This window comes from Streptomyces axinellae, assembly GCF_039532135.1.
Classification (GTDB): Bacteria; Actinomycetota; Actinomycetes; order Streptomycetales; family Streptomycetaceae; genus Streptomyces; species Streptomyces axinellae.
On the sequence record NZ_BAAARJ010000031.1, the window covers coordinates 1 to 57,671 of the forward strand.

45 protein-coding genes and 1 pseudogene are annotated in these 57,671 nt (G+C 72.3%); 15 read left to right on the plus strand and 31 right to left on the minus strand.

The features are described 5' to 3' along the window. Window positions 1-113: 113 nt before the first annotated feature. The 4 genes from ABD339_RS31080 to ABD339_RS31095 all read right to left on the minus strand — a co-directional run bounded on the left by ABD339_RS31080 (window position 114) and on the right by ABD339_RS31095 (window position 4,733). Window positions 114-371 (minus strand): hypothetical protein, encoded by a 258-nt coding sequence (locus ABD339_RS31080; protein WP_344570511.1) that lies wholly within the window; start codon window positions 369-371, stop codon window positions 114-116. 39 nt (window positions 372-410) lie between these two features. Continuing rightward, entirely contained in the window at window positions 411-1,700 is a 1,290-nt protein-coding gene (locus ABD339_RS31085; protein WP_344570512.1) for a putative sodium/potassium/calcium exchanger, read from the minus strand. A gap of 1,447 nt (window positions 1,701-3,147) precedes the next feature. Next, window positions 3,148-3,975: a polyphosphate polymerase domain-containing protein gene (locus ABD339_RS31090; RefSeq protein ID WP_344570513.1), complete on the minus strand. Its 828-nt coding sequence runs from the start codon at window positions 3,973-3,975 to the stop codon at window positions 3,148-3,150. Continuing rightward, on the minus strand, window positions 3,972-4,733 hold the full coding sequence (locus ABD339_RS31095) for a DUF4956 domain-containing protein (protein WP_344570514.1): 762 nt from the start codon (window positions 4,731-4,733) through the stop codon (window positions 3,972-3,974). Before ABD339_RS31095 ends, ABD339_RS31090 begins: the two co-directional genes overlap by 4 nt. A gap of 233 nt (window positions 4,734-4,966) precedes the next feature. On the opposite strand from ABD339_RS31095, the gene ABD339_RS31100 reads away from it, so the two are divergent. Together ABD339_RS31100 and ABD339_RS31105 are read left to right on the plus strand one after the other, a co-directional pair. Beyond that, window positions 4,967-7,000: a protein kinase domain-containing protein gene (locus ABD339_RS31100; protein WP_344570515.1), complete on the plus strand. Its 2,034-nt coding sequence runs from the start codon at window positions 4,967-4,969 to the stop codon at window positions 6,998-7,000. Between the two features lie 135 nt (window positions 7,001-7,135). Further along, window positions 7,136-9,337 carry a serine/threonine-protein kinase gene (locus tag ABD339_RS31105; RefSeq protein ID WP_344570516.1) on the plus strand — a complete coding sequence of 734 codons (2,202 nt, stop codon included), beginning with the start codon at window positions 7,136-7,138 and terminating at the stop codon, window positions 9,335-9,337. Between the two features lie 126 nt (window positions 9,338-9,463). Here the strand turns inward: ABD339_RS31105 and ABD339_RS31110 are convergent, their stop codons facing one another. Next, entirely contained in the window at window positions 9,464-11,197 is a 1,734-nt protein-coding gene (locus ABD339_RS31110; protein ID WP_344570517.1) for an ABC transporter permease, read from the minus strand. After that, window positions 11,194-12,312 carry an ABC transporter ATP-binding protein gene (locus ABD339_RS31115; RefSeq protein WP_344570518.1) on the minus strand — a complete coding sequence of 373 codons (1,119 nt, stop codon included), beginning with the start codon at window positions 12,310-12,312 and terminating at the stop codon, window positions 11,194-11,196. The genes ABD339_RS31110 and ABD339_RS31115 overlap by 4 nt, the downstream gene beginning before the upstream one ends. Before the next feature lie 197 nt (window positions 12,313-12,509). On the opposite strand from ABD339_RS31115, the gene ABD339_RS31120 reads away from it, so the two are divergent. After that, window positions 12,510-13,049 (plus strand): GbsR/MarR family transcriptional regulator, encoded by a 540-nt coding sequence (locus ABD339_RS31120; protein ID WP_344570555.1) that lies wholly within the window; start codon window positions 12,510-12,512, stop codon window positions 13,047-13,049. A gap of 36 nt (window positions 13,050-13,085) precedes the next feature. Here the strand turns inward: ABD339_RS31120 and ABD339_RS31125 are convergent, their stop codons facing one another. Continuing rightward, window positions 13,086-14,225, minus strand: a complete 1,140-nt coding sequence (locus ABD339_RS31125) for a hypothetical protein (RefSeq protein WP_344570519.1) — start codon at window positions 14,223-14,225, stop codon at window positions 13,086-13,088. Window positions 14,226-14,491: 266 nt separating this feature from the next. Between ABD339_RS31125 and ABD339_RS31130 the strand changes: the two genes are divergently transcribed. Further along, window positions 14,492-15,775, plus strand: a complete 1,284-nt coding sequence (locus ABD339_RS31130) for an adenylosuccinate synthase (protein WP_344570520.1) — start codon at window positions 14,492-14,494, stop codon at window positions 15,773-15,775. Window positions 15,776-16,261: 486 nt separating this feature from the next. Then, the gene (locus ABD339_RS31135) at window positions 16,262-16,567 is read left to right on the plus strand and encodes a hypothetical protein (protein ID WP_344570521.1); all 306 of its coding nucleotides are present in this window, start codon (window positions 16,262-16,264) and stop codon (window positions 16,565-16,567) included. Window positions 16,568-16,718: 151 nt separating this feature from the next. On the opposite strand, the gene ABD339_RS31140 is transcribed toward ABD339_RS31135, so the two are convergent. From ABD339_RS31140 to yczE, 5 genes are all read right to left on the minus strand, one after another. Then, the gene (locus tag ABD339_RS31140) at window positions 16,719-17,441 is read right to left on the minus strand and encodes an alpha/beta hydrolase family protein (RefSeq protein WP_344570522.1); all 723 of its coding nucleotides are present in this window, start codon (window positions 17,439-17,441) and stop codon (window positions 16,719-16,721) included. Further along, the gene (locus ABD339_RS31145) at window positions 17,438-18,697 is read right to left on the minus strand and encodes a kynureninase (RefSeq protein WP_344570556.1); all 1,260 of its coding nucleotides are present in this window, start codon (window positions 18,695-18,697) and stop codon (window positions 17,438-17,440) included. The genes ABD339_RS31140 and ABD339_RS31145 overlap by 4 nt, the downstream gene beginning before the upstream one ends. Before the next feature lie 82 nt (window positions 18,698-18,779). Next, the gene (locus tag ABD339_RS31150; RefSeq protein ID WP_344570523.1) at window positions 18,780-19,604 is read right to left on the minus strand and encodes a tryptophan 2,3-dioxygenase family protein; all 825 of its coding nucleotides are present in this window, start codon (window positions 19,602-19,604) and stop codon (window positions 18,780-18,782) included. A 266-nt stretch (window positions 19,605-19,870) separates the two neighbouring features. Then, window positions 19,871-20,284, minus strand: coding sequence for a DUF3151 domain-containing protein (locus ABD339_RS31155; protein WP_344570524.1), 414 nt, complete (start codon window positions 20,282-20,284; stop codon window positions 19,871-19,873). 159 nt (window positions 20,285-20,443) lie between these two features. Beyond that, the gene (gene yczE / locus ABD339_RS31160) at window positions 20,444-21,091 is read right to left on the minus strand and encodes a membrane protein YczE (protein WP_344570525.1); all 648 of its coding nucleotides are present in this window, start codon (window positions 21,089-21,091) and stop codon (window positions 20,444-20,446) included. 235 nt (window positions 21,092-21,326) lie between these two features. Here yczE and ABD339_RS31165 point away from each other — a divergent pair, with 235 nt between their 5' ends. Genes ABD339_RS31165 through ABD339_RS31180 form a run of 4 tightly spaced genes read left to right on the plus strand, consistent with a single transcriptional unit; the run spans window position 21,327 to window position 25,268 of the window. Then, complete coding sequence (locus tag ABD339_RS31165) at window positions 21,327-22,154, plus strand: DUF6875 domain-containing protein (protein ID WP_344570526.1); 828 nt, start codon at window positions 21,327-21,329, stop codon at window positions 22,152-22,154. After that, window positions 22,151-23,026 (plus strand): tryptophan 2,3-dioxygenase, encoded by an 876-nt coding sequence (locus tag ABD339_RS31170; protein ID WP_344570527.1) that lies wholly within the window; start codon window positions 22,151-22,153, stop codon window positions 23,024-23,026. The genes ABD339_RS31165 and ABD339_RS31170 overlap by 4 nt, the downstream gene beginning before the upstream one ends. Beyond that, window positions 23,023-24,468, plus strand: coding sequence for a kynureninase (locus ABD339_RS31175; RefSeq protein WP_344570528.1), 1,446 nt, complete (start codon window positions 23,023-23,025; stop codon window positions 24,466-24,468). The genes ABD339_RS31170 and ABD339_RS31175 overlap by 4 nt, the downstream gene beginning before the upstream one ends. Continuing rightward, window positions 24,465-25,268, plus strand: a complete 804-nt coding sequence (locus ABD339_RS31180) for an SDR family NAD(P)-dependent oxidoreductase (RefSeq protein WP_344570529.1) — start codon at window positions 24,465-24,467, stop codon at window positions 25,266-25,268. The genes ABD339_RS31175 and ABD339_RS31180 overlap by 4 nt, the downstream gene beginning before the upstream one ends. Window positions 25,269-25,511: 243 nt before the next feature. On the opposite strand, the gene ABD339_RS31185 is transcribed toward ABD339_RS31180, so the two are convergent. From ABD339_RS31185 to ABD339_RS31195, 3 genes and pseudogenes are all read right to left on the minus strand, one after another. Continuing rightward, on the minus strand, window positions 25,512-25,793 hold the full coding sequence (locus tag ABD339_RS31185) for a hypothetical protein (RefSeq protein WP_344570530.1): 282 nt from the start codon (window positions 25,791-25,793) through the stop codon (window positions 25,512-25,514). A 96-nt stretch (window positions 25,794-25,889) separates the two neighbouring features. Beyond that, window positions 25,890-27,084: pseudogene (locus tag ABD339_RS31190) on the minus strand (helix-turn-helix domain-containing protein). 345 nt (window positions 27,085-27,429) lie between these two features. Then, window positions 27,430-28,431, minus strand: coding sequence for an NADP-dependent oxidoreductase (locus ABD339_RS31195; protein WP_344570557.1), 1,002 nt, complete (start codon window positions 28,429-28,431; stop codon window positions 27,430-27,432). Window positions 28,432-28,614: 183 nt separating this feature from the next. On the opposite strand from ABD339_RS31195, the gene ABD339_RS31200 reads away from it, so the two are divergent. Beyond that, the gene (locus ABD339_RS31200) at window positions 28,615-29,172 is read left to right on the plus strand and encodes a TetR/AcrR family transcriptional regulator (protein WP_344570531.1); all 558 of its coding nucleotides are present in this window, start codon (window positions 28,615-28,617) and stop codon (window positions 29,170-29,172) included. Between the two features lie 271 nt (window positions 29,173-29,443). Here the strand turns inward: ABD339_RS31200 and ABD339_RS31205 are convergent, their stop codons facing one another. The 9 genes from ABD339_RS31205 to ABD339_RS31245 form a co-directional block, all read right to left on the minus strand. Continuing rightward, window positions 29,444-30,697: a MalY/PatB family protein gene (locus tag ABD339_RS31205; RefSeq protein ID WP_344570532.1), complete on the minus strand. Its 1,254-nt coding sequence runs from the start codon at window positions 30,695-30,697 to the stop codon at window positions 29,444-29,446. Between the two features lie 2 nt (window positions 30,698-30,699). After that, complete coding sequence (malX, locus tag ABD339_RS31210; protein ID WP_344570533.1) at window positions 30,700-32,394, minus strand: maltose/glucose-specific PTS transporter subunit IIBC; 1,695 nt, start codon at window positions 32,392-32,394, stop codon at window positions 30,700-30,702. Between the two features lie 155 nt (window positions 32,395-32,549). Beyond that, entirely contained in the window at window positions 32,550-33,581 is a 1,032-nt protein-coding gene (gene fbaA, locus ABD339_RS31215; RefSeq protein ID WP_344570534.1) for a class II fructose-bisphosphate aldolase, read from the minus strand. 283 nt (window positions 33,582-33,864) lie between these two features. Then, window positions 33,865-34,413, minus strand: a complete 549-nt coding sequence (locus tag ABD339_RS31220; RefSeq protein WP_344570535.1) for an orotate phosphoribosyltransferase — start codon at window positions 34,411-34,413, stop codon at window positions 33,865-33,867. A 138-nt stretch (window positions 34,414-34,551) separates the two neighbouring features. Beyond that, complete coding sequence (locus ABD339_RS31225) at window positions 34,552-35,406, minus strand: aldose epimerase family protein (RefSeq protein ID WP_344570536.1); 855 nt, start codon at window positions 35,404-35,406, stop codon at window positions 34,552-34,554. Between the two features lie 21 nt (window positions 35,407-35,427). Next, the gene (locus ABD339_RS31230) at window positions 35,428-36,684 is read right to left on the minus strand and encodes an SRPBCC family protein (protein WP_344570537.1); all 1,257 of its coding nucleotides are present in this window, start codon (window positions 36,682-36,684) and stop codon (window positions 35,428-35,430) included. Window positions 36,685-36,738: 54 nt separating this feature from the next. Beyond that, the gene (locus ABD339_RS31235) at window positions 36,739-38,454 is read right to left on the minus strand and encodes a polyamine aminopropyltransferase (RefSeq protein WP_344570538.1); all 1,716 of its coding nucleotides are present in this window, start codon (window positions 38,452-38,454) and stop codon (window positions 36,739-36,741) included. A gap of 86 nt (window positions 38,455-38,540) precedes the next feature. Continuing rightward, on the minus strand, window positions 38,541-39,137 hold the full coding sequence (locus ABD339_RS31240; RefSeq protein ID WP_344570539.1) for a DUF2617 family protein: 597 nt from the start codon (window positions 39,135-39,137) through the stop codon (window positions 38,541-38,543). Between the two features lie 500 nt (window positions 39,138-39,637). Beyond that, window positions 39,638-39,928, minus strand: coding sequence for a hypothetical protein (locus ABD339_RS31245; protein ID WP_344570540.1), 291 nt, complete (start codon window positions 39,926-39,928; stop codon window positions 39,638-39,640). A gap of 129 nt (window positions 39,929-40,057) precedes the next feature. Here ABD339_RS31245 and ABD339_RS31250 point away from each other — a divergent pair, with 129 nt between their 5' ends. After that, entirely contained in the window at window positions 40,058-41,497 is a 1,440-nt protein-coding gene (locus ABD339_RS31250) for an aminotransferase class I/II-fold pyridoxal phosphate-dependent enzyme (RefSeq protein ID WP_425576154.1), read from the plus strand. Between the two features lie 86 nt (window positions 41,498-41,583). On the opposite strand, the gene ABD339_RS31255 is transcribed toward ABD339_RS31250, so the two are convergent. The 3 genes from ABD339_RS31255 to clpB form a co-directional block, all read right to left on the minus strand. Further along, on the minus strand, window positions 41,584-42,843 hold the full coding sequence (locus tag ABD339_RS31255) for an acyltransferase family protein (protein WP_344570541.1): 1,260 nt from the start codon (window positions 42,841-42,843) through the stop codon (window positions 41,584-41,586). A 689-nt stretch (window positions 42,844-43,532) separates the two neighbouring features. Then, entirely contained in the window at window positions 43,533-44,096 is a 564-nt protein-coding gene (locus ABD339_RS31260; RefSeq protein WP_344570542.1) for a YbjN domain-containing protein, read from the minus strand. A 413-nt stretch (window positions 44,097-44,509) separates the two neighbouring features. Then, complete coding sequence (gene clpB, locus ABD339_RS31265; RefSeq protein ID WP_344570543.1) at window positions 44,510-47,167, minus strand: ATP-dependent chaperone ClpB; 2,658 nt, start codon at window positions 47,165-47,167, stop codon at window positions 44,510-44,512. 276 nt (window positions 47,168-47,443) lie between these two features. On the opposite strand from clpB, the gene ABD339_RS31270 reads away from it, so the two are divergent. Beyond that, window positions 47,444-48,349, plus strand: coding sequence for a D-alanyl-D-alanine carboxypeptidase family protein (locus ABD339_RS31270; protein WP_344570544.1), 906 nt, complete (start codon window positions 47,444-47,446; stop codon window positions 48,347-48,349). Between the two features lie 25 nt (window positions 48,350-48,374). On the opposite strand, the gene ABD339_RS31275 is transcribed toward ABD339_RS31270, so the two are convergent. Genes ABD339_RS31275 through dnaK form a run of 4 tightly spaced genes read right to left on the minus strand, consistent with a single transcriptional unit; the run spans window position 48,375 to window position 52,727 of the window. Continuing rightward, complete coding sequence (locus ABD339_RS31275; RefSeq protein ID WP_344570545.1) at window positions 48,375-48,845, minus strand: heat shock protein transcriptional repressor HspR; 471 nt, start codon at window positions 48,843-48,845, stop codon at window positions 48,375-48,377. Window position 48,846: 1 nt separating this feature from the next. Next, window positions 48,847-50,055, minus strand: a complete 1,209-nt coding sequence (gene dnaJ, locus ABD339_RS31280; protein ID WP_344570546.1) for a molecular chaperone DnaJ — start codon at window positions 50,053-50,055, stop codon at window positions 48,847-48,849. Between the two features lie 27 nt (window positions 50,056-50,082). Further along, the gene (grpE, locus tag ABD339_RS31285) at window positions 50,083-50,862 is read right to left on the minus strand and encodes a nucleotide exchange factor GrpE (RefSeq protein WP_344570547.1); all 780 of its coding nucleotides are present in this window, start codon (window positions 50,860-50,862) and stop codon (window positions 50,083-50,085) included. Then, window positions 50,859-52,727, minus strand: coding sequence for a molecular chaperone DnaK (gene dnaK / locus ABD339_RS31290; protein WP_344570548.1), 1,869 nt, complete (start codon window positions 52,725-52,727; stop codon window positions 50,859-50,861). The genes grpE and dnaK overlap by 4 nt, the downstream gene beginning before the upstream one ends. Before the next feature lie 292 nt (window positions 52,728-53,019). Here dnaK and ABD339_RS31295 point away from each other — a divergent pair, with 292 nt between their 5' ends. The 3 genes from ABD339_RS31295 to ABD339_RS31305 all read left to right on the plus strand — a co-directional run bounded on the left by ABD339_RS31295 (window position 53,020) and on the right by ABD339_RS31305 (window position 57,601). Next, entirely contained in the window at window positions 53,020-55,338 is a 2,319-nt protein-coding gene (locus ABD339_RS31295; protein ID WP_344570549.1) for a (Fe-S)-binding protein, read from the plus strand. A gap of 611 nt (window positions 55,339-55,949) precedes the next feature. Continuing rightward, on the plus strand, window positions 55,950-56,354 hold the full coding sequence (locus ABD339_RS31300; protein ID WP_344570550.1) for an ATP-binding protein: 405 nt from the start codon (window positions 55,950-55,952) through the stop codon (window positions 56,352-56,354). Between the two features lie 272 nt (window positions 56,355-56,626). Beyond that, complete coding sequence (locus ABD339_RS31305; protein WP_344570551.1) at window positions 56,627-57,601, plus strand: Yip1 family protein; 975 nt, start codon at window positions 56,627-56,629, stop codon at window positions 57,599-57,601. The last annotated feature ends 70 nt before the right edge of the window (window positions 57,602-57,671 follow it).

Sequence of the window (57,671 nt, forward strand, 5' to 3'; positions counted from 1 at the left end):
CTGTGGGGGGGCTCTGTGGGGGGGCTCTGTGGGGGGGGGCTCTGTGGGGGGCCGGTATGCCGTGTCGCCGCATCGTCCGCGTCGCCGCGTCGTCCGTCGCCGCGTCACCCCCGTCAGCTGCCGTTCCGCTCGTGGTCCGGACCGTCCGTGCCGCGCCGGAGTCGGTCGATGCCCCGCCGGAGACGGGTGGTGAGGCGGTAATCGACGCTCACGTCGTCGTACGTGTGGTCGGCTTCGACCGGATCGGGCAGATGGTGGCGCCGACTGCGGGAGTCCGACGCACGGCCGGGGGATCCGTGGAACCGGACGTCGGTCTCGGGTGGCGCGTCGAATCGGAGCTGTTCGGCATCGACGGTGGAGGTGAACTCCACGTCCGGGGTGGAGGTGCGCTCCGCGTCCGGCGCGGCTCTTCACGGCGGGCGTTCCCGCTCCCGGCTGCGGGACGCCTCCTCGCTCTTCCGCGCGGCCCGCCCGGTTCGGGTCCCGCGCTTGGTCTCCCTGCCGCGCTGTCCGCTCGCCTCCCGGCCGGACTGGCCGCCGGTCTCCCTCGCGGCTCTTCTGGTCGTCCGGCCTGCGGACTCCGAGGCGGTACGGGAGGCCGTACGGGATGCCTCACCGGCCGCCTCCCGCCCGGAACCGGCGGTCGAGCGCGCGGTCCTGCCAGCCGTACGGGCGGTCTCGCCGGCGGTGCGGCTCGCCTCCTGAGTGGCCTTGCCCGCGCCCTCACCCGCCTCCTGGGTGGCCTTGCCCGCACCCTCGGCGACCTTCCCGGCGCCCTCGCCCACGTCACCGGCCGCCTTGCCCGCGCCCTCACCCGCGCTCTCGGCGGCCTTCCCCGCCCCTTCACCGACCTCACCTGCGGCTTTCCCGGCCCCCTCGCCGACGTTCTCCGTGGCCTTCCCCGCGCCCTCGCCGACGCTCTCCGTGGCCTTCCCCGCGCCCTCACCGACGTCCTCCACCGCGCCGCCGGCGCCCTCCCCCACGCTCTCCACCGCCCCGCCCGCGCCCTCGCCGACCTTCTCGACGGCGCCACCTGCGCCCTCCCCGACGCTCTCCACCGCCCCGCCCGCGCCTTCCCCGACGCTCTCCACCGCTTCTCCGGCGCCCTCGCCGACGTCCTCCACCGCTTTGCCCGCGCCCGAGCCCAGCTCCCCGACGGCCCTTTCGGCGCCGCTGCCCAGCTTCTCGGTCGCCTTGCCCAGCCCGGAGGTGATCTGCTCCAGAATCTGCGGGTTGCGGTCGATCGTGGACAGCACCCGTCCGACGATCGCGGCGACGTTGTCGAGCCGGACCTTCAGCAGCGCCTGGGCGTCCACGCCCTTGATGTCCAGCTCGACCCGGCCCAGCGTCACGTCGGCGCCGACGTTGAGCTTGAGGAGGTCGAGGACCTCCGCCTGAAGGGAGACCCTGGCTCGCAGATCCTCGACCTCCAGGTCGATCTCCTCGACGTGGAGCGTCGGGACGTCGAGGAGGACATCGGGCGCCTCGGAGGTGCGGGTGGCCGAGGTTTCCGGCATCTCGGCCAGCTCACCCTCGACGTACTCGCCATCCCCGTCGTCCCCTGCGTCCTCGTCCCCTGCGTCCTCCCCGTCGTCCGCGCGGTCGTCCCAGTCCTCGCCCTCGGGCACGTCCTCGTCCCGGGCCGCCTCGTCGGTTTCCGGCTGCTCGTCCCGCTCGTTCTCGGCGTCGTCGTCCCTCATGCTGCCCCTCGGGGGTATGTATGGACAGAACTTCGGTTTTCACCATAAGGGGGACATCACGCCCGCGCTCCCGGAGCGAGGTGGGGCCGGGGCAGCGGCGCGGGAGGCGGCACGTGCGGCGGCGCCCGACGCGCGGACGCCGTCCGGGCGGCGGGGGCCAGGGCCGCGGTAACGACGTCGAAACCGTCACCGGTTAAGGCGGTTACGCCGCGGTGAAGACCTCCCGCAAGGAGCGACGCCAGCGGCGGGAAGGGCGGGCCGGGGGGCATGGCGCGCGCTGGGGACAGGGGGACGCGCCGGCTCCCCCGCTGCGGGGTGAACTCCCTTGCCCCTGGCTCCGTTGAGACCCGCAGGAGAGTTTCCAGGCCCCTTATCGGGACATACGGGTTCCGCGCGATCGACAGGAGGGGACCATGCCATCACCGTTTGAGCGTCTCACCGAAATGGCGGAGGAGAGGCGTCGGCGGTCCGCCGCCAACTGGGTGGAGAACGAGTTGAGGGAAGCGGAAGGAGCCGTTCGCGACAAGTGGAAGCGGATGGCGGATTTAAGGGACTCCAGAAATCACCTGCGGGACAACTACACGGACACGGCAGCGGATCTCGGCACATGGCAGGAGCAGCGCGAGGAGATTCAACAGGTCATACAGGAAGAGAAAAGAGCCACAGCGCACTGGAGGAAAACGGCACACGATTTGTCGCGCGGCGTCAGTCCGCTGAAATTGCGCCTCAAAGGGACGTCATCCGCTCAAGTCCTGCAAGTGATAGCGAGTCGGAGTGCACAGTTCGGGAACGACCTGCGTGACATACGGGACGCGATAGATCCCCTGGTCAACGAGGAACCGCCATCCGTGCTACCGCAGTACAGCCCCCTGGCCCCACAGCAGTCGGCTTCTGCCGCACAAGCGCACCTCGCCGCAGCCGCCCTGGACGCGCTTCCCTCCGCCACCCAGGGCCGCGACTCGACGCCTTCCGCGCCACCGCCGCCGTATTCACCTTCACCGCACTCGCCAACGCCGTCCGTGACTCCCGCGTTTCAGGGTCCGCGCGCGCTTCAGGGGCCGGAGCCACGACCGAGGAGCCGCTGAGCGGACTCGGTGTGCCCCCGGGAAGGTGCGGTGCCGACCACCTGGCCCACCCGCCCGCGCCGCGTGCGCCGTTGGCGCCACCCGCGCACAGCGGGACGCCAACTCCTTCGCCAGAACGGGACCGTTGTTCAGTGGCGGACCGCTTCCGGCTCGGGCCGCCACGAGTGGGCCCGGACGTTCGTGGAGTAGCGGGCGCCGCGGCCAAGGGGCGAGCGGGCTCACTCACACAACCATGAACCGAAGCAGCCGCGTTCGGGGAGTACTCCTCCATCGCGCGCCCCTACCGCGACCTGCCCCCCGTGCAGTTCGGCTGACGGGGGTGGCCAGAGCCGCGGCGACACAGCGTAGGAAACCGTCACCGGTTAAGCCGGTGACGCCGCCGTGAAGACCTCCCGCAAGGAGCGGTGCCAGCGGTGGGAGGGGAGGGCGGTGGTCATGGCGCCCAGGGAGGCGTACTTGGTGAAGTCGGCCGCCCGGTGGCCGTACTCGTGAAGGAGGAGGTCGGCCTCCGTGAGGTGGCCGTAGGACTTGGTCTCGACGAGCACGAGGTCGCGGGCCGCGCGCACCTCGTTGCCGTGGGCGTCGCGGCAGACGAGCCCCGCGTCGCAGGTGATGCGCCGGCCGTCGGCGACGAAGGTGGCGCGGGTGTAGTCCGTCACCAGGCTGGGGCGCAGGTCGTCGGGGACGGTGAAGTCGGCGCCGTAGGTTTCGGCCAGCGTCTCGCGCAGAAAGCCGCGGGACGCGTCGTCCAGGGCGTGGGCACGCTCGCCCAGGCGGCGGCGGAACTTGAGGGTCTGGCCCCGGCCGCCCTTCACCTTGATCTCGAACTGGCGCTCCCCCGTGTCCTCGTAGAGCCGCTCGCGGATCTTGCAGCGCTCGCGGCGGCCCTGCCGGTGGTCGTGGTAGGCGCGCAGGCCGGGGGTGTCGTAGTAGACGGAGTGGTAGCCGAACCACCTGCGTCCGCCGATGGACAGGGCCCGGAACGGCTCGGCGCGGTGCGGGTCCGTCAGCCGTGCGGCGATGTCCTGGAAGGTGTGCGACGGGACGAGGTAGCAGCGGTCGTAGCGGTCCAGCAGCGGGGCGCGCTCCATGACGTCGGCCAGGCCGATGGGGTGCGCGGCGAGCGCGGCGCGGGCGAGCGCGCGGGTGGCCGGGGCGACTCGGGTGGCTGCGGTGATGAGCGCGGTCATCGGGCGGTCTCCCTCATGTGAGCGGCAGTGGTGGTCGACAGTGCGGTGGTTGGTGTGGGGCCGCCCGTTTTCTCGGGGGCGCCCGTTCTCCTGGGGGTGCTCGTTCTTGTGGGGGTGCTCGTTCTTGTGGGGGTGCTCGTTCTTGTGGGGGTGCGCGTTCTCGTGGGTGCGGCGGAGGTGGGCGACGGCGTCGGCACCGGCGCCGGGCGGCGGTAGCGGACGTCCACCACGGTCAGGTCGCGGACGAAGTCCACCTCGCTGACCTTCCAGGCCAGCGGCTCCCCCAGCCGCGCGCGGATCCGTTCGCGTACGGCCTCGGGTTCGGTGACGGCCGCGTCCAGCGTGACGACGGCGCGCCCGGTGCGGGCGAACAGGCGCGGGTGGTCCGCGCCGTAGAGGACGGCGACGGGCAGCAGGCACAGCGCGGCGGCGAGACCGAAGGGCAGGTGCGGCAGGCCGGCGACCAGGCCGATGACGAGGGTGGTGAAGTAGTACGCCACCTCCTCGTTCTGGATGGATTCCGAGCGCAGCCGGATCATCGACAGCACGCCGAAGAGCCCGAAGCCCAGCGCCGTCCCGCCGTCGCCGCCGACCCGGGCGAGGGCCGCGACGACCGCGAACAGCGCGACGTTCAGCGCGAGATACGCGGGGAGCAGGTCCCGTCGCCGGTGCCTGGGGAAGTACACGGCGAACGTCAGGACCAGCACCGCCGCGAGATCGAGTGCGAGGTGAGTGCCGAACTGGCTCAGCGTTTCCATGCCGGTGAAGGTAGGGAAGCGCGGGTTAACGCGGCTTCCCTGCGACGTTAAGGATGGGCACCGGGGTCGGGCGCGGCCGGATGCGGCCGGGTACAACCGGATGCGGGCCGGATGCGGCCGGATGCGGCCGGGTGCGGACCGGGTGCGGCCGGACGGTTCCGGTGGGCGCGACTCGCACGGGCATCCGTCTACGGCCTATCCTCATGCGCACCATGAGGAGGGGGCATACGGCTATGGACGCGCTGAGCGCTGAGGACCCCCACTGGATCGGTGGCTACCGTCTGCTGGGCAGGCTCGGCGAAGGCGGCATGGGCCGGGTCTACCTCGCGCGTTCGGAACGCGGCCGGACCGTCGCGGTGAAGATCGTGCAGGATCAGCTGGCACGCAGCGCCGACTTCCGGCGCCGCTTCGCCCAGGAGGTCCGCGCGGCGCGGCGGGTGGGCGGTACGTGGACGGCGGCCGTGCTGGACGCCGACACCGAGGCCGACACCCCGTGGGTGGCCACCGCCTACGTGGCCGGGCCCTCGCTGTCCGAAGTCGTGGACGTCCAGTACGGGCCGCTGCCGGAGAAGTCCGTGCGCGCGCTGGCCGCCGGACTCGGCCACGCGCTCGGCGCCATCCACGGCGCGGGGCTCGTCCACCGCGACCTGAAGCCCTCCAACGTGCTGGTGACCATCGACGGGCCGCGCGTCATCGACTTCGGTATCGCCCGCGCGCTGGACGGTGCCGTCCAGTCCTCCGGCGGCCTCACCAGAACCGGCGTCGTGGTCGGCTCGCCCGGCTTCATGTCACCCGAACAGGTACGGGGGGAGCGGGTGACCCCCGCGAGCGACGTGTTCTGCCTGGGCGCCGTGCTGGCGTACGCCGCGACCGGGCGGATGCCCTTCGGTACGCAGGAGGGCGGCATCCACTCGCTGCTGTTCCGCGTCACCCAGGAGGAGCCGGACCTGGCGGGCGTCCCCGAAAGACTGCTGCCGCTGATCGCCGGGGCCCTGGCCAAGGACACGGCGGGACGCCCCGAGGTCCCCGAACTGCTGGCGGCACTCGGCCCCGACGCGGGCCCCAACGGCGCCTGGCTCCCCGGCGAGGTGCTGGCCGAACTCGGCCGGCACGCGGTCGCCCTGCTCGACAGCGAGGACCCGGAGGCAGCGGACGCCCTGCGGGACGCCCCCGCTTCGCCCCACGCCGGCGCCACACCGGACGCGGGGCACCCGACGGACGCGGGGCGCCGGCCAGGCACGGACGCGGGGGCGGGGGCGGGTCCGCGCGCCGGCGCGGGCGTCGGGTTCGGGCCCGCACAGGTGCCCGACTCCCCGCCGCCCGGCTACGCCGCCCCGTCCCCCTACGCCACCCCGCCCAACGGCCCCGGCGGCCCCAACGGCCCCGGCGGATCCGGCGGCCCGGCCCAGGGAATCTTCGGGCCGCCGAGCCCGTACGTCCCCCTCCAGAGACCCGCGAGCGCCCCGAGCCCCGCACCGGCCGGGCTGTACCAGGGACCGGGACCGGCTCAGGTCCCGGGACCAGGGCCGGGCCGGGTGCCCGGGCCGGGGGTCAGGCCGCCGCACGAGACCCGCGCGCCGCGCGGGCTGCTGCGCGCGCTGACCTGGCTGCTGTGCCTCTTCCTGGCCCCGCTGGTGCTCCACCTCTTCGTCCTGGTCGACGTGTCCGCGAACGCCGAAAGGGCGCTGGCCGACTACGGTTCCGACGCGAAGATCGCCGCGCTCGACGACTTCACCGTGCTGCGGCCCCTGTCACTGACGTTCGAGGCCCTCACGCTGCTCCTCTGGCTGCCGGTCGTCGTCGTGTGGCTGTGCTGGTTCCGGGCCGCGCGGCTGCGGGGCGAGGCGCTGAAGCCGGACGGGTTCCGGCACGGCAGGGGCCTGACCGTGGGCTCCTGGTTCATTCCCGTCGCCTTCCTCTACCTGCCGAAGCGGATCGCCGACGACATCTGGCACGCCTCCGTACCCGGGTCCAAGGGCCCGGCGAAGTGGCTGATCCACTCCTGGTGGGCCGCCTGGCTCTGCTTCTTCGTGGGGCAGCTGGCGACCGCCCCCGTCTCCTGGTACGAGCGGCGCGGCCTCCAGTCCGCCGCCTCCACCGCCGCGCTGTCGATGGGCGCCACGGTCGCCGGGGTGGTCGCCGCCGTGCTCGCCGCCGCGGTGGCGCACCGGATCACCAAGGGGCAGGCGGCGCCCGGCGCCGAGGCCGGCACCACGGCACAAGCCCAGGTACCCGGACAAGCGCGAACACAGGCAGCGAATTCATGACACAGCGTCATGTCCAAGCGTCAAAGCGTCGCCGGTTGGCAGCCCTCCCGTGACATTCGTAGCCGACAGTGAAGTGAGAAACAGCCTCGGACCAAAGCGAGGAAGGCCACCACGAGCACCGGGGGCGGGCAGCACATGACGGACCTGACGTCGGACGATCCGGCCTACGTAGGCGCGTACCGACTCCTGCGCCGGCTCGGAGCCGGTGGCATGGGCCGGGTGTATCTGGCGCGCTCGGCGGGCGGCCGTACCGTGGCGGTCAAGCTCGTCAAGGGAGAGCTGGCCGACGACCCGCTCTTCCGGGCCAGGTTCCGGCTGGAGGTCGAGGCCGCGCGGCGCGTCGGTGACCGGTGGACGGCGCCGGTACTGGACGCCGACACCGAGGCCGACCACCCGTGGGTGGCCACCGGTTACATCGCGGGCCCCTCGCTCGACGAGGTCATCGTGGCGGGCACGCGCGGCTGGTCCGGGACGCGGCACCGGCTCGGCTACGGTCCGCTGCCGGCCGAGTCGCTGCGGATCCTCGCCTACGGCCTGGCCTCCGCGCTGCTGGACATCCACGGCGCCGGGGTCGTCCACCGCGATCTGAAGCCCTCCAACGTGCTGCTGACCATCGACGGGCCGCGCGTCATCGACTTCGGTATCGCCCGCGCGCTCGACGAGGTGCCCGAATCGACGCTCACCACCACCGGCATGGTCGTCGGCTCGCCCAGCTACATGTCGCCCGAGCAGATCACCGGCGAGCCGGTCACCGCCGCGAGCGACGTCTTCTGTCTCGGCGGCGTGCTCGCCTACGCGGCGACGGGCCGCCCGCCCTTCGGTACCCCGTCCGGCGCCGGGGGCGTGCACTCGGTGATGTTCCGCATCGTCTCCGAGGAGCCGGACCTCGCGGGCCTGGCCGACAAGCCCGTTGACCCGCGAAAGCCCGGGGGTCCGGACGGGCCCGGCGGTCCGGACGGGCCCGGTGGTCCGGACGGGCCGGGCGAACCGGGCGGACTGGACACGTCCGGCGAGCCGCTCGGGCTGGCCGGGCTGGGCGGCCTGGCCGGGTCCGCGCGCGACATCCGGGCGATGCGCGAGCTGATCGCCGCCTGCCTCGCCAAGGAACCCGAGGACCGGCCCGCGCCCGAAGAGGTCATCGAACGGGTGCAGCCCATCGCGACCGGCGCCTCGGCGCCGCCGTGGCTGCCCGCCGGACTGCTGGCCGAACTGGGCCGCCACGCCGCCGAACTGCTCGACGCCGAAACGCCCCCCTCGGGCTCAGGACGCCCCGGCTCCGCCGCACTTCCGGACACCTCGGCCCCTTCACCGGCTTCGGCAGCTTCGGCAGCGCCGTCAGCCGCGGCGCCTTCGGCAACGGGTGCGGCCGACGCGGCGGACGCGGGAGCCCTCTCCGGGCCGGACGCCGCGGCTCCGGCGGACGCGTCCTCCTCCCCGCTCATGGCACCCCCCGGCTCCGACGTCACCGGCGACGGCGCGGGGGACGGGACCGGCGAAACCGAATCCGGTGCCCCGGACCGCCGCCCCCGACGGGTGGGGCGGGCGCTGCTGGCCGCCGCCGGTGTGGTGGTACTGGTCGGCGCCGGAGTGGCCGCCGGTACGGGGCTGGGCCCGCTGGGCGGCGGCGACGACGGACCGCGGAAGGAAGCGCGGTCGGAATCCGATGTGCCCGCCGAGTACGTCGGCACCTGGGTCGGCCCCGTCGAGCGCGACGGCCGGCCGACGGGACAGCACCGCCGCTTCGTCATCACCAAGGGCGAGGTGGGCGAGGTCGTCGCCAACAGCACCAGCCTGGGCACCAACTACGAGTGCAAGAGCGACGCCAAGCTGACGGACAAGCCCGGGTCGGGCCACAACGACGGGCTGCGGCTGGACACCAAGGTCGTCAAGAGCGTGCCCGAGGGCAAGTGTTCGGCCATCGGCGAGCACACGCTGACGGCCAAGACCCCCGACACCCTGGAGTGGCGGGCCGGAGGCCGCGCGGCGACCCTGCGCAAGGTCCCAGGGCCGGAGCGGATCCCCGAGTCGCTGGTGGGCACCTGGCGGCGCCCGCTGGCCGGCGGCGGCAACCAGACGCTGACCATCGGCCCCGACGACATCGACGGCAAGGGCCTCTCGATGATCTCGAACGGGACCGAGCGCTGCGAGGCGGACGTGGATGTCTTCTCCGTCGGCACCGGCATCGACCCGGTACGGATCGGCCCGCCGGAGGTGGACAGGTCCGTATCCCGCGGCGCCTGCCAGGCAGGAGCCGCCTCCACCCTGCGGCTGGACGGCGACTCCCTGCGGCGGCAGTTCCCCGACGGCCGCAGCCTGACGTACGAACGCACGGAGTGACCTGATCCACGGACGCACAGAGCGACCTGACGCAGGAACGCGACGGACGAACACGGCGGACGAAGGCAGGGAGTGAGGCGCCGACGCCTCACTCTCTCTCCCGCCCGTCACTTCCTCTCCCTCACGTCACTTCGTCTCCAGGTCCCTGCGGCGGAAGCCCGCCAGCCCTGCCGCGAGCAGCCCGGCCGCCACCAGGGCGAGCAGCAGCTCCGGTGTCCAGCGCAGGTCCGCGGAGGGCAGTTCGGGGACGTGGCCGAAGGGCGAGAGGTCGTTCAGCCAGCCGGGCAGGTCCAGGAGCTTGCCCAGGTAGCCGACGACGAAGCCGTAGACGGGCACCAGCCACGCGAGGGCCGTCGCCCTCGGCGCCCAGCCGAACAGCAGCGCCGCCACCCCGCCGGTCACCCACAGCGCGGGCGCGTAGGCGAGCCCCGCGCCCGGCAGCCGTACGAGCAGGCCCGCGTCCCCGGTGGCGGCGGCGCCCGCCAGGCCGAGGCCGAGCGAACCGGCCAGCAGCACCAGCGTGCCGCCGCCGAGCGCCACCGCCAGGTGCGAGCCGGCCCACCGGGAGCGCGAGAGTCCGGTGGCCAGCAGCGGTTCGGCGCGGCCGGCCGTCTCCTCCGCGCGCGGGCGCAGCGCCGCCATGACGACGTGGAGCGAGGCGACGACGGCGAGCACCAGCATGACCGTCGAGGCGAAGGACTCCGACAGCGAGCCGCCCGCCCGGGTGAGGGCCTCGCGTATGTCGCCGCCGAGGTCGTCGAGCATGGTGTCGATGTCGCCGAGCAGCGACCCGTACATCGCGCCGAGCAGCACCAGCCCCGCGCCGAAGCCGAGGAGCAGCCCGCGCTGGAGCCGCAGGGCGAGGCCGAGCGGGTGGGTGAGTGCGCGGGTGGCCCGCGCGCTGCCCGGCCGGGGCGGCAGCAGTCCGGCTCCCACGTCCCGCCGGGTGCTGAGCACATATCCGGCGGCGCCGGTCACCACGGCCGCCGCGAGGGCGAGCAGCAGCGGCCACCAGCGGTCCTCGACGAAGGGGTAGCCGCGCTGGACCCAGCCGATGGGCGAGAGCCAGGAGACCGCCCCGGCACTGCCCGTACCGCCGATATCGCCCGTATCACCTGTACCGCCCGTATCGCCCGCACCGCCGCTGCCCACGTCGCCCACCGCGCGCAGCGCGTAGGCCGCGCCGAGCACGCTCAGCGCCATCCCGGCGGCGGCCCTGCCGTGGGCGCTCAGCTGGGCGGTGACGGCGGCGACGCCCGCGAAGACGAGGCCGACGGCGGTGTGGGCCGCGCCGTAGAGGAGCGCGCCGCCCGCCGTCGTCCCGTCGAGCCCGGCGCCCGGCAGCGTTCCGGCGAGCAGCAGCCCGAGCGCCACATTGGCACTCGCGGCGGTGACGAGGGCCGCGGTGAGTGTCGCGTGCCGGCCCACGACCCCGGAGCGGATCAGCTCGGCGATACCGGTCTCCTCATCGGCCCTGGTGTGCCGTACGACGGTGAGCACGCTCATCAGTCCGGCCAGGATCGCGCCGTAGCCGAGCATCAGCATGCTGAGGGCGGCGGCGGGCGTGAACTCCGAGAGGTTGTGCGCGGGTCCTGTCATGGCGAGCATGGCCGGGCCGCTCAGCGTCTTGACCATGTCGGCTGCCTTGTCCGGGTCGTCGGGCGCCATGGTCCGGGCCTTGCCGATGCCCGACAGCGAGACGAGGAGGACCGCCAGAACCCATACGGGAAGGCGCACCCGGTCGCGGCGCAGCGCGAAACGGACCAGGGTGCCGGTGCCCGCGAGGGGGTTCCCGCGGGCGGACTCGCGGCGGCGCGCGGCCCCGGGCGGGCGGGGCGCGGCATCGGTGGCGGTGCTCATCGCGTGGTGGCCTCCGCGTCGCCCTTGTCGCCGTCCGCACGGTCCGTGCCCTCGGCGGCCGGGCCCGCTTCGATGCCGTCCACGCCGTGTCCGTGCCCGGGTTCGTGTCCCTGTTCGCGCCCGGGTTCGTGCCCGTGCCCGTTGGCGGCCAGCTCGTCGCCGTAGTGACGCAGCATCAGCTCCTCCAGGGTCGGCGGGTGGCTGACGAGGCTGCGTACGCCGAGTGCGCTCAAGTACCGTACGGCGGCGTCGAGGTGGGCGCCGTCCACGGCGAAGTGGACGCGGTTTCCCTCGGTACGCAGGTTGTGGACGCCGGGCAGAGCGCCGAGTCCGGTGAGGCGGGCACCGGGATCCTCCCCGTCCGGAGGCCGGGGGACGGTCTCGGCCTCGATCGTGGTCCTGGTCAGATGCCGCATCTCGCTGAGCGTCCCGGACTGGACGATCTTGCCGAGCCGGATGATGCTCACCCGGTCACAGAGCTTCTCGACCTGGGACAGGATGTGACTGGAGAGCAGGACGGTGCGGCCCGCGGCCTTCGCCTGGAGGATCACGTCCTGGAAGACCACCTCCATCAGCGGGTCGAGGCCCGCCGTGGGCTCGTCCAGCAGCAGCAGCTCCGCGTCGGAGGCGAGCGCCGCGATGATGGCGACCTTCTGCCGGTTGCCCTTGGAGTAGGTGCGGCCCTTCTTGGTGGGGTCGAGGTCGAAGCGCTCGATCAGCTCCGCCCGCCTGCCCTGGTCGATGCCGCCCCGCAGCCGAGCGAGCAGGTCGATGGCCTCGCCGCCGGTCAGGTTGGGCCACAGCTCGACATCGCCGGGGACGTAGGCGAGGCGCTGGTGCAGGGCGACCGCGTCCGCCCAGGGGTCGGCCCCCAGCAGCCGGGCCGTGCCCGTATCGGCGCGCAGCAGCCCGAGCAGGACGCGGAGGGTGGTCGACTTGCCCGCCCCGTTGGGGCCGAGGAAGCCGTGGACCTCGCCGGTGGCGACCTTCAGGTCGAGCCCGTCCAGCGCGCGGGTCCTGCCGAAGGTCTTGACCAGCCCCGAGACGGAGATCGCGGTGTCCGGCGGGCTCGGCGAGGCCGGTGTGGAAGCGGTCGCGGTGGTGGCGGCGTTCATGGTTGGGAAACTAAGCGTGATTCACAAATTTGTGAAGTTAAGGAAGCGTTAGGGTCTTTCACGGAACATCGAGCAGGGAGAAGCTGAACGACGTGGCAGAACAACGGACGGAGACCAGCGCGAGCGACGGGACGCGTGCCGCCGACGGGACGCGTACCGCCGACGGGACGCGTGCCGCCGACGGGACCGGGCCGGACGTGCCGGGAGAGCCCGACGAGGAGGAGACCCGGCGGCACTACGACGAGAACGTCTCCCCCTTCGTCGAACGCTTCGCCGCCGACCTCACCGAAGCGGGCATGCAGCGCATGGCCTCCCGCGTCTTCGCCTGCCTCCTCGCCTCCGAGGAAGGCGCCTTGACCTCGGCCGAGCTGAGCGAACGCCTCCAAGCCAGCCCCGCCGCGATCTCCGGCGCCGTCCGCTACCTCGCCCAGGTCAACATGATCAGCCGCCAGCGCGACCGCGGCTCCCGGCGCGAGCGCTATCTGCTGCACCACGACGTCTGGTACAGCACGCTGCTCAACCGCGACAACCTCCTGACCCGCTGGCAGACCACCCTCCGTACCGGCGCCCGCACCCTCGGCAAGGACACCCCCGGCGGACGCCGCGTCAACGAGAGCGCGGAGTTCCTCAGCTTCCTGCAGTCCGAACTGGAAGCCCTGCTCAAGCGCTGGCACGAGTCCCGGGACGCCGCCCCCGGCCGCCCGGCACCGGCACCGGAGCGGGGCCCCCGCAGCTGAGCGTCCGGACGCCGGGCCCTCGGCCCGGCACCGGGCTCAGCCCTGGCGCGGGAGCACCAGCCGCCAGGCGCGCGGCAGAACCGTCCAGGTGCGGGTCCATACCGGGCCGCCCACCCGGGTGGTGTCGGCGCGGTAGCGGAACTCTCCGCCGGAGACGGTGACCGCCCGCGCCAGCGCCCGCACCGGGGAGGGGTCCATGGCGGGGCCGGTGCCCGGCCGCACGGTCACCTCGGCCAGGCCCCCGCCGTCCGTGGTGCGGACCGAGACCTCCGCCACCGGGTCGTCCAGGTCGGCCAGCAGCTCGCCGTCCGCCTCCACCCGCAGCGGCTGCGCCTCCGGTGGTACGGGCGACGGCCGCGGCACCCCGGCGAACGGCTCGGCCATCGCATCCCCGCCCCGCCCCGCCGCCGCGCGCACGCTCGGCGGCAGCACCGTACGCACCAGCGAGTGGCACACCCGGCGCCACGGGGGCCCGGGCTCCCACTTGGGCATCCGCTCCGGGACCCGGTCCTGGTCCTGGTCCCTGGCTCTGTCCTGGTCCCGCCCCTGGCCCCGGCCGCCGAAGGTGCCGGGTACCTGCGGACCGGAGCCGTACCCGGAGCCCGGCCCGCCGCCTCCCACCCCGCCGTGACCGTCCGCCTCACCGGCGTCCCCGGCCCCGTACCCGTCCCCGTCCCCGGCCCGGGATGGGGACGGTCCCGCCGGGGGCGGGAGCGCGGGGATGCGGAGTCCGCCGAGTACGACGTCGCCGCCGTCATCGACCAGCAGGTCGAGCGGCTGCTCGGCCCCGCTGAAGACGGAGCGCGCCGCCGAGACCGCGTCCAGCGGCAGCCCCAGCCCCCGGGCCAGCGCCACCGAGGGCCCGTTGCCGACCGGCACCACCGACAGCGCGGCCTGAGCCAGCTCGCGCTCGCCGTGCAGCAGCTGCACGGCACGCAGCAGGGCGCGGTCGTTGCCGACCAGCACCGGCCGCCTGCCGCCCCGCCGGGCCAGCGCCCGGGCCGCCTCCTCCGGCGCCTCGGGCAGGCACACCTTCAGCCCCGGCGAACCGGCGCGCAGCACATCGCGCGCGATACGCACGGACTCACCGTCCGTGAGCCGTGCGACCGGGTCGATGACGACGAGGAGCGGGGCCGGGGCGACGCCGTTCGCCCTCGCTGATTGTGGAGCCGACACCACGGTCCTTCCTCATACGTCCTCATACGCGCGCGTACGTCCGTCCATGCGTCCATGCATCCGTGCGTGCGTCCGTCCGTCCGTCCGGCGCAAGGCACTCCCCTGTTCGTCACCCGAGAGAGTTGTTGGGTAATCTCTCGGTGCAAGAGCCCCTGTCGCTGTTGCGCCAGGGGCTTCCTCTATCTGGGGCACCGGTCCACGGCTCTCGCGATGGCGAAAAGCGCCATGCACGTGGGACATGCCCCGCCCGGAAGGGGTGTACGCCTGTGCCCGCACTTGTGCTGCTCGGTGCTCAGTGGGGTGACGAAGGCAAGGGAAAGGCCACCGATCTGCTCGGCGGCTCGGTGGATTACGTGGTGCGCTACCAGGGCGGCAACAACGCCGGCCACACGGTCGTCGTCGGCGACCAGAAGTACGCGCTGCACCTCCTCCCTTCCGGAATCCTCTCCCCGGGATGTGTCCCGGTCATCGGCAACGGAGTCGTCGTCGATCCGTCGGTCCTGCTCTCCGAGCTGAGCGGACTGAACGAGCGCGGCGTCGACACCTCCAAGCTCCTGCTCAGCGGTAACGCCCACCTGATCACGCCGTATCACGCCACCCTCGACAAGGTGACGGAACGGTTCCTCGGCAAGCGCAAGATCGGCACCACGGGCCGGGGCATCGGCCCCTCCTACGCCGACAAGATCAACCGGGTCGGCATCCGCGTCCAGGACCTGTTCGACGAGTCGATCCTGCTGCAGAAGGTCGAGGCGGCGCTCGACTTCAAGAACCAGGTCCTCGCCAAGCTCTACAACCGCCGCGCGATCTCCCCGCAGCAGGTCGTGGACGAGCTGCTGGGCTACGCGGACCAGATCAAGGGCTACGTCGCCGACACCACCTTGATCCTCAACCAGGCCATCGACGACGACAAGGTGGTCCTCTTCGAGGGCGGCCAAGGCACGCTGCTGGACGTCGATCACGGCACGTATCCCTTCGTCACCTCCTCCAACCCGACGGCGGGCGGCGCCTGCACGGGGTCGGGCGTGGGCCCGACGAAGATCAGCCGGGTGATCGGCATCCTCAAGGCGTACACCACACGCGTCGGCGCCGGCCCCTTCCCCACCGAACTGTTCGACGAGGACGGCGAGGCGCTGCGGAGCATCGGCGGCGAGTTCGGCGTCACCACGGGCCGCAACCGCCGCTGCGGCTGGTTCGACGCGGTCATCGCCCGCTACGCGACCCGCGTCAACGGCCTCACCGACTTCTTCCTCACCAAGCTGGACGTGCTCACCGGCTGGGAGCGCATCCCGGTCTGCGTCGCCTACGAGATCGACGGCGAGCGCACCACCGAACTCCCCTACAACCAGAGCGACTTCCACCACGCCAAGCCGGTCTACGAGTACCTGCCCGGCTGGAGCGAGGACATCACGAAGGCCAAGACCTTCGCCGACCTCCCGAAGAACGCCCAGGCATACGTGAAGACCCTGGAGGAGATGTCCGGCGCCCCCATCTCCGCCATCGGCGTGGGCCCGGGCCGCGACGAAACGATCGAGGTCAACTCCTTCCTGTAACCCGGACGGCCCGCGCCGCCGGGCGGTACGCGAACCGGACCGCCCGGCGGGAGCGAGGAATGGGCGGCGCGGGCCGCCCGGCGGTACGGGGCCATCGACGCGACTCCGGCCCCGGCACTGCCAACAGCCTGCGGATGACTCCCCGCCCCTCCCCGCCGCCCGGCCCTCGCGCCCCCGGCCGGGTCTCACTCGCGCGGGTAACCGGCGCTGGAAGACCGTTCGAGCTTCGGGGAGGGTGCGGCTTCCCGGCCCGGTCGGGATCGTGCCGGAGACCGGAATCCTCAAGGAATACGTGCGCTGAGCCGTCGCCGCGCGCCTCGCGGTGAGCGGCGTGGGGCCGGTGCGGGGCCTTCGCGGGCGCGGGGATTCGCCCGGACGGCGGAGTCGTGTGGCGCGTGCGGACGAATAATGATCGTTCCTGGGTCCGCCGTGGAAATGGTTCCGGCGCAAGCACAGACCGCGCGTTCGAACCTGCAAGGAGCACTCATGCGCATCCGCACCGCGACCGCAGCCGCCGTTCTGGCCACCGCCGCCCTGTTCGGCTCCGCCGGGTCCGCCTTCGCCAGCGGTGGTGGCGACCACTACTACTCCGAGACGAACAAGAGGACCAACAACGTCAACTGGCAGCAGCGCGTCAACGACTTCAGCGATGCGGTCCTCGCGCGTCACATCAGCACCAGCGACAACGACTCGTACCACTCGCAGGACTGGACGAACACCAGGATCGACGGCAACTTCGTCAACAGCTTCAGCGGCAAGTTCGAGATGGGTGACTTCGAGATGGAGGACTGAGGTCCGCCTCTCCTCTCACGCGTCGGTCCGTCCGGCCCCGCACCGCGCGGGGCCGGACGCCCGCGTGTGAGAGCCGATGTGAGGGCCCGCGTGAGCGTGTGAAGGGCCGCGGGTGAGGCCCGCGTGAGGCCCGGCCCCGCGCGGTGCGGGCTCAGCGCAGGGACGAGGCCAGTACGTCGAAGGCGGGGGTGCGCGGCGTCATCGGCGCGTAGTGGCCGACGCCGGGCAGCAGATGCAGCCGACCACCCCAGTTGTTCGCGTAGCGCCGCGACTGCTCGATCGGTACGTCCCGGTCGGCCGTCCCGTGCAGGACCTCCACCGGGACGCGCGGCAGCAGCCGCATCGGGTCCGCGTCCGGCATCGCCTCGGCGACCTTGTCCTCGCCGCCGAGGAACTCGGCCACCGCGCCCTCGCTCAGCCACAGGTCGTGCGCCCGCTCCAGATCGGCGAGGGGCGCCACGACAACCGCCCGGCCCGCGGCCCGCGCCCGCTTGGACGCCGCCCACAGCGCCAACTGGCCCCCGGAGGAGTGCCCCACCAGCACGCTCGGTGGCGCACCCAGGTGTTCGAGCGCGGCATCGACGTCCTCGGCGGTCGTGGGCCAGCCCCCGCCGCCGCCCACCCGGCGGTACTCGACGAGCGCCACCGACATGCCCCGCTCCGCCAGCGCGGCGGCGAACGGCGACAGATGCGTTCTGTCCCAGCTCTCGCGCCAGAAGCCGCCGTGCAGCACCACGATCCGCTTGCCGGCGCCGCCGACGCCGTACAGGTCGATGACCTGTGACGGGTGCGGGCCGTACCGCTCCTGGCTCTCCGGCGGCATCGGGTCGAGTGCCAGCAGTGCCGTGCACTCCGCGTCGCTCGTCGTGGTCATCGTGGCCCCCCGGTCACTTCGCCCAGAACGCGAGCCGCCCGCTCGGCGTCCTCGAAAGAAGTGTAGAGCGGGGTGAATCCGAAGCGGAGTACGCCGGGATACCGGAAATCCCCGATCACCCCGTGCGCCGCCAGCTCCTTCATCACCCGCTCGGCCTCGTCCGCCGGGTCGCACAGCAGCGCGACCTGGCTGCCGCGCCGGGCGTGCTCCCGGGGCGTGAGCGACGTCAGCGAGACGGCGGCGCCGGGCGGGACCAGCTCGCCCACCCGGCGCAGGAAGAAGTCCGTCAGCGCCAGCGACTTGGCCCGTACGTCCTGGACGCGCACCCCCTCCCACACGCGCAGGGCCTCCTCCAGCGCGGACAGGGACAAGATGTCGGGTGTCCCCACGCGCCCGCGCCCCGCGCCCGCGGCGGGCTCGTAGGCGGCGGCCATGGCGAACGGCTCGGCGTGCGAGTTCCAGCCCGGGAGCGGGGAGTCGAAGCGGGGCTGGAGGCCGCGCCGTACGTACAAGAAGGCGGGCGAGCCGGGCCCGCCGTTGAGGTACTTGTACGTGCAGCCGACGGCGAGATCGACGCCGTGCGCGTCCAGCCCGAGGGGCAGGGCGCCGGCGCTGTGGCACACGTCCCACACGGACACCGCGCCCGCGGCGCGCACGGCGGCCGTCAGCGCGGGCAGGTCGTGCAGTTCGCCGGTGCGGTAGTCCACGTGGTTGAGCAGCACCGCCGCGGTGCGCGGTCCGACGGCCGAGGGCACGTCGGCGGCCGGTACCGGTCGCAGGGTGCAGCCGGTGAGCCGCGCGGCGGAGGCGGCGATGTAGCCGTCCGTGGGGAACGTCGCCTGGTCGACGAGCAGTTCGGTGCGCTGGGGGGCAGCCCCGGGCACCCCGGTCTCCCCCGCCTGGGCGATGCGGACGGCGCCCACGGTGGCCTTGAACAGGTTCACGCTCGTGGAGTCGGCCACCACCACCTGTCCCGGCGCCGCACCGAGCAGCGGCGCCACCAATTCGCCCACCCGTTCGGGAGCGTCCCACCAGCCCGACTCCGTCCACGAGCGGATCCGCAGCCGCCCCCACTCCCGCTCCACCACGTCCGCGACCCGCGCGGGCACCGAACCGGGCAGCGCGCCGAGGGAGTTGCCGTCCAGGTAGACGGTGCCGGGGTCGAGGACGAACCGCTCACGGAGCGCGGCGAGGGGGTCGCGCCGGTCGAGGGAGCGTGCCGACTCGTCCCCGTACGCCGTATCCCCGTACGCCATATCCCCGTCCGTCACGTCCCCGTCCGCCATATCCCCGTCCGCCGACTTGTCCGGCCCGGAAGGGGTGGGGCCGGTGCTCGGCTCAGACATGGCTGCGTGCCGTCCACAGCTCGGGGAAGACCTGCTTGGCGGCCCGTTTCTCCAGCCAGGCGACGCCGGAGGAGCCGCCCGTACCGGTCTTGGCGCCCATCGCCCGCCGCGTCGCCACCAGGTGATCGTTGCGCCAGCGCCACACCAACTCCCCGACCTCCGTCAGCCCCTCCCCCAGGCGGTAGGCGAGGTCCTGCGGGTCGCCCGCGTAGATGCCGGCCCAGACGGCCTCCACGCCCGGGTCCGGCGCGTAGCACCGGGTGACGTCGCGGCCCAGCACCGCCTCGGGGACGGGTGCGCCGCGCCGGGCGAGGAAGCGCAGCGCCTCGTCGTACAGGCTCGGCTCGTGAAGCGCCTTCTCCAACTCGGCGTGCACCCGGGGCGAGCCCCGGTGCGGCACCAGCATCGAGGCGGACTTCTCGCCCAGCAGGAACTCCATGCGCCGGTACATCGCCGACTGGAAGCCGGAGCCGTCACCGAGCGCCGAGCGGTAGGCGTTGAAGCGCGCGGGCGTCAGATGAGCCAGCGGCTCCCAGGACGCGTTGAGGGCGTGCAGCTCGTACGTGGAGCGCGTCAGCGCGTCCAGTGCGCCGGGTGCGTCGTCGTCCCGCAGACAGCCGCCCGCCGTCTGCCACTCGTGCACGATGACGGTGAACCACAGCTCCATGACCTGGGTCGTGACCAGGAACGCCAGCTCGCCGGGGTCGTCGGAGAGCGGATGCTGGAGGTGGGTGAGCAGGTCCGCCTGGACGTAGTCCTCGTACGGAGTCGTGCCCGTGAAGTCGAGTTCGGGGAAGTCGGCCGGCTCGTGCGACATCGCTGTCTCCACAACATGAGCTTCCGGGTAGCGGTCCGCCCCTTCCCGATCGACGTCGGAGCCCCGGTCCCCTCGGGCCTGATGGCCCACTTCGCATGATGCGCGCAACGCGACGGCGGCGGCAAGGCCCCACGCTCGCGGGGGCCACCCGCGGTGGCCCACGGGGTCGCCCGCGTAGCCCACGGGTCGCCCGCGAGGGTCGCTCACCGCCGCCGCGCCGCGCTGACCGGCCACAAGGCCGGAATCGCCGCTAGTGCCTCCCGGCACTAGCCCAGCGTGGCCGCCGCCGTCGGTGAGCTGTCCTTCAGGAAGGACGTGCACCGCTCGTACTCCTCCTGCTCCCCGATGGCACCGGCCGCGCGCGCCAGCGCGTGCAGGGCCCGCAGAAAGCCGCGGTTCGGCTCGTGTTCGAAGGGCACGGGGCCGTGCCCCTTCCAGCCGCTGCGGCGCAGCGCGTCGAGCCCCCGGTGGTAGCCGGTGCGCGCGTACGCGTACGACTCGACGGTGCGGCCCGCCTCGAAAGCGTCATCGGCGAGCTGTGCCCACGCCAGCGAGGACGTGGGGTACTTCGCGGCGACCTCCGCGGGTGCCGTCCCGGAGGCGAGCAGGTCCCTCGGCTCCGGGTCTTCGGGGAGATGGGTCGGGGGCGGTCCCCCGAGCAGATTTTCGTGAATGCCCATGGGCTCCAGTGTGCCTCGTCCTGGCCGGGGCCTGTACGGGTGCCCTGCGGGCTGCGGTGGGCTCTTTCCTGGTGCTGAGTACGGGGTGCCCCTGTTTGTGGGGTGCAGGGTGCGCGTCGCTTGTGGCTGAGCGCGCCGTTCCCCGCGCCCCTGCGGGGGCTATGCCGGAGGAGTCGGCTCGGGCAGGGCGAAGGCTCGTTGGAAGAACTGGATCAGGGGGCCGATGGTCAGGGCGTAGACCAGCGTGCCGATGCCGATGGAGCCGCCCAGCAGGAAGCCGGTCGCCAGTACCGCGATCTCGATCACCGTCCGCACCGCGCGCGTGGAGCGGCCGGTCACCCGGCACAGGCCCGTCATGAGGCCGTCGCGCGGGCCGGGGCCGAAGCGGGCCGCGATGTAGAGGCCGGTCGCCGCGCCGCTGAGGACGAGGGCCGCCAGGAACAGCGGGACGCGCACCGCCAGCGGCTGCGGGGTGGGCGTCAGGCGCAGCGTCGTGTCCATGGCCAGGCCCACCAGCAGCACGTTGGAGACGGTGCCGATGCCGGGCCTCTCCCGCAGCGGTATCCACAGCAGCAGCACGGTGGCGGAGGCCAGGATGACGACCGTACCGATGCTCAGCCCGGAGTGCTCGGCCACGCCCTGGTGGAAGACGTCCCAGGAGTTGAGGCCCAGCCCGGCGCGCAGTTGCAGGGCGACGCTGGCGCCGAGCAGCACGAGCCCGGCGTAGAGCTGGCAGATCCGGCGCGGGAGGTGCGGGTGGGGGCCGGGCCAGGGCACGCGGCGGGCGAGGGGGCGAGGTGGGCGCACCCGCTCATCCTGGCGTGACCGGCCCCGCCGGACGGCCGCTAGCGCCGGGCCCGCGAGCCCGCAAGCACGTAAAAGCGGCCACTTCCCACCACTCCGTCCTGGCGCCACCCGCCCCAGCCGCCCCTCGGCTCCCGCCCCACCTGGTCTCTCGCCCGGTGGGCATGCCCCTGGCACCTCGCCACGATGACGGAGAACGGCCTGCCGGGGCCGCTTCTCGTGCCGTGATTCTTGCGGCATGGACACACGGGGCGAGGACACACGGGGCACCGGTACACGGGACGAGGAGAGCGGCATACGAGGCGGGGGCGGCAAGCGGAACGGGGGCAGGGACGAGGAGAGCGGCATACGCGGCGGGGGCGGCGAACGGAACGGGGGCAGGGACGAGGAGAGCGGCATACGCGGCGGGGGCGGCGAACGGAACGGGGGCAGGGACGAGGACGGGTACGGGGCGGCGTCGCCGCTGGGGCGGCAGGCGTGGCGCTGGTTCGAGGACTTCCTGTGCAGGCCGCACGCGGAGATCGGGCGGGAGGGCCACGTCTGCCCGTTCGTGGGCCCGGCGATCGGTGCCGGCACGCTGCGCGTCGAGGAGTGGGAGACCGGACCGGAGCCCGGCGCCGAGGAGTTGACGGCGCTGGTGCACCGCATGGCCGACACGTTCGAGCACACCCAGTGGGCGGGCCGCAACCGCACCCTGCACGCGCTGGTCGTCGTCCTGAACGGCCTGGCCGCCTCGGCGCTCCCGCAGATGGACGAGGCACACCGCCGGGCCAAGCCGCAGCTCGTCCGCCGTTACCTGATGCTGGGCCAGTTCCATCCGGCGTGCGACGAACGCGCGGCCCGCAACCCGGAGTTACCCGTCTCGCGCGCCCCCGTCCCGATGTTCGCGCTGCGCAACATGGCCTTCCACGACGTGCTGTTCCTCGACGAGAACCCCGAGTGGTTCCGGGCCTACGCGGAGCGCTTCGGCCGCCGGTACACGTCCGCCGCCTCACTGCCCGACCCGCTGTTCGCCGACCGCTACGCGCGGGCGCGCGAGAAGTGGCTCGCGGGGTGCGGCGCGTGAGGGACCTGGGCTCGGGCAGCGACGCGGAACGCGCCCGCCTCGCCGCCAGGGGCGAGGGCTGCCCCCTGGTCGATTTCGACGGCGGCTCCACCCCCTACATCGACTACCAGAGCATCACCGTGTTGCTCTCCCTCCAGCAGCCGCGCTCCGAAGAGCCGGCCGAGCTGCCGTTCTACATCCTCGGGCAGGTCAAGGAGCTGCTGTTCAAGCTCCTGTACGAGGAGTTGACACGGGTCCGCGCGCTGCTGGACGCGGACGAGGTGCCGCAGGCGGTATGGCTGCTGCGCCGGGTGCGCAAGGTGGCGGACCTGCTGTGCTCGACGTGGGACGTGCTGGGTTCGCTGGCGCCCACGGAGTTCAACGCCTTCCGCGACAGCCTGGGCAAGGCGTCCGGGCTCCAGTCGTACATGTACCGGATGGTGGAGTACGTCCTCGGCAACAAGGACCCCGTCCTCGCCCGACCCCACCAGGGCGTACCGGGCGTGGCCGAACAGGTGCGCGCGGCGCTGGAGGAGCCCAGCGTGTACGACGCCGCCGTGGCGCTGCTCGCCCGGCGCGGAGCGCCGATCCCCCCGGCGGCCCTGCGCCCCGAACCCGCCCGCACCCACGAGCCCAGCGACGAGATCGAGCACGCCTGGGCCGGGGTGTACGCGGCCGGACGAGGCCCGGGCGACGAACTGTTCCTGCTGGCCGAGGCCCTGATGGACGTGGCCGAGGCGATGTGCCGCTGGCGGGCCCTGCACCTGCTCACGGTCGAGCGGATCATCGGCACGAAGCCGGGCACCGGCGGCACACACGGCGTGGCCTGGCTGCGCCGCGTCAGCGAACACCGGTTCTTTCCCGAACTCTGGTCAGCGAGGGGGCGGTTATGACGACGACGGGGCGCACGAAGCCGGATGAAGGCGGGGCGACCGAGGCGGATGAGGCCGACCCGAGCGGCCCCGCACCGTACGGCACGGACCCGAACGGCTCGGACCCGAACGGCCCCGCACCGTACGGCGTGGGGCTCGACGAGGTGCGCGCGCTGGACGCGGACGACCCGCTGGCCACCTTCCGGGCCCGCTTCGCACCCGTACCCGAAGGGCTGATCTTCCTCAACAGCGCCTCGCTGGGCCGCCTGCCGACCGCCACGGCCGACGAGACCGACGCGCTGGTACGCGGCCAGTGGGGCGACCGGCTCGCGCAGGCCCGCACCCAGTGGCTGGACCTGCCGCAGCGCGTGGGCGACGAGCTGGCCGCCACGGTGCTGGGCGCCCGGCCCGGCGAAGTGGCCGCCTCCGACTGCACCAGCGTCAACCTCTACAAGCTGGGCGCAGCCGCCTTGCGCGCCCGGCCCGGCGCCGTGGTCATCGACGACGACAACTTCCCCACCGACCAGTACGTACTGGCCGGCCTCGCCGAGGAGTACGGCCGCGAGCTGCGCACCGTGCGCACCGACCCCGACCTGGGCCCGACCCCCGCCCAGCTCCGCGACACCCTCGGCGCTCTCCGTACCGGCGCAAGCGGCGGTACCGGGGCCGCGCTCGTCTCCCTCTCCCTGGTCTCCCACCGCTCCGGCGCGCTCCGCGACATACGGGCCGTCCAGGAGGCCGCCCACGCGGCGGGCGCGCTGGTGCTGTGGGACCTGAGCCACGCGGTGGGCGCCGTACCGCTGCGGCTCACCGAGGACGGCGCCGACCTGGCGGTGGGCTCCACGTACAAGCACCTGTGCGGCGGCCCCGGCGCGCCCGCGCTCCTGTACGTCCGCGAGGACCTCCAGGCCCGTCTCACCCAGCCCGTCCAGGGCTGGTACGGGCACCGCGAACAGCTCGCCATGCGCCACGACTTCGACCCCGATCCCAGCATCCGCCGCTTCCTGACCGGCTCCCCTCCCGTGCTCTCCCTGGCCGCCCTGCGGCCCGCGCTGCGCCTGCTGGGCGAGGCGGGCACGGAACGGATCCGCGCCAAGAGCCTCGCGCTGACGGGCCTGTTCCAGCGCCTGGCCGCCGACCTGCTGTCCCCCCACGGCTTCCGCCTCGCGGGCCCGGCGGACCCGGCCGCCCGCGGCGGCCACCTCACCTACGCGCACCCGCAGGCCCGCCGCCTGGTGCCGCTGCTGGCCGAACGCGCGGGCGTACTCGTGGACTACGGCGCCCCGGGCCGCCTCCGCGCCTCGCCCGCACCGCTGTCCACCCGCTTCGAGGACGTGTACGAGGCGGTACACCGCATCCGGCACCTACTGGACGAGGCGCCCGGCGACCTGTCCGGCGAACCTTCCGGTGGCGCACCGGACTTCGCACCGGACCGTCCCCTCGACGAGGAGGAATCCGCGTGACCGCCACCACCGGAACCACCGAAGCACGCCCCCGCAGAAGGCTGCTGGTCACCGGCGCCTCCCGCGCCAAGGGCATCGGCGCGGCCGTGGCCGCCGTACACGCCGAACGCGGCGACGCCGTCGCCGTGCACTGCCGGGCCGACAAGGCCGCCGGCGAATCCGTCGTCGCGAGCCTGCCGGGGAAGGGCCATGCGCTGGTCACCGGGGACCTGGGCGACCCGGAGTCGGCCGCCCGGATCTTCGACGAGGCGGTCGCCGCGCTCGGCGGCGTGGACATCCTCGTCAACAACGCGGCCGTACACGTCGAGCACCCGATCACCACCACGCCCTACGCGCAGTGGTGCGCCCTGTGGGAGCGCACCCTGAACGTGAACCTGCTGGGCGCCGCCCACCTCTCCTGGTGCTTCGCCCGCCACCTCATCGACCGCCCCGACGGCCCGGCGGGCGGACGCCTGGTGATGGTCGGCTCGCGCGGCGGCTACCGGGGCGAGCCGGAGGTCCCCGCGTACGGCGCCAGCAAGGCCGCCATGCACGCCCTCGCCCAGTCCCTGGCCGTCGCCCTGGGCCCCCACCGCATCGCCGTAGCCGCCCTCGCCCCCGGCTTCACCCGCACCGACTTGACGGAGGACCTCCTCGACAGCCCCGAGGGCGAACACATCGTGGCCCAGCACCCCATCGGCCGCGTCGCCGAACCCCGCGACATCGCCGAAGCCGTCGCCTGGTTCACCTCGGACTCCCCCGGCGCGGAATGGGCGACAGGCGCCGTACTGGACCTGAACGGGGCGTCGTACCTGCACTGAGGCCGGTCTTCCCGGAGGGGGCCGGGTGTGACGGGAGGTACGGGCGACCAGACAGGTCAGGGACCAACGGCGGACTTCAGGTCGTATCCCGCACCCGCCCCTCGCGGCATCAGGGGCACGCGCACGGCGGATACTCCAGCGGGCGGCCGAGCGGCTGCGGCGGCTTGTCCTCACCCGCCCGGATGAGGAGCCGCCGGCCCCACGTGCGCCCGGAGTCAAGGGAGATGCGAAGAGTCATCCTCGTCACGGCCGCACCCCCGGAATGCGCGTACGGAGCCAGATCCGGCGGGCGGCGTCGTAGGCGTCCCGTTCGGCGGCCGTGGCCGGCCGGAGGTCGCCGAGACCGGGGGCCCACTCGTAACCGGTGTGCGCCACCAGCAGGACCCGGCCGCCATCGAGCGCTGTCCGCACCCGGCCCACCCGCGCCCGCCCCGCCGGGCTCACCCGCGCCGCGCGCTCTTCCGCGAGGTATGCGCCAGGGGCGGGCCGTCCGGTGCCCCGGCTGTCCTGTGGTGCGGCATCCATGACTGCCCTCTGCTCGTCGGTGACGGGTGCTCACCGACGGTAGGGGCGCGGGCAGGGTGGCGGGGTCACAGTTTGTGCCCCTTCGTACTCCGCTGTTCAGGCGGCCAACACGCCGATCTTCACAGCGAGTCGGGAGGCGCGGCGGCGCCGGGCCGGGCTCTTGGCCTCGGCTTCCTCCAGCACGATCCTCCGGGCGTAGCCGTTGTAGCGGATCGTCTCCGGCGCGGCCTCGAACGCCTTGTCCAGTGTTGCCAGCGCCATCTCGGGCTTGCCCGTCGAGGTGATGGCCGCGCGCCTCCTCGATGCGGTGGCGCGCACGGCGCGGGCGGGAGGGGATGGTGGTCGCGTCCGTTGCCGCCGCCTGCCGGACGCTCTCCCCGCCCGCGTGCAGCTCGACAGCGACCGTCACCGCGTGCGCGCCCATGATGGCCCGCGAGAAGGAGGTGACCGGGTGGTAGTAGGCGGCGGGCAGGCGCGCGGCCTTGTCCCTCGCCTTGTCCCACCAGCTCCACGCGCAGCCGACATCGCCCCGCCGTGCCGCCGTGTACCCGGCTTCGAACTGGAGGGCGCCGGTGATCGCGAGCACGTCGTCGGAGGCGTCCGGCAGCAGCGGTGTCAGGAACTCCAGCGTCGCCATGGTGATGTCGTCGGCCGCGTCGAAATGGGCGGGCCCGCTGTCCCGGTGAGCCTGGGCGGTGAGCCAGGCCGCGACGCCGAGGGCATGCGGGTCCTCGGACTCCTGCGCGGCGACCATGCCGCGCTCCGCGACACGCCACAGCAGAGACGGGTCCGGCTGGTAGGCGACGAAGAACTGGGTGAGGCTGTAGGTCTCCGAGAGCACAGCCTGTGCCGTACGGCGCTCGGCTGCCGAGTCGGCCTGTCGCGCGGCGAGTTGGGCATCCCGGAGCAGGCAGGGGAGCAGGGCGCCGATGACCTCACGGTGGTGGGGCGCCTGGTGCCGGGCGGCCCAGGCCCGTGCGAGCCGCGCGGCAAGGTGTTCGGGAGGCGGCGCGTCCGTGTCCGCGCCGACGGGGAACGCGTTGACCGCGGCGGCCACCGCGGGAAGGCGACGGTGCCCGGGACCGGCGAACAGCTCCAGGCCACGCGCCTGTTCCCCGGTCAGCTCCGACAGGGAGCGGACCCGCAGGGCCTCGGCGATGCGCAGGATCATCGGCAGTTTGGGGGTCTTGAGCCGCCCGTTCTCGACCTGCTTGACCCAGCTCGGCGACATACCGAGCAGACCGGCCAGCACGGTGCGGGGCATGCCGCGGCGTTCACGGAGGAGCTGCATCCGCTGGCCGAACGCCAACGGCTCGACATGTGGTTCCGGGGATTCGTTCGCTGGCGACACGGCCTGGCCCCTCTCTGCGCACCTCGACACCGTCAGGGTAGGGGGACGATGCCCCACCCGGGACGTGAGCGCGTGATCCGGCGCCGGAGCGGGCCGTGGTTCGGGCCCGCCAGGACCCGGGGATTCGGGCCCCCAGGACCCCCGGGGGCCCGGACCGCCAGAACCCGAGGGTTCGGCCGGCCAGAGCGTGGCCCCTGGCGTCCCGGGCCCAGACGCCCGGACGCCCGCCGCCCGGGCGGAACCCCGCACCCCCATGAGGCGCCCGCCGTCGCACCGGCGAACCGCTCACGCCTGAGCGACCGTCAGCACGATCTTGCCCCGGATATGCCCGCGCGCAGCGCGCTCGTGGGCGGCTCGGGCGTCCGCGAGGACAAACGTGCTGTCGATCGCGACGCGGAGCGTGCCGTCGTCGAGCAGCCGCCCCAGCTCGGCGAGTTGCGCGCCGTTCGAGCGGACCTGGGTGCCGGAGACCGTGACGCCCAGCCGCGCGGTCTCCTCGTCGTCGAACTCGCCGAAGAACACCGGGAACAGCGCGCCGCCGCGCTTGAGCGTGCGCAGGAAGCGTCGGCTGCCGCTGCCTCCAACCGCATCGAGTACGAGGTCGAGATCGCGGACGGATTCCTCGGGACGGTTCCTGGTGTAGTCGATGAACTCGTCCGCGCCGAGTTCGCGCAGGAACGGTTCGTGCCCGCCCGAGGCCACCGCGGTGACGTGTGCGCCGTGCCACTTGGCGAGCTGTAGTGCGAAGTGGCCCACGCCGCCCGCGGCGCCGTTGACGAGGACCCTCGTGCCGGGGCCGAGTGCGACCGGGCGGTGCCGGGCCGCCTGGAAGGGCGAGGGGTGGTCGTGGCCGAGTTCGATCAGGAACTGCCACGCGGTGAGACTGGCCATGGGCGCCCCGGCGGCGTGCACGTGGTCGATGCCGGCCGGCTTGAGCGCGAGGTCCGACGCGGGGGCCGTCACGTACTCGGCGTATGTGCCGCCGTCGAAGCCGGGGAAGCGGAGCAGGCCGAAGACCTCGTCACCGGCGGAGAAGCCGTCCACGTCGGGGGCGACGGTCTCGACGACGCCCGACATGTCCGTGCCCGGGATGACGGGCAGCGTGAACTTCGGCCTCGTCTCCGGCGGGAGGTTGGACATCCCGTCCCGCAGGTACCAGTCGGGCGGATTGACGCCGACGGCGTGTACGCGGACGAGCACCTCCCCCGGCCCCGGCTCCGGGATCGGCACCTCGTCCTGGCGCAGCACCTCGGGGCCGCCGTGCTCATGGAGGCGGACCGCCCGCATCGTGCGGGTCGGCGTGGTCGGCGTGGTCGGCGTGGTTGACATCTTTTTCCCCTGCTCGTGGTGCGCGATACGCTTGATTCGGATCAGCGGTCCACATAAGCGAACCACTGACCCGAATATATGGACCACTGATCCGGATAGTCAAGCAGCGGGCAGCCGACAGCGGCAGTCGAGGAGAGGCAGATGCGAGCCGACGCAAGAAAGAATCACGACCACCTCCTCGCGGTGGCGGGCGCCGCCATCACCGAACAGGGCGTCGACGTGTCGCTGCGCGACATCGCCCGCCGGGCGGGCGTCGGGCTCGCGACGCTGCTGCGCCACTTCCCGACGCGCGAGGCACTGCTCGACGCCCTGTTGCGCACGCACTTCGACGAACTCACAGCGAGGGCGGCCCAGTTGGCCGAGGCGCCGATGCCTCCCGAAGACGCTCTCGCCCGGTGGCTGCGCGACTGTGTGGCAGTCGCGCGGGAGTACCGGGGTGTGACCACGCTGATGGCAGCCGCCATCGAGGAACCCGAATCCGCGCTCCACGCGTCCTGCGTCGCCATGCGCGCGGCCGGCGCGCGGCTCCTCACCCGCGCCCAGGAGGCGGGCACGGCGCGGGACGACATCGACGGCACCGACCTGTTCGCGCTGGTGGCGGCGCTCGCCTGGCTCGGCGATCAGCCTGCCCTCGCGCCACGCGCCGAGCGCCTCTCCGAGGTGGTCACGAGCGGGATCCTGACGGGCAAAGAGTCCTGACGGGCAAGGACTCCGGACGGGCAAGGGCCCTGACGGGCGGCGAGGGGCCCGGTCAGGGGCGACGAGCGCGGCAAGCGCCCCGGCCAAGGGGGCCGAGCGCGGCGCGGGCAGGGGTGGCGTGCGGCCCGGCCAGGGGGCAAGCGTCCCGGCCGAGGGGCTGACGCTGACGCCCCCTCGGGCCCGTAGCCGAAACCGTCGCCCCGGGGAACAGGGACTGCGCCCCACACGCGGGCCCCAGCCCAATCCAGCCCCGCCCCGCGCAGCGGTCAGCTCACCGCAGCCGCCGCAGCGCCCGCACCAGCGCGTCCACCCCCGCCTCCGCCTTCGTGCGCGGGCAGCCGACATTGAGCCGTACGAACCCGGCCCGGCCGTATGCCGTACCCGGCATGATCGCCACCTTCTCCCCCTCGATCAGCTCCCGTTGGAGCACCGCGTCGTCCACAGCCAGTGGACGGAGGTCGATCCAGGCGAGGTATCCGGCCTCGGGCGGGGCCCAGTCCAGGGCGGGGAAGGCGGTGTTCAGGCGTTCCGCGACCATCGCCAAGTTGCCCCGTACATACGTGCGCAGCGCGTCCAGCCAGGGCGCGCCCTGACGGTATGCGGCGATGTGCCCGACGACCGAGAGGACGGCGGGCGAGGAGAGTCCGTCGGCCTCCTTCAGGGCCCGCAGGTAGGCATCGCGGGTCGCAGGGTCGGCGATGATGCCGTAACTCCCCGTCAGTGCGGGGATGTTGAAGGACTTCGAGGCCGAGGTGACCACGGCCCAGCGTCCGCCCGGTGCTCCGTGGAGCGCCCACGGGCGGTGGGTGTGGGGCGGGTGGACGAGGTCGGAGTGGATCTCGTCGCTGATGACGGCGACACCGTGCCGCGCGCACAGCTCCGCCGTCCGCGCCAGTTCGTCCCGCGTCCACACCCGGCCTGTGGGGTTGTGCGGCGAGCACAGGAGCAGCACGGCGGTGTCGGGCAGCGCGAGCAGCCGCTCCAGTTCCCGGCCGTCCGGGTCCTCCACCGGGCAGCCGCGCAGCTCGCGACCGTGCGCGGCGATGGTCTTCGGGAACGCGTCGTAGGTCGGCGTGTGCACGACGATCCCGTCCCCCGGCTGCGACCACAGCCGCAGCAGCTGCGAGATCTGGTAGATCACGGAGGGGCCGTAGACCACGGAGCCGGGGTCCACGGGGGTGTCGTACCGCGCCGCGTACCAGTCGGTGACGGCGGAGAGGAAGTCCGCGTGCCGCCAGCGCGAGTATCCGAGTACGCCGTGCGCCAGGCGGGTCCGCAGCGCGGCCAGTACCTCCGGCGCGGTCTCGAAGTCCATGTCGGAGATGGTGAAGGGCAGCAGCCCGGGGACGCCGAAGCGGTCCTCGACGTAGTCCCACTGGGTGCACCAGGTGCCGTGCCGGTCCACGACCCGGTCGAAGTCGTAGCCCTCGACCGCGCCGGGGCCGTGGCCCTCCCCGTGGTCCTCGCCCTCCCCGTGATCCTCGCTGTCCTCGTGATCCTCGCCGTCCTCACCGCCGTACGCCATGGTCACTTCACCCGCACGAGGCCGGCGATGGCGTCCTTGACCGACTGGACCTGCGGCCCGATGACGACCTGGACGGTGTGCGCGTCCAGCGTGACGACGCCGACCGCGCCGAGTTTCTTCAGCCGGGCCTCGTCCAGCGCCTCCGCGTCCTCGACGGTCATCCGCAGGCGGGTGATGCAGTTGTCCAGGGTGCGGATGTTGCCGGGGCCGCCGAGCGCTTCGAGGATGGCGACGGGGTCGTACTTGCCCGCGACGAGCTTCGGCTCGGGCGGCGGCGCGGTGGAAGCGGCGCGCGCGTCGTCCGCCGGGCGGTCCTCGGCGCCCGCGTCGTCCCCCCGCGTGGCGCCGGCCTCCGTGGCGTCGTCCTCCGGTTCGGGCTCGTCGCGGCCCGGCGTCTTGAGGTCGAAGCGGCGGATCGCCCAGCGGAAGAGGAAGTAGTAGACGGCGAACCAGACCGCGGCGATCACCGGCACCAGGTACCACTTGGTGGTGGTGCCCTGGAGGACGCCGAAGACGAGCCAGTCGATGACGTTGCCGTCGGTGTTGCCGATGAACACCCCGAGCACGGCGGCCGTCAGGAAGCCGAGGCCCACCAGGACCGCGTGGATCAGGTAGAGCCAGGGCGCGATGAACAGGAAGAGGAACTCCAGCGGTTCGGTGATGCCGCCGACCACGCAGGCGACGACGCCGGAGACCAGCAGCGCCTTGATCTCGGGCCGCATCGCGCGCCGCGCGCAGTGGTACATCGCCAGCGCGGCGCCCGGCAGTCCGCCGAGGTAGGCGGCCATCTTGCCCTGGGAGAGGAAGTGGGTGGCGCTGGTGACGTCGCTGCCCGCGGGCGCGTCACAGTTGAGCTGGGCGTAGAACATGTTGAGCGCGCCGCTGACATGGTCTCCGCACACCACGCCCGAGCCGCCCACGTCGGTGAAGCGGAACATGGCGACCAGCACGTGGTGCAGGCCGACGGGGCGCAGCAGCACCTCGCCCATACCGAAGAAGAACGGGCCGAAGACCCCCGCGTGCCCGATGGCCTCGCCGATGTCCTTGATCCAGCCGTTGAACGTCGGCCACAGCAGCGGGATGACGAGCCCGACGACGCTCAGCACCAGCGCGGAGATGATCGGCACGAAGCGCAGCCCGCCGAAGAACGCGAGCGCGTCCGGCATCCGCTGGGTGCGGAAGCGGCGGTGCAGCACGGAGACGATGATGCCGACGGCGACGGCGCCCAGCAGGCCGGTGTCGATGGACTGGATGCCCAGGACGTCGGCGATGCCGTAGTGGGCGATGGCCTTCTTGTCCTCGAAGTCGACGTCCTTGGCGGTGAGGAAGAAGTTCACCGCGAGGTTCATCGAGGCGTAGCCGACGAAGCCGGAGAAGGCCGCGACGCCCTTGTCCTCGCGGGCGAGGCCGAGCGGGATGGCCATCGCGAACAGGACGGGCAGGAAGGTGAAGGCGACCCCTCCCGTGTTGGCCATCCAGGTGAAGACCAGGTGGAAGCCCTCGCCCCGCAGGAAGGTGAGGTTGCCGGTGACGGCGTCGCTGGAGAGCGAGGAGCCGATGCCCAGCATGATGCCGCAGAACGCGAGCAGGGCCACCGGGAGCATGAAGGTCTTGCCCAGCCCCTGGAAGAACTCCCAGAGGGAGGACTTGACCTGCCGTATTCGCGCGCTCTTCCGCGACCCGTCGCTACTGTTCATCGGCTCAGTCTGCATGTCAGGACATGCATATTTGCAGGGGAGACCGATCACGAATTCATAGCGAAAGGCCCGGATCCCCCCGCAGGGGACCCGGGCCTCACACTGTGTGCGCGGCGTACTGCGGCGAGCTGTTGCCGGACTGCCGCCGCCGGCCGCTACTTCAGCTTGGTACCCGTCGAACGCAGGTGGCCGCAGGCGGTGGTCACGCGCGCGGCCATGCCCTTCTCGGCGGCCTTGCCCCAGCTGCGCGGGTCGTAGACCTTCTTGTTGCCGACCTCGCCATCGACCTTCAGGACACCGTCGTAGTTGCTGAACATGTGGTCGGCGACCGGGCGGGTGAAGGCGTACTGGGTGTCGGTGTCCAGGTTCATCTTCACGACGCCGTTGCCCAGCGCGGTGGCGATCTCCTCCTCGGTGGAGCCGGAGCCGCCGTGGAAGACGAAGTCGAAGGGCTGCGCGCCGGCGGTCTTGCCGAACTTCGCCGCCACGCCCTCCTGGAGGTCCTTGAGCAGCTCGGGGCGGAGCACGACGTTGCCCGGCTTGTAGACGCCGTGGACGTTGCCGAAGGAGGCGGCGAGCAGGTAGCGGCCCTTGTCGCCGAGGCCGAGCGATTCGGCGGTGCGGATCGCGTCCTCGACGGTGGTGTACAGCTCGTCGTTGATCTCGTGGGTGACGCCGTCCTCCTCGCCACCGGTCGGGGTGATCTCGACCTCAAGGATGATCTTCGCGGCGGCGGCCTGGGCGAGCAGCTCCTCGCCGATCTCCAGGTTGTCCTTGAGGGTCTCGGCCGAGCCGTCCCACATGTGCGACTGGAAGAGCGGGTTCTCGCCGCGCTGCACGCGCTCGCGGGAGATCGCGATCAGGGGGCGGACGTAGCCGTCGAGCTTGTCCTTGGGGCAGTGGTCGGTGTGCAGCGCGACGTTGACCGGGTACTTCTTGGCGACGATGTGCGCGAACTCGGCGAGCGCCACGGCACCGCTGACCATGTCCTTGCTGTACTGGCCGCCCAGGAACTCGGCGCCGCCCGTGGAGATCTGAACGATCCCGTCGCTCTCCGCCTCGGCGAATCCGCGCAGTGCGGCGTGCAGGGTCTGCGTCGAGGTGACATTGATGGCGGGGTAGGCGAACGTGCCTTCCTTCGCCCTGTCGAGCATCTCGTTGTAGACCTCGGGAGTTGCGATGGGCATCAGACCGCTCCTTGGGTGTGCGATTCGATCCGGCTCTGGTTCAGCTTCAGCTCATACGGCTCAACGGAACGACGTCATCGTCGCGCCTATCCTCCCAGAAGAAACCGGATGCTCCGGACTCGTGAATTCACAAATTCACTAGCGCATTTCGGACAGGGTTTCACGTGAAACAGGGGCACATGTGGGCCATTTCGCCCCGATTCAGGCACCGTTCAGCGCACTCGCCGGGACCGTCGGCACACGCGCCGGGGTCGAGGCGAGGACGATCGGGGCCGATCCCGGATCAGTCGGAGGCCAGCCCCAGATCGGCGAGGTCGAACGCGTGTACGTACGGCAGCCCCGCGCGCTCCATCGCCGACGCGGCCCCCCGCTCCACGATCGTCGCGACGGCCACCACCTCGGCACCCGCCTGCCGCGCCGCCTCCACCGCGGTCAGCGGCGAGTTGCCCGTCGTCGAGGTGTCCTCGACGATCAGCACCCGGCGGCCCGCGATGTCCGGCCCCTCGATCCGCCGCTGGAGGCCGTGCGCCTTGCCCGCCTTGCGGACGACGAACGCGTCGAGCCTGCGGCCACGGGCGGCGGCGGCATGCATCATCGACGTCGCCACCGGGTCGGCGCCCAGGGTCAGACCGCCCACCGCGTCGTAGTCCAGGTGCTCGGTGGCGTCCAGCATCACCTGGCCCGTCAGCGGCGCCGACTCCCCGTCGAGGGTGATGCGCCGCAGGTCGATGTAGAAGTCGGCCTCGGCCCCCGAGGAGAGGGTCACCCTGCCGTGCACCACGGCCTTGTCCTGGATCTGCCGCAGCAGCGCGGCGCGCACGTCGTCGTTCATGAGACCTCAGCCTATGTTCCCGCGGCGCCCGGCCCGACTGCGCCCCGCTGCGGGCGGGAGCCGGGGACGGGGGCCGGGAGCCGGGGCCGGGGGGCCGGGGCGCTCCCCGGTGTGCGCCGGCGCGTGCAGTACCGGCGCCTACAGGCGCTGCCAGCTCCACGTCGTGGTGATCTCCAGGGGGTCCAGGGGGGTCACCTGGCGCGGGTGGGAGTTGAGGCCGTTGGGCGGGCCGGACTGGGGCTCGACGCAGACCGCCTCGGGCTGCTCGTCGTACACCACGACGTACTCCCCGCGCGAGGTCACCCGCAAGGCCAGCTCGCCCGGCCAGGTCAGCGTGACATCGACGCCGCCCGGCATGCCGAAGCAGTCGTCCCACGGCCCGGGGAGGGGCGAGATCCGCTTGCCGGTGGGGATGTGGTCGGCGCCGCGCTCCTCCTGCCACTCGGGCGAGAAGTCGAGCGCCACATCCTGGCCGCCCTGGCCGAGGTTGCGCACGAACCACGGGTGCCAGCCCGCCTGCGCGGGGAAGGAGACGTCGAAGGTCTCCACGGCCAGCTTGAGCGTCAGGGAGCCGCCGTCCCCGGCCAGTTCGACGGCCTGCGAGACCCGGCCCTCCCAGGGCCAGGGGTCGGTCAGGTCGTAGGTGAAGGACGCCTTGGTCCTCGAACCGCCGGGGGCCGTGCGCCAGGCTTCGCCGCGCACGGTGCCGTGCAGAGCGTGCGGGCCGCCCCCGGGCCCCGGCCGGGACGCCCCTTCCGCGACGGGGAGTTGGTACATCTCCCCACCGTTGCGAAAGCGCCCCTCGGCGGTACGGCCGCACCAGGGCGCCATCACGAACGAGCCGTACTTCGGCCCCTGGCGCAGCAGTTCCGTACCGCCCACCTGGAGTGAGGCGAGCCGGCAACCGTGCTGGGGCTCGATGGTGACCTCGGTGCCACCGGCACCGAGCACGACGGTCGTGGCTTCTTCCGCGGGGGTGGGCAGCTCAGTCATACAGCGACCATAACGGCGCCCTCAACGGCGCCGCCGCAGGACCCGGCCGAGGACCACGGCCCCGGCGACCACCACGGCCGCCGCGGGCGCCGCCCAGCGCAAGGCCGCGATCGCGGACGCCGGCTCTGGTACGGGTACGGGCGCGTAACGCCCGCGCGGCGGCGCGTGGTCCACCTCTTCGGCGCTGCGCCCGATCATCGTGCGCCGCGCATGGGCCGCCTCCGCGCCGAACGGCCCCCCGTGCCCCTCGAAGGCACCGCTCTCCTCGAAGGCACCGCTGTCGTACGCGCCGGGAGCCCCCTGCGAGCCGTTCTCGGAACCCGGCGGGCCCGGCAGGTCCGGCCCGAAGTCCTGCGGCCCCGTGGCGTCCCGCGGGCCCGTGGCGTCCCGCGGGCCTGTGGTGTCCCGAGGCTCCGTCGAGTCCTCGGGCGGCCTGGCGTCGTCCGCCGGTTCGTCGGGGCCCAGGGAGGAGGGCGGGACCTCCGTCTCGAACAGCGGGCTGCGGCCCTCCTCGGACTCTTCGGGCTCGGGGATGCCGGGGATGGCGCGCTCGTTGTCGCCGGGGGCGCCGATCCCGCCCGCGACCGGGCCCTCGGCGCCGTCGCCGCCACCGGCCGTCCCGCCGGTGCCCGCCTCGGCCTCGGGGGTACCGGCGGGCGGCTCGTCGCGGATGCTGTCGGCGAGGGCCGCGGCGAAGCGGTCCAGGAGGCGTACGCCTGCCGAGGTGGCGGCCTTCTCCTCGATGCCGGCGAGCCGCCCCGTACCGGTGACGGTGCCGATGCACAGCAGGTCGGTGCCCTCACCGTCGTCGGCGGAGCGCGGCTCGACGGTCAGCGCCAGCTCGACGCTCCCGTCGCCGCGCGCCTCCTCGCCGGTACCCGTCACCTCCAGCACCTCCAGCCGCCCAGCGTCACCGGCCAGACCGGTGACGGAATCGCTATGGGCTCCGGGGGCTCCGCTGTCAGCTCCGTTGTCGGCGGGGCGCGGGACGAGCGTCACGGTGCCGCGATAGGTGATCGTCGTCCCGGCGATACGGACCCGCAGCCGGCCGTCGAACCGCGTCCCGGAGGGCGGAACGGCGGACGACCCGGCGGCCTGCCCCGGCGCCGGAACGATCCCTTCGCCGACGGACCCGCCGCCGGGCCCGTCGCCGGACCCGCCATCGGGCTCGTCGTCGGACCGTTGCAGCCCGGGGACGCAGCGCGCGACGCGCTCGGGGTCGGCGAGTGCGGCCCGTACGGAGCCGGCGGAAAACGGAACGTATACCTCGTGCTCCATGGTGCGGAGCCTATTACCCATCAGTCCGCAGCACATATGACCGGGCCGGATCTTTCACTTCTCCGCCCGGTAGCGCGGGTGGGTCAGCGTGGACGGCGGCAGCCCCCGGATCCGGCCGCGCTCGGCCCTCCGCACCGCCTCCCGGAACGGCCCGCTGACGGGTCGCACGGCAGAGTCCGTGGCGGAGCCCGGGGCAGCACCCGCAGCGGAACCCGTACCCGGCCCGGGCGCCAACGCGCATGCGGAGCCGCCCTGTTGAGGGCGTCCCGCGCCCCGCCGGGCCAGCAAGAAGCGCCACGGGCGGCCGGACGCCGCGGGGGCGTGCCCGGTGGCGGCTCCGTCCACCGCGTACGGACACGTCCGCAGGCCCGCGGCCTTGAGCGTGGTCTCCGCCGTCCAGAAGTCGCGCCGCCGGACGCCGCGCGCTCCCACCCGTACCGCGAGCCGACCGCCGGGGGCGGTGGCGCGGGCGGCGAGTCCGTAGAACTCCTGCGAATGCAGCGTGTCACCGCGCGCGGTACCGGGGCCGGTCAGCACGGAGAACACCACGTCATAGGGCGCGTTGTCCGCACCGGCGCGGGAGCGGAAGCGAACACCGTCGCCGTCCCCGGCACCTTCGTCGGCGCGGCGGCGCAGCCAGGTGAAGGCGTCCTCGGTCTCCACCCGGACCCTCGGATCCGCCAGGGAGCCGCCGTTGAGCGCCCGCAGGCCAGGATCGCCGCGCGCCAGGCGGACGACGCCGGGGTCCCGCTCGACGACTGTGACCTCGCGCACGCCGGGATGGCGCAGGACCTCACGCAGCGCCATCCCGTCCCCGCCGCCGAGGATCAGCACCCGGGAGTGACGGCCCGCGGCCATGCCGGGGGCGACCAGCGCCTCGTGGTAGGCGCGTTCGTCCGAGCCGCGCGCCGTCAGCCGACCGTCCCGGAACATGCGCAGCTCGCCGGTGCGCGGCCACTCCCGACGCACCGCCCCGCCCGTCAGCACGAGTTCCTGCACCCCGGTCCGCACGGCGACCCGCACCTCGTCGCCGTATATCCGCTCCCGCGCCGCGTGTTCGAACGGGCCGACGAGCGCGGTGCCCGCCACCAGCAGCACCAGCGCCGAGCCGTTGGCCGCCAGCAGTCGGCGGCGCGGGCGGGCGCTCAGGTCGGCGCGGAAGAGCCACAGCACGACCATGCCGCCCGCCAGCGCGTTGACGGCCCCGGTGAGCAGCCCGCCGGTCAGCTGTCCGAACAGCGGCAGCAGGAGAAAGGGGAAGGCCAGCCCGCCCACCAGCGCCCCCACATAGTCGGCGGCGAACAGGTCGGCGAGCGCGCCGCCGGCGTCCTGCTCGCGGATGCGCTGGATGAGGGTCATCAGCAGCGGCATCTCGGCGCCGATCAGCACGCCGATCGCGAACGAGATGGCCACGAGCGCGATCCGCGCCTCGCCCAGCCAGGCGAACGACGCGTACAGCGCCATCGCCGAACCGCCGCCGACCAGCGCCAACAGCACCTCCACACAGCCGAAACCGACGGCGGCACGGCAGCTCAGCCGCTTGGCGAGGAGGGATCCGACACCCATCGCGAAGACCATCACGGACAGCACGACAGACGCCTGGGTGACCGAATCCCCGTCCAACGAGGAGGCCAGCGCGACCAGTTCCAGCTCGTAGACCAGGCCGCAGGCCGCGCAGATGAAGGCCGAGGCGAGGACGAACCCCCGCGCCGGCCCCGCCCGTACGGGCAGCCGTGCGCCCTTGCCGCGGGGCCGGGGGTACTCGGTCATGCGGGGAACCGTACGTGACAGCTCTTGCACCCTCGGTCACTCACACGGGTGGCCCGGCATGGCGCTTCAGGCCGCTTCGCAGCACCTCACGTCACATCGCACAGTGGGCCGGAACCGGCGTCCGGGGCACCACCGGAAAGGGCACCCGTGATGACGTCCAACGGATCGCTGCGGCACTGGTTCCCGGCGGCCACCCGCGTCCGCGTGGAGACCAGCCGGCCCTCCTGCGGATAGGAATGCCAGGTACGCCAGCGCACTTGCCCCTCGTGCCGTTGGACCAGCAGCGCGGTGAAAGCGTGGGGGGCGCCCGGAAAGGTGCCCGCGAGCCCGTTCGGATGGTCTGCCACCAGCGCGAGCAACTCCTGCGCGCGCCCGGCGAACGAGCCGGGTGACAACGTCTCGACGCGCGCCGCGAATTCGTACTCCCACGCGCCGAACTGTTTGGAAACGCCCAGCGGCAGGGGGGTGCTGCTGCCCGGCATACAGGCGACCGTCTCCGAACAGCCTCCGTATCCCTCATCCAGCAGCACCTGGTGCGAAGCGCCCAGCAGCCTCAACTGCACGTGCGTGTCGCCGAGTTCGAGATCGAGGCAGGCGAGCGCGGGGAGGGGCTCGCGGCCCAGGGCCCACGCGAGGTCACCCGCGCGGGTATCGGTGTAAGCGGTCTTCAGGGTGGTGAGCATGGGACGGCTCCGCAAGCACGCAGTGGAGGGTGGGCCGGCCCACCCCTCGATGTCCCGAGGCTCCGGAGGCGCTCGGGGACGGCAGATCACGATTCACCGAATCACGGAATGCTCCGCGTCCCCAGCGCTTTTACCCAACATCTCCGGATTTCCATCCCATAGGTATAGAAGAGGTCAGGTGTTCCCCTACCCGCGAAGAAGAAGGGGCGGCCCGGCTGTCCGATATGCCGCCAACTGCCCCTTCGGGGGCCGGAGTCGGAGGTCTCTGAAGCGGAGTCGGAGGATCCTGAAGCGGAGTCGGAGGATCCCGAAACCGAGTCGTCGCGACGTCCGGGACCGCGTGTTCGCCGTCACCGGCCCGCGGCGGCCCGCGGCGGCCCGGGTGGAAAGGGCCGGGCGGACGTCGGGCCGAGCGGGCGCCAGGCCGAGCGGGCGCCAGGCCGAGCGGGCGCCAGGCCGAGCGGGGCGGGTGGCCGAGCGGGGCGGGTGGCCCCGGGGGCTCAGCCGCCCCCGCCACCACCGCCGCCACAGCCCCCGCCGCCACCGCCGCCGCACGAGGACCCGCCGCCGCACGACGAGCCGCCGCCACATCCGTGATGACCCCCGTGCCCGCCGTGGTGCCCGCCGCCGGACGAGTCACCGCCGGCCCACCACGAGGGGCCGGAGCCGCCGCCCGAGCCCGGACCGCCGCCCGTGCCCAAGCTGCCGCCGGACCCCGCACTGACCTTGCTCGCGATGACCACGACCCCGAAGATCACGGCCACCCCCACTATGACCAGGGCAACTGCCATATACCTATCCCCCTTTGAAGTACGCACGTACTGTCCGCCGTGCGCCGGCTCGCCCGCGCACGCAGGCGGCTCCTGCCCGGCATCGGGTGCGGCAAAGCCGAGTTGAGGAAGACAAGAGCTTGCCGGAGGATGACGGCCATGACTGCTGGCCACGCTGCTGCCCCGGGCGCGCGGGGAGCCGGGGGTGCCGCCCGGACGGAGTCCGGGTCCGGGCGCCCGCTGCTCAACCGCCGCCTCGCCGAGTTCGGCACCACCATCTTCGCCGAGATGTCCGCGCTGGCCGTGGAGACCGGTGCCCTCAACCTCGGGCAGGGCTTCCCCGACACGGACGGCCCCGAACAGGTACGCGAAGCCGCCGTACGCGCCCTGCGGGACGGGCGCGGCAACCAGTACCCGCCGGGCCCCGGCGTCCCCGAACTGCGCGCCGCCATCGCCGCGCACCAACAGCGCTTCTACGGGCTGAGCCCCGACCCGGACACCGAGGTACTCGTCACCGCCGGCGCGACGGAGGCCATCGCCGCCTCCCTCCTCGCGCTGGTCGAACCGGGCGACGAGGTGATCGCGCTGGAGCCGTACTACGACTCCTACGCCGCCTCCATCGCCATGGCCGGCGGCACCCGCGTCCCCGTCATGCTGCACCCCGCAGCCGGGGAGGCACCGCACGGCGCGGCCGACGAGCACGCGACCGACAAGGACGAGAGCGAGGAGGGCGGGGCCGACGCGAGCGGGGCCGACAGGGCCGACAGGGCCGACAGGGCCGACAGGGCCGACAGGGCCGACAGGGCCGACAGGGCCGACAGGGCCGACAGGGCCGACAGGGCCGACGAGTACGCGACCGACGGCACCTACCGCCTCGACCTCGACGAACTGCGCGACGCGATCACCGACCGCACCCGCCTCATCCTCCTCAACACCCCCCACAACCCCACCGGCACCGTACTGAGCCGCGCCGAACTGGCCGCCGTCGCCGAGATGTGCGTCGAGCACGACCTCCTGGCCGTCACCGACGAGGTCTACGAACACCTGGTCTTCGAAGGCACGCACCACCCCCTCGCCTCGTTCCCGGGCATGCGCGAGCGCACCGTCACCATCAGCTCCTCGGGCAAGACCTTCTCCTTCACCGGCTGGAAGGTCGGCTGGGTCACCGGCACCCCCGCCCTGGTGAGCGCGGTCCGCTCCGCCAAGCAGTACCTGACGTACGTGTCCGCCGGGCCGTTCCAGTACGCCGTGGCGGAGGCCCTGGCGCTGCCCGACGACTACTACACCGCGCTGCGCGAGGACCTGCGCGCCAAGCGGGACCTCCTGGCACGGGGCCTGCGAGCGGCGGGCTTCGGAGTCTTCCGCCCGGCCGGCACCTACTTCATCACCACCGACATCCGCCCCCTGGGCGCCACCGACGGCACCGCCTTCTGCCTGGACCTGCCGCGCCGCGCGGGCGTCGTCGCCGTCCCCACCCAGGTCTTCTACGACCACGCCGAGGCCGGCGCCCCCTACGTCCGCTTCGCCTTCTGCAAGCGGAAGGGTGTGTTGGAAGAGGCAGTGACACGCCTCAAGCGTTTGGCGCCCTGACGGGCGTTGGGCGCGGCCCGACGCACGCGGAGAGAACCGGCTGCCGGAGCGGCGGCGCAGCCGGGGCCGTTCGCAGGCCCCGGCCCTCAGCCGTCCGCTTGGCCCGCCGTGGGGCGCTTGGTCGCCTGGCCGTTCTGCTCGGGCAGGACCACAGGGTCGGGCAGGACCACAGGCTCGGACGAGGCGGCGGCCGGAGCGGCGGCCGGAGCGGCGGCGCGCAGCGAACGCACCGCGGCGCGCGGCGAACGCCCGGTGGCGAAGCGCCGCATGCAGGGGCGCTCGACCAGCGCGTACAGCATCCAGGACGCGGTCAGGGCCACGGCGAGCGAGGCGCAGACGAGTCCGGCCACCGGCCAGGTGCGGCCCCAGTAGTGGAGGAGGGCCGCGATCACGATGAGATGCACCAGGTAGAAGGCGTAGGAGAGGTCCCCGAGGAAGACCATGCCCCGCGTCCGCAGCAAGGACCTCCCCCCGCGCGCGTCCAGCGCCGCCGTCGCCCGGACCAGGAGGCCGACGGGGATCACCGTGACGGCGGCGGGCAGGAACGGGGCGGGGAGCAGCGCGATACCGAGGAGGAGGGCCGCGCACAGCAGGCCGCCGGACGGGAGGACTCCGATCCGGACGGCGGGCCCGGCCGGATGCACGCGCCCGGCCGTGTGCACATGCCCACCCGTGTGCATCCGGGCGAGGATCATCCCCAGGACGAACTCCGGGAGCCGGCTCGGCGGGAAGGAGTAGACGAACGCCAGTTGCACATCGGTGATGTCCCCGGGCAGATATCCCGCGTGGAGCGGCGTACCGCCCAGCCCCAGCGAGATCGTCGGGATGGCCCAGACCCCCGCGACGGCGACGACGGCGGCGAGGGGGAGCCGGTCCGGACGGATCTTCAGGACCAGCGGCAGAAACAGCGGGAAGAGCAGATAGAACAGCAGCTCGCAGGTGAGCGACCAGGCGACCCCGTTACCCCCCTGGGCGAGCTTCGACAGCGGCGCGAAGGAGTGCGCCAGCGTGGCGTTGGCCCAGTCGCTCAGCCCGGAGACGGGAGCGGGCCCGCCGAGCGGGCGCGGCATTCCGGCCCCCCGGACGAGCAGCATGAGGAGCGCCAGGACGACCAGGTGGTTCGGATAGATCTTGACGGCCCGCCGACGCCAGAATCCGCGGGCCGTGTCCGTCTCCCGGGCGGAGTGGGTCAGCACGAATCCGCTGAGGACGAAGAAGAGCGAGACCCCGGCCGATCCCAGCAGAAACCAGACCGGGTGCGGCCGGTCGCCGTTCCGCAGGGCGTCCAGGAACGTGATGTGGAAGACGAACACCCCGGACGCGGCGAGGAACCGCAGTCCGGTCAATGAGGGCAGCCACGCCAACGGGGCTGACTGCCCTGGCGAGTTCGCCGAGTCCGGTGCGGCTGAGGAGGCCGGCCAGGCCGAACCGTCCGAGGCGGCCGACGGGGTCGCCCGGCGCCGGTTCATCGGCGGTCCGTTGCCGCGCGCGGCGCCCGGCGGCGGGGGGATGCTGAAAGCCCTCGCCACTCACCCGCGTCGCCGCCGGTCATCGTGGACGAGCGCTGAGATCTTCCGCGGACGAGCTGAATTGCGTCGCTGGCAAGAAGGGCGGAGGCGGCGGTCGGCAAAGTCATCCCCTACATATGCGGCGGAGGATTGCGGGCCGTTCAGTTCATTGGTGCGGAGATATCCTTCCCGCGCCCAGTACGGGGCAGACGCCCTCATACGAGTGGTGAATCGAGCGCGCGTACGGTAATTCGGGCGCGGGAGCGGTCAACCACGGCTCGCCGCAAGCGCGTTACGGGGCTCGCGGGTACGCCCGCGAGGACGTGTTCACGTAACGGGCGCGGAACCCGGTGGCGATGGCGCGCAGGCGAATGCCCCGCGATCAGTCCTCACCGCGGGCTGCGGGCTGCGACCTGCGGACCGGGGACTGCGGGCCGGGCCCGGTCCGACGCGCGAAGCCGGGCAGCCCGGTCTCAGGGGCTGCCCGGCTCAGCGCGTGCGGGCGAGGCTGGGGGGGGACGGTTCGGTCAGGCGTTCCTGCCGCCGTCGCCCTCGTCCCCGCCGCCGCCCTCGCCGCCGTTTTCGGAGGAGTCGACGTCCTTCTCCAGGCCGAACTGCTCCACGAGCCACTTGTCGAACTCGATCGAGGCGCGGACCCAGCTGACCGTGCTGGAGACGAAGTGCTCCAGGGAGACGCCGGTGCCGATCAGCATCTGGGCCTCGCCGATGAGGCGGACGCTGCCGTCGTCGTGGGTGTGGCTGTAGACCTTCGGCCACAGCGTGCGGCGGTTCCAGTCGTCGATGGCCTCAAGGAGCCTGGGCTTCTCCTCGATGGTGTGCGGCCGGTCGTAGAACGTCCGGACGGAGAAGACCTGCTGCTCCTCCTCGCCCCGGAACATGAAGTAGGTGCGGAACTCCTCCCACGGCGCCGCGAGGTCCCCCTCGTCGTCGACGACGTACTTCAGCTCCATCTGGTCGAGGAGCTGCTTGACGAGGTCCTGGTCCGGGATGATGGGACCGGACGGGCCGGACTCCTCCGGCTCCTCGGGCTGGCCCCCGAAGTTCGGGATCGAGGACGGGTCGATGCTCACGTGGGTGTTCCCTTCATCTACGGCTCCGGCCATCCTCCCGCACGGCCCCCCCGCCCTGGCAACCTCGGGTGCGTCTCACGGCCGTACGGCTACGCCGCCCCCGCCCCGAAGGGGCGCGAGGAACGGCGCGCTCAACCCCCACGCACCCACACCCCGCAAAGCACAAACAGGGGCACCCCCTCCCCAGCACCTCAAAGAGGGACAACGTAAAACCCGACCCTTTCGGGGCGCGAGGAACGGCGCGCCCAGCCCCCACGCACCCACACCCCGCAAAGCACAAACAGGGGCACCCCCTCCCCAACACCTGCACCGGCACCTGCACCGGCACCGGCACCGGCAAAGGGGCCACCGGAAAAACCCGCCGGCCAAACCCGAGAGGCGGGCCCGCCCGGGGCGCCCCGCGCCCCGGGCCCCTACCCACCCACAGAAGCGTCCGCGGCCAGGCCGACCGTCAGTCCGTCCCACCCCTCGACATGATCGACCCGCACCACGTCGCCGTCGCGGACCTCTCCGGCGAGGATCTCCCGCGCGAGCTGGTCGCCGATGGCGGTCTGTACCAGGCGCCGCAGGGGCCGGGCCCCGTACGCCGGGTCGTTGCCCTCGACGGCCAGCCAGTCGAGGGCCGCCGGGGTGACGTCGAGGGTGAGGCGGCGCTCGGCGAGGCGGCGCTGGAGCGCGTCGATCTGGAGCTGGGCGATCCGCCGCAGCTCGTCGCCGGCCAGGGCGGAGAAGATGACCAGGTCGTCCAGCCGGTTGAGGAATTCCGGGCGGAAGGCCGCCCGCACCGCGGCGAGGACCTGCTCGCGCTTCTCGTCCTCCTTCTCCAGCGGGTCGGTCAGGTGCTGGCTGCCCAGGTTGGAGGTCAGGATCAGGATCGTGTTGCGGAAATCGACCGTGCGGCCCTGGCCGTCGGTGAGCCGGCCGTCGTCGAGTACCTGGAGGAGGACGTCGAAGACATCGTGGTGCGCCTTTTCGACCTCGTCCAGCAGGACGACGCTGTAGGGGCGGCGGCGGACGGCCTCGGTGAGCTGGCCGCCTTCCTCGTAGCCGACGTAGCCGGGGGGCGCGCCCACCAGGCGGGCGACCGAGTGCTTCTCGCCGTACTCGCTCATGTCGATGCGGACCATGGCCCGCTCGTCGTCGAACAGGAAGTCGGCCAGCGCCTTGGCCAGCTCGGTCTTGCCGACGCCGGTGGGGCCGAGGAAGAGGAAGGAGCCGGTGGGGCGGTTGGGGTCGGCGATACCGGCGCGGGTGCGGCGTACGGCGTCGGAGACGGCGCGCACGGCCTCGCTCTGACCGATCAGCCGCTTGCCCAGCTCGTCCTCCATGCGCAGCAGCTTCTGCGTCTCGCCCTCCAGCAGGCGGCCGGCGGGGATGCCCGTCCAGGAGGCGACGACGTCGGCGATGTCGTCGGAGCCGACCTCGTCCTTGACCATTTTGTCGCGGCCGGCGCGCTCTCCCCGGCCCTCCGCGGTGGCGGCCTCGGCCTCCTTCTTGGCCTCTTCCTCCTCCTCGGAGGCGGCCTCCAGCTCCCGCTCGACGCCGGGGATCTCGCCGTAGAGCAGTTTGGAGGCGGTGTCGAAGTCGCCGTCGCGCTGGGCGCGCTCGGCCTGGCCGCGCAGCTCGTCGAGCTGCTCCTTCAGCTCACCGACGCGGTTGAGGCCCTGCTTCTCCTTCTCCCAGCGGGCGGTGAGGCCGCGCAGCTCCTCCTCTTTGTCGGCCAGCTCGCGGCGCAGCCGCTCCAGCCGTTCGACGGAGGCGGGGTCGGTCTCCTTGTCCAGGGCCAGCTCCTCCATCTTGAGCCGGTCCACGGCGCGCTGGAGTTCGTCGATCTCCAGGGGGGAGGAGTCGATCTCCATGCGGAGCCGGGAGGCGGCCTCGTCCACCAGGTCGATGGCCTTGTCGGGGAGGAAGCGGGAGGTGATGTAGCGGTCGGAGAGCGCGGCGGCGGCCACCAGGGCGCCGTCGGAGATCTGCACCTTGTGGTGGGCCTCGTAGCGCCCCTTGAGGCCGCGCAGGATCGCGATGGAGTCCTCGACGGTGGGCTCGGCGACCAGCACCTGCTGGAAGCGGCGCTCCAGGGCCGGGTCCTTCTCGATCCGCTCGCGGTACTCGTCCAGCGTGGTGGCGCCGACCATGCGCAGTTCGCCGCGGGCCAGCATCGGCTTGAGCATGTTGCCCGCGTCCATGGCCGAGTCGCCGCCGGCGCCCGCGCCGACGACGGTGTGCAGCTCGTCGATGAACGTGATGACCTGGCCGTCGCTCTCCTTGATCTCGGAGAGCACGGTCTTGAGCCGCTCCTCGAACTCGCCCCGGTACTTGGCCCCGGCCACCATCGCGCTCAGGTCGAGGCTGACGATCCGCTTGTCGCGCAGCGACTCGGGCACATCGCCCTTGACCACGCGCTGGGCCAGGCCCTCGACGACGGCGGTCTTGCCGACGCCGGGCTCGCCGATGAGCACCGGGTTGTTCTTGGTGCGGCGGGAGAGGACCTGCACGACGCGGCGGATCTCGTGATCGCGCCCGATGACCGGGTCGAGCTTGCCCTCGCGGGCCGCCGCCGTCAGGTCGGTGCCGAACTTCTCCAGCGCCTTGTAGGTGCCCTCGGGGTCCGCGTTGGTGACCCGCTTGCTGCCGCGCTGCTGCTGGAAGGCGGCCGTCAGCTTCTTGTCGTCGGCGCCCTGCTCCTTGAGGAGGTCGGCGGCGTGGCCGCCCTTGGCCGCGATCCCGATCAGCAGGTGCTCGGTGGACACGAAGCTGTCGCCCAGCTCCTGGGCGCGCTGGGAGGCGTCGGCGATGGCGGCCAGCAGCTCGCGGTCGGCCTGCGGCCTGCTGACGGTCGAGCCCTGGACGGTGGGGAGTGCGGCGAGCTGGCGCTCGGCGCCCGCACGCAGCGCCGCCTGGTCGGCGCCGGCCGCCGCCACCAGGTCCTGGATGTTCTCGTTGTCCTCGCCCGTGAGCAGGGCGAGGAGCAGATGCGCCGGGGTGATGTCGGGGTTTCCGTCGGTGACCGCACGGCTGTTCGCCGCGCTGATCGCGTCCCGGCTCCTGTTGGTCAGCTCCGCGTCCACAGTGCCGCGCTCCTCCTCCTGCGAGTTGCTTTCTCCGGTGAGTTGCTTTCTCCAGTATGCAGCAAGTTGAGCCTGTCGGGCTCAAGCTGACTGGCACCCCGTACAACCGCATACGATCCCGATTCGTTCCCGGGTACCCGCATTCGTCCGCCGGTCGTTCGCAAAAGCCTGACGAAAACACCCCTGCGGGCGCATCCAACGAGCGCCCATGACAGTCTCAACCAGGGTGCGGCACACTCAAGGAACCCCGGCACAGGGGCATTTGGAGAAAACACAGTGAAAATCGGCAGCAATGGCATCAGTCGGGCCTCAGCGGTGATCGTCACCGCCGGAGCCGTCCTGACGGCGGGGGCCCTGACCTCCCCGGCCGTGGCCGCGGGACCGCAGGCCCTCGCGGCCAAGAAGCCTTCGATCGTCGCCAAGAGCGGCTTCGTGATGAACAACGGCACCGCCAAGAGCCTCTACACCAAGGCCGCCGATACGCGGCGCTCCACCGGCTCGACCACCAAGATCATGACGGCCAAGGTGGTGCTCTCCCAGGCGAAGCTCAACCTCAACAGCAAGGTCAAGATCCAGAAGGCGTACAGCGACTACATCGTCAAGAACGGCGCCTCCTCGGCCCGTCTGATCGTCGGCGACAAGGTCACCGTCCGCCAGCTCCTGTACGGCCTGATGCTGCCCTCCGGCTGCGACGCGGCCTACGCGCTGGCCGACAAGTTCGGCAGCGGCTCCACCCGCGCCAAGCGCGTGAAGTCCTTCATCGGCAAGATGAACACCACCGCCAAGAGCCTGGGCCTGAAGAACACCCACTTCGACTCGTTCGACGGCATCGGCCACGGCAAGAACTACTCCAGCGCGCGGGACCTGACCAAGCTCGCCAGCAGCGCTCTGAAGAGCTCCACCTTCCGCAAGATCGTGAAGACCCGCTCGACCAAGCAGACGACCGTCACCAAGAGCGGCGGCCACCGGACCATGTCCTGGTCCAACACGAACAACCTGCTGGGCAGCTACTCGGGCACCATCGGCGTCAAGACCGGCTCGGGCCCCGAGGCCAAGTACTGCCTGGTCTTCGCCGCGACCCGCGGCGGCAAGACGGTCGTCGGCACCGTCCTCACCTCCTCCTCCGTCGCCAAGCGCACCTCGGACGCGAAGAAGCTCCTGAACTACGGCTTCGCCAAGTGACCTTCTGACGTCCCGGGCCCCGGGCTCACTCTCGGGGCCTGGGGCGCCAGACCACCAGCGCACCCGACTGGTGCACGTCGTCATAGGGCACCAGATCCCGCCGGTAGGAGGCGTGCACCTGCGCCTCGCGCTGCTGCATCGCCACGGCGGCGCCCTCGACGGCGGACGACAGCTCGGAGACCCGCGCCTTGAGCGCGCTCACCTGCTGCTCCAGCTCGATGATCCGCTTGATGCCCGCCAGGTTGATGCCCTCGTCCTGGCTGAGCCGCTGCACCTCGCGCAGCAGCTCGATGTCGCGCGCGGAGTAGCGCCGGCCCCGGCCGGGCGTGCGGTCCGGGGAGACCAGGCCGAGACGGTCGTACTGCCGGAGCGTCTGCGGGTGCAGGCCCGACAGCTGGGCGGCGACCGAGATGACGTAGACCGGGGACTCCTCGGTCAGCTCGTACGAAGCGGCGCGTGCCGCGAACCCTCGCCTGCGTCCGTCCCGGCCGTCCACCTCAGTCTCCCTTCGCTGCCTTGAACAACGCAGCGCGCGGGTCCTCTCCCGCTGTCGCGTCCCGATAGGACTCCAGGGAGTCCTTCGCCTTGTCACTCAGATCCTTGGGCACCGACACCTCCACTGTCACCAGCAGATCGCCGTGTGTCCCGTCCTTGCGGACCGCGCCCTTGCCCCTGGCCCGCATCGTGCGCCCCGAGGGGGTGCCGGGCGGAAGCTTCAGGGTGACGGGCGGACCGCCGAGCGTGGGGACCTTCACCTCGCCGCCGAGGGCCGCCTCCGGGAAGGTGACCGGCACGGTGACGGTGAGGTTGTCCCCTCTGCGGCCGAAGACCGGGTGCCGGTCCACGTGCACGACCACGTACAGGTCCCCGTTGGGGCCGCCGCGCTCGCCCGGCGCTCCCTTGCCCCGCAGCCGGATGCGCTGGCCGTCGCTGACCCCCGCCGGGATGCGCACCTGCATGGTGCGCGAACTGGTGGCGCGGCCCGATCCCTTGCAGGTCTCGCAGGGGTCCTGCGCGATCAGGCCCCGGCCCCGGCAGTCCACGCACGGGTCGGTCAGCGAGAAGCCGCCGCCCCCGCCACGGGAGACCTGCCCGGTGCCCACACAGGTGGGACACACCCTCGGGGTGCCGTTCTTGTCGCCCGTGCCCGCGCACTCCTTGCATGCGGCGCTGCTGGACATCCGCAGCGGAACCGTGGCCCCGTCCACCGCCTCGGTGAAGCTGAGCGTCACCTCGGACTCGATGTCCTGGCCGCGCCTGGGCTGGGTGCGGGTGCTGCCGCCGCCCCGGTTGAAGAGCCCGCCGAACACGTCGCCGAGCCCGCCGCCGAAGCCGCCGCCGGGTCCGCCGGGGCCGCCCCCGCCGCCGCCCTGACCGCCGCCGAAGAGGTCGCCCAGGTCGAAGTTGAACGTTCCGCCGCCGGGGCCGCCCGCGCCGCCCGGTCCGCCGGGCCGGAAGCCGCCGCCGTTGCCGAAGAGCGTGCGGGCCTCGTCGTACTCCTTGCGGCGCTTGGCGTCACCGAGGACGTCGTACGCCTCGGAGGCGTCCTTGAAGCGCTCTTCGGCCTTGGGGTCGCCCGCGTTGGCGTCCGGGTGGTTCTCCCGGGCAAGCTTGCGGTACGCCTTCTTGATCTCGGCTTCGGTGGCGTCCTTGGGGACGCCGAGGACCTTGTAATAGTCCTTCTCGATGAAGTCCTTGGTACTCATCCTCGACGTCCCTCCTCCCGTCCGCGGTCAGCCCTCGTCCGGGCCACCGTTCTCCTCTTCCGCCGAGCCTGCCGACCCCGCAGCGTCGCCGCCCTCGCCCTTGGTGCCGGGCTGCGGCTCGGCCACACCGACCCGCGCGGGGCGGATGGTCCGCTCGCCGATGCGGTACCCGGGCTGGAGGATCTGCACGCACGTCGTCTCCGTGACATCCGGAGAGTAGGAGTGCATCAGCGCCTCGTGGACCGTCGGGTCGAAGGGCTCGCCCTCCTTGCCGAACTGCATCAGGCCCATCTTGGCCGCGACCATCTCCAGCGACTCGGCCACCGACTTGAAGCCGCCGACCAGCTCACCGTGATCACGCGCACGGCCGATGTCGTCCAGCACCGGCAGCAGCTCCGTCAGCAGGTTCGCGACGGCGATCTCCTTGACGGAGGCGCGGTCCCGCTCGACCCTGCGGCGGTAGTTCTGGAACTCCGCCTGGAGCCGCTGGAGGTCCTGCGTGCGCTCGTTGAGCGCGGTGCGCGTCTGGTCCAGCTCGGCGGTGGCGGAGACCTCGCCGTCGGCCGCCTCGCCTTCCGGTGCCGTCCCGCCGGCCACCTTGCCGTCGCTGCCGTTGCCGTTGCTCTCGTGCATGTCCCGCGCCGCGTCCAGGGTCTGTTCGGAGGGCTGAGCTTGCTCGGTCTGCTGGGCGTCCCCGGCCGGCGGCCCCGGGGCCGCCGCCTCCTTACCGGAGGCGGCGGTGGGTGCGGGGCCGGTGTCGGCGGGGACGTCGGGCTCCTTGGGGAAGCCCGGTGTCTCCTCCGTCACGCCGCACCGTCCTTGGGCTTCTGCTGGTCGTCGTCCACGATCTCGGCGTCCACGACGTCCTCGTCGCCGCCCTCGGCCTTGGCGCCGCCCGCCGCACCGGCACCTGCCTCGGCACCGCCGGCCTGGTTCTGCTGCGCCTCGGCGTAGAGGGCCTGGCCCAGCTTCTGGCTGGTGGCGGCGACCTTCTCGGAGGACTCGCGGATGGCAGCGGTGTCCTCGCCCTTGAGCTTCTCCTTGAGGTCCTCAAGGGCGGTCTCGACCTCCGACTTGGTGTCGGCCGGGACCTTCTCCTCGTTGTCCTTGAGGAACTTCTCGGTGGTGTAGACCAGCTGCTCGGCCTGGTTGCGGGTCTCGGCGGACTCGCGGCGCTTGGCGTCGTCGTCGGCGTACTGCTCCGCCTCGCGCATCATGCGCTCGATGTCGTCCTTGGGCAGGCTGGAGCCGCCCGTGACCTGCATCTTCTGCTCCTTGCCCGTGCCCAGGTCCTTGGCGGACACGTGCATGATGCCGTTCGCGTCGATGTCGAAGGTGACCTCGATCTGCGGCACGTTGCGCGGCGCGGGCGGCAGGCCCGTCAGCTCGAACATGCCCAGCTTCTTGTTGTACGCCGCGATCTCCCGCTCGCCCTGGAAGACCTGGATCTGCACCGACGGCTGGTTGTCCTCCGCCGTGGTGAAGGTCTCCGAACGCTTGGTCGGGATCGTGGTGTTGCGCTCGATCAGCTTCGTCATGATGCCGCCCTTGGTCTCGATGCCGAGGGACAGCGGGGTGACGTCGAGGAGCAGGACGTCCTTGACCTCGCCCTTGAGGACACCGGCCTGGAGGCTGGCACCGATGGCCACGACCTCGTCCGGGTTCACACCCTTGTTGGCGTCCTTGCCGCCGGTCAGCTCCTTGACCAGCTCGGCGACGGCGGGCATACGGGTCGAGCCGCCGACGAGAACGACGTGGTCGATCTCGGAGAGCTGGATGCCCGCGTCCTTCATGACGTTGTGGAACGGCGTCTTGGTGCGCTCCAGCAGGTCCTGGGTCAGCTGCTGGAACTGAGCGCGCGTCAGCTTCTCGTCCAGGTGCAGCGGGCCCTCGGCGGAGGCCGTGATGTAGGGCAGGTTGATCGTCGTCTCGGTGGACGAGGACAGCTCGATCTTCGCCTTCTCGGCGGCCTCGCGGAGGCGCTGGAGGGCCATCTTGTCCTTGGACAGATCCACGCCGTGACCGGACTGGAACTGCTTGACCAGGTAGTCCACGACCCGCTGGTCCCAGTCGTCACCACCGAGGTGGTTGTCACCGTTGGTCGCCTTCACCTCGACGACGCCGTCGCCGATCTCCAGCAGCGAGACGTCGAAGGTGCCGCCGCCGAGGTCGAAGACCAGGATCGTCTGGTCCTCCTTCTCCAAGCCGTAGGCCAGCGCGGCGGCGGTCGGCTCGTTGACGATGCGCAGCACGTTGAGGCCCGCGATCTCACCGGCCTCCTTGGTGGCCTGGCGCTCGGCGTCGTTGAAGTACGCCGGGACGGTCACGACGGCGTCGGTGACCTTCTCGCCCAGGTACGACTCCGCGTCCCGCTTCAGCTTCTGCAGGATGAAGGCGCTCATCTGCTGCGGGTTGAAGTCCTTGCCGTCCAGGTTCACTTTCCAGTCGGTGCCCATGTGGCGCTTGACCGACCGGATCGTCCTGTCCACGTTGGTGACCGCCTGGCGCTTGGCCACCTCGCCGACGAGCACTTCGCCGTTCTTCGCGAAGGCCACGACGGACGGCGTGGTCCTGGCGCCCTCGGCGTTGGTGATGACGGTGGGCTCACCGCCTTCGAGAACACTGACGACGGAGTTCGTCGTACCCAGGTCGATGCCGACCGCACGAGCCATTTCGGTTTCCTCCAGCTATGTCTCTTGAGTGAGGCTGACTCAAGAGTGCCTCACCATCGCCCCCACGTCAAAAAGCATGAGCTGACTCGACTCAACCTCGCTGCTCGCCCCCTGCGCAGGGCACCGCCGGGGCCGGGTGCCACCGCACCCAGGGGCGACGCACATCACCGGCAGGGGCGGGTGCGGGGCTTCACGGCTAGTGGGTAGTCTCGTACGAACTGGATAAGTTACTGCTTAGTACACGACCTCCCCAGCCTCCGGCCGGGTGGTACCCCCACTCCGAGGAGCCGTTATGCAACTCGCCGCGATCGTCGTCACGCTGGTACTCACAGCGGTCGGCATTGCGCTTTTCGCCCGCGCCATCGCGCAGATCTACCGCTTCGTGAAGCTCGGCCAGCCGCTCCCCGCGGGCACGCGCAAGGACAGTCCGAAGCAGCGCACGGCCACCTTGGTCAGGGAGTTCCTCGGGCACACGAGGATGAACAGGTGGGGCGTGGTCGGCGTCGCCCACTGGTTCGTGGCGATCGGCTTCCTCACGCTGCCGCCGACGATCATCAACGCCTACGGCCAGCTCTTCAAGGCCGACTGGGTGCTGCCGGTCATCGGCGACTGGCTGCCCTACGAGATGTACATCGAGTTCATCGGCCTCGCGACCACGGTGGGCATCGCCGTCCTCATGGTGATCCGGCTGCTGAGCCTGCCCTCCCGGGCCGGCCGCAAGTCCCGCTTCACCGGCTCCAAGGCGTGGCAGGGCTACTTCGTCGAGTACGTCATCTTCGTCATCGGCCTGGCCATCCTCACGCTGCGCGGCCTGGAGGGCGCGCTGCACCACGTGGACGGCTACGACGCGTCGTTCTTCGTCTCGTACCCGCTGGTCGCGGCCTTCCACGGGCTGAGCGTCAGCACGCTCCAGACGCTGGTCTACCTCGCGGCGCTGGTGAAGCTCGGCACCACCATGATCTGGATGATCACCGTCGGCGTGAACACCAACATGGGCGTGGCCTGGCACCGCTTCCTGGCCTTCTTCAACATCTGGTTCAAGCGCGAGGCCGAGGGCGGCACCGCGCTGGGCGAACTCCAGCCGATGATGTCCGGCGGCAAGGTCATCGACTTCGAGACCGCGCTCGACGACTCCGAGGAGGACGGCGCCGAAGAGGTCCGCTTCGGCGCCTCCCAGGTCGAGGACTTCTCTTGGAAGGGCCTCCTCGACTTCTCCACCTGCACCGAGTGCGGGCGCTGCCAGTCGCAGTGCCCGGCCTGGAACACCGGCAAGCCGCTCTCCCCGAAGCTGCTGATCATGTCGCTGCGCGACCACGCCCACGCCAAGGCCCCGTACCTGCTGGCGGGCGGCGGCAAGAGCATGGAGGGCACGGAGAAGGCCACCGCCGAGCAGCTCAAGGACGTGCCGCAGTCCGCGCTGGACGAGGCCGAGCGCCCGCTGGTCGGCACCGCCGCGGAGGGCGGGGTCATCGACCCGGACGTGCTGTGGTCGTGCACCACCTGCGGCGCCTGCGTGGAGCAGTGCCCGGTGGACATCGAGCACATCGACCACATCGTCGACATGCGCCGCTACCAGGTGATGATCGAGAGCGCGTTCCCCTCCGAGGCCGGGACGATGCTCAAGAACCTGGAGAAGAAGGGCAACCCCTGGGGCCTGGCCAAAAAGCAGCGCCTTGAGTGGACGAAGGAACTCCAGCAGGAAACCGGCATCGAGGTCCCCGTCGTCGGAAAGACCGTCGAGGACCTGACCGAGGTCGAATACCTGTACTGGGTCGGCTGCGCCGGAGCCCTGGAGGACCGCGCGAAGAAGACGACCAAGGCATTCGCGGAGCTGCTGCACATCGCCGGCGTCAACTTCGCGATCATGGGCGGCGACGAGAAGTGCACCGGCGATTCCGCCCGCCGCCTGGGCAACGAATTCCTCTTCCAGCAGCTGGGCGAGGAGAACGTGGCCACGCTGAACGCGGCGTTCGGCGAGTCCCTCGGCGAGGACGGCACGGTGGACGCGAGCACCAGGAAGCCCAAGGCGTCGAAGAAGATCGTCTCCACCTGCCCGCACTGCTTCAACACGATCGCCAACGAATACCCGCAGCTGGGCGGCGAGTACGAGGTCATCCACCACACCCAGCTGCTCCAGCACCTGATCGACGAGGGCAAGCTGGTGCCGGTCACCCCGGTCGAGGGCCTGATCACCTACCACGACCCGTGCTACCTGGGCCGGCACAACAAGGTCTACACGCCGCCGCGCGAGATCATCGGCCGCGTGCCCGGACTGCGCAACGAGGAGATGCACCGGCACAAGGAACGCGGCTTCTGCTGCGGCGCCGGCGGGGCCCGCATGTGGATGGAAGAGCGCATCGGCAAGCGCGTCAACAACGAACGTGTGGACGAGGCCCTCTCCCTCGACCCGGACATCGTCTCCACGGCCTGCCCCTTCTGCCTCGTCATGCTGACGGACTCCGTCAACGGCAAGAAGAACGAGGGGGCGGCCAAGGAAAACCTCCAGGTCGTGGACGTCGCTCAGCTGCTGCTCGACTCCGTCAGGACGCCGGCCGACCCGGCGGACGACGGCGAGGAGGAGAAGGAGCCCGAGCCGGAGCCCGCGCAGTAGCGCCGCGGATGCCACGGTGCCGCGGGGGCGTACGCGGTGACACCGCGCACGTACGCGGCGATGCCGGGGGCGTACGCGGTGACGTCGCCGTCCTTCACGGCGGTATCGGCAGCGATGGTGGTATTGGCGTCCGCATCCCGGCAGTCATTGCGTCGTAGATTTTTTACGGCATGAACCCACTGCCATGAACCGCGCAATGGCCGGTCCCGTATTCACGGGACCGGCCATTGCGTGTTTGTCAGCAAGTCATGGTCAAATGCGATCACTTAATGCACCACACGAGCCAAACCACCGTCGCGGTATACCCATAGCGGTGCGCCCGCCCTAGCCTCCTGAACCACAGCGCGGGAACAAGCCGCGGAGCCAGTCCGCGTGGCGCGCCCCAGCAGCCAGGCACGCGAGGAGGAGCAGCAGGTGTCGGACCGTGAGGCCCCCGGTCGAACGGCCCCGGAAGGACCGGCCGGCCACGGCCGGCCACCGTCCGGAGCGAGGTCCCGCCCGCCCGGAGCGGCCCTCGTCGGCGGCCCCTGCTCCGTCGCCCCCCACCCCCCGCACCGCGCCGGTACGGATCCCCTCCGTCCACCGACCCTCACCGTCGAGGAGGGCGCCGGATGCTGACCCCCGAGCTGCTCTGCCGCCTCCGTTTCACCCTCAGAGACCTGCCCAGGCTGCGGATCGAGGTGGAATCCTGCGCGGCCTGGGCGGGTCTGTGCGAGCCACGAAGGGGTGAATTCGTGGTCGCGGCCGACGCCGTGGCCACCAACGCCATCGAGCACGCGGGCGGCGGCGGGCGGCTCCTGCTGCGGCACATCGGCAACGAGCTGGAGTGCCAGGTCGCCGACTCGGGCCCCGGATTCTCCGAGGACGTCATCCCCGAACTGCTCCCCGGCCTGGACGGCGCCCCCACCGGTCGCGGCCTGTGGCTGGCCAAGCTGGTCACCGACCGGCTGACGGTGGACGACACCGGAGGCCAGGGCTCCGTGGTCACCTTCGCCGTCCGCCTCCCCCGGGGCTGAGCGGCGCGGCACCCGGAAGGAGCGGTCCGGCACCCCGGCGGAGCGGCGCGACACACGGACGGCACGCGGACGGCACACGGACGGCACACGGACGGAGCGGACGAGCGCGGAGCCCTCTCAGGTGATGCCGCCTCGGGGTGGTGCTGGCACCACCCCCGTGCGGGGGCAGGCCCCACCGGGTCCCCCTAGGGGATGTCACAGGTAAGCAGCGATGTCCCTCTTCTCACTCACCCGTGGCACCGAGGTCCGCGCGACACGGTACGTTCGATTGCGTGGCTGGTTTCAGGAGCGGACGCGGCCGGGACTCCCGGGGCGCGCAGCAGCATGGGCAGTTCCCTCAGCACCCGCAGGGATCCCCGTACCCCCCGCAGGGCCCGAACCCGGGCCCCTGGCAGGGCGGCCGGGCACCCGGGGGTGCCCCAGGACCGGGTCGCGGCCCGGGCCCGGGACCGTACGGGCCGCGCGGTGGCGGGCCGCACGGCGGCGGGCCCGATGAGCCCGAGTATTTCGGGGACCCGCACTCCCCGCAGTACGGCGCCCCGCACGGGCCCGGCCACGGCGGCCCCGACCCGTACGCCAACAGCGCGGGCCACACCCAGTCGTTCAGCGTCTCCGACCCGTACGCGCAAGGCGGCCCGCCCGGCCCCGACCCGTACGGCGACGCCGCCGCCTACCAGGCGGGCAGCGCCCCGGCGCCGCCCTCCGGCCCGAGGCTGCACTGGAAGGACCTGCTGAGCGGGCTCGTCCTGCGCCCCAACGCCACGTTCTGGCAGATGCGGGACTACGCGGTGTGGGGTCCCGCGCTGATCGTCACCTTCCTCTACGGCCTGCTCGCCGTCTTCGGTCTCGACAAGGCCCGCGAGGACGTGCTCAACACGACGATCGGGCAGGCCATCCCGTTCGTGCTCATCACGGGTGTCGCGGTGGTGATCGCCGGCCTCATCATGGGCGCGGTCACCCACACCCTGGCCCGGCAGTTCGGCGGCAACGGCTCGTGGCAGCCCACGGTGGGGCTGGCCATGCTGATCATGTCGCTGACGGACGCTCCGAGGCTGCTGTTCGCGCTCTTCCTGGGCGGCAACGCCGGCCTGGTGCAGGTCCTCGGGTGGGCCACGTGGATCGCGGCCGGGGTGCTGTTCACCTCGATGGTCAGCCGCTCCCACGACCTGCCGTGGCCCCGCGCGCTGGGCGCGTCCGCGATCCAGCTGCTGGCCCTGCTGTTCCTGATCAAGCTCGGCACGCTTTGACCGGAACCTCCCGCTGAGCGGGGCGCTCCCGCGCGTCTCCCCCGCCTCGGCTGCCCCTGCCTTGAACGAC

What these genes read in the sequence shown, in the direction of transcription:
- ABD339_RS31085 (WP_344570512.1), bottom strand. Translation starts at nt 1,700, where the DNA reads ATGAGGGACGACGACGCCGAGAACGAGCGGGACGAGCAGCCGGAAACC.
- ABD339_RS31090 (WP_344570513.1), bottom strand. Translation starts at nt 3,975, where the DNA reads ATGACCGCGCTCATCACCGCAGCCACCCGAGTCGCCCCGGCCACCCGC.
- ABD339_RS31095 (WP_344570514.1), bottom strand. Translation starts at nt 4,733, where the DNA reads ATGGAAACGCTGAGCCAGTTCGGCACTCACCTCGCACTCGATCTCGCG.
- ABD339_RS31100 (WP_344570515.1), top strand. Translation starts at nt 4,967, where the DNA reads ATGGACGCGCTGAGCGCTGAGGACCCCCACTGGATCGGTGGCTACCGT.
- ABD339_RS31105 (WP_344570516.1), top strand. Translation starts at nt 7,136, where the DNA reads ATGACGGACCTGACGTCGGACGATCCGGCCTACGTAGGCGCGTACCGA.
- ABD339_RS31110 (WP_344570517.1), bottom strand. Translation starts at nt 11,197, where the DNA reads ATGAGCACCGCCACCGATGCCGCGCCCCGCCCGCCCGGGGCCGCGCGC.
- ABD339_RS31115 (WP_344570518.1), bottom strand. Translation starts at nt 12,312, where the DNA reads ATGAACGCCGCCACCACCGCGACCGCTTCCACACCGGCCTCGCCGAGC.
- ABD339_RS31135 (WP_344570521.1), top strand. Translation starts at nt 16,262, where the DNA reads ATGCGCATCCGCACCGCGACCGCAGCCGCCGTTCTGGCCACCGCCGCC.
- ABD339_RS31140 (WP_344570522.1), bottom strand. Translation starts at nt 17,441, where the DNA reads ATGACCACGACGAGCGACGCGGAGTGCACGGCACTGCTGGCACTCGAC.
- ABD339_RS31145 (WP_344570556.1), bottom strand. Translation starts at nt 18,697, where the DNA reads ATGGCGTACGGGGATACGGCGTACGGGGACGAGTCGGCACGCTCCCTC.
- ABD339_RS31150 (WP_344570523.1), bottom strand. Translation starts at nt 19,604, where the DNA reads ATGTCGCACGAGCCGGCCGACTTCCCCGAACTCGACTTCACGGGCACG.
- ABD339_RS31155 (WP_344570524.1), bottom strand. Translation starts at nt 20,284, where the DNA reads ATGGGCATTCACGAAAATCTGCTCGGGGGACCGCCCCCGACCCATCTC.
- ABD339_RS31165 (WP_344570526.1), top strand. Translation starts at nt 21,327, where the DNA reads ATGGACACACGGGGCGAGGACACACGGGGCACCGGTACACGGGACGAG.
- ABD339_RS31175 (WP_344570528.1), top strand. Translation starts at nt 23,023, where the DNA reads ATGACGACGACGGGGCGCACGAAGCCGGATGAAGGCGGGGCGACCGAG.
- ABD339_RS31185 (WP_344570530.1), bottom strand. Translation starts at nt 25,793, where the DNA reads ATGGATGCCGCACCACAGGACAGCCGGGGCACCGGACGGCCCGCCCCT.
- ABD339_RS31195 (WP_344570557.1), bottom strand. Translation starts at nt 28,431, where the DNA reads ATGCGGGCGGTCCGCCTCCATGAGCACGGCGGCCCCGAGGTGCTGCGC.
- ABD339_RS31200 (WP_344570531.1), top strand. Translation starts at nt 28,615, where the DNA reads ATGCGAGCCGACGCAAGAAAGAATCACGACCACCTCCTCGCGGTGGCG.
- ABD339_RS31205 (WP_344570532.1), bottom strand. Translation starts at nt 30,697, where the DNA reads ATGGCGTACGGCGGTGAGGACGGCGAGGATCACGAGGACAGCGAGGAT.
- malX (WP_344570533.1), bottom strand. Translation starts at nt 32,394, where the DNA reads ATGAACAGTAGCGACGGGTCGCGGAAGAGCGCGCGAATACGGCAGGTC.
- fbaA (WP_344570534.1), bottom strand. Translation starts at nt 33,581, where the DNA reads ATGCCCATCGCAACTCCCGAGGTCTACAACGAGATGCTCGACAGGGCG.
- ABD339_RS31220 (WP_344570535.1), bottom strand. Translation starts at nt 34,413, where the DNA reads ATGAACGACGACGTGCGCGCCGCGCTGCTGCGGCAGATCCAGGACAAG.
- ABD339_RS31225 (WP_344570536.1), bottom strand. Translation starts at nt 35,406, where the DNA reads ATGACTGAGCTGCCCACCCCCGCGGAAGAAGCCACGACCGTCGTGCTC.
- ABD339_RS31230 (WP_344570537.1), bottom strand. Translation starts at nt 36,684, where the DNA reads ATGGAGCACGAGGTATACGTTCCGTTTTCCGCCGGCTCCGTACGGGCC.
- ABD339_RS31235 (WP_344570538.1), bottom strand. Translation starts at nt 38,454, where the DNA reads ATGACCGAGTACCCCCGGCCCCGCGGCAAGGGCGCACGGCTGCCCGTA.
- ABD339_RS31240 (WP_344570539.1), bottom strand. Translation starts at nt 39,137, where the DNA reads ATGCTCACCACCCTGAAGACCGCTTACACCGATACCCGCGCGGGTGAC.
- ABD339_RS31245 (WP_344570540.1), bottom strand. Translation starts at nt 39,928, where the DNA reads ATGGCAGTTGCCCTGGTCATAGTGGGGGTGGCCGTGATCTTCGGGGTC.
- ABD339_RS31250 (WP_425576154.1), top strand. Translation starts at nt 40,058, where the DNA reads ATGACGGCCATGACTGCTGGCCACGCTGCTGCCCCGGGCGCGCGGGGA.
- dnaJ (WP_344570546.1), bottom strand. Translation starts at nt 50,055, where the DNA reads ATGAGTACCAAGGACTTCATCGAGAAGGACTATTACAAGGTCCTCGGC.
- dnaK (WP_344570548.1), bottom strand. Translation starts at nt 52,727, where the DNA reads ATGGCTCGTGCGGTCGGCATCGACCTGGGTACGACGAACTCCGTCGTC.
- ABD339_RS31295 (WP_344570549.1), top strand. Translation starts at nt 53,020, where the DNA reads ATGCAACTCGCCGCGATCGTCGTCACGCTGGTACTCACAGCGGTCGGC.
- ABD339_RS31300 (WP_344570550.1), top strand. Translation starts at nt 55,950, where the DNA reads ATGCTGACCCCCGAGCTGCTCTGCCGCCTCCGTTTCACCCTCAGAGAC.